Origin of the sequence: Amycolatopsis sp. cmx-11-12 (genome assembly GCF_046269425.1) — a bacterium.
Classification (GTDB): domain Bacteria; phylum Actinomycetota; class Actinomycetes; order Mycobacteriales; family Pseudonocardiaceae; genus Amycolatopsis.
This window is the reverse complement of the sequence record NZ_JADNQM010000036.1, coordinates 1-57,671: the sequence shown is the minus strand read 5'-3', so window position 1 is coordinate 57,671 and position 57,671 is coordinate 1. Positions and strand designations below refer to the sequence as shown.

Here is a 57,671-nt window from a genome sequence, read left to right as displayed (position 1 = left end):
GTGCTGCGCGCCCGGCGGGTGCCGGCCGTGCACGGCTGAGCCGATGAGCGCGGCCGCCAAGACCTGGCCGTCCCTGCTCAACCAGCTCATCGCGCGCACGGACCTGTCCGAACAGGACACCGCGTGGGCGATGGACCAGATCATGAGCGGGGCGGCGACGCCCTCCCAGATCGCCGGATTCGCCGTCGCGCTGCGCGCGAAGGGCGAGACACCGGCGGAAATCTCCGGCATGGCCGACGCCATGCTGGCGCACGCCAAACGGGTGACGATCGACCGGCCGTCGGTGGACATCGTCGGTACCGGCGGCGACCGGTCCAACTCGGTCAACATCTCCACCATGGCCACGGTGGTGACGGCCGCGGCCGGTGCTCCGGTTGCCAAGCACGGCAACCGCAGCGCGTCGTCGAAGTCCGGTGCCGCGGACGTGCTGGAGGAACTGGGCGTCACCATCGACCTGCCGCCCGAGACGGTCCAGCGCAGCGTGAACGAACTGGGCATCGGCTTCTGCTTCGCCCCGAAGTTCCACCCCGCCCTGCGCCACGCCGGCCCGACGCGCGGTGAACTCGGCGTGCCGACGACGTTCAACCTGCTGGGCCCGCTGACCAACCCCGCGCAGCCGCGCAGTTCGCTGATCGGCTGCGCCTACGAGGACAAGACCCATGTCCTGGCCGAGGTTTTCGCGCGTCGAGGGATGACCGTGCTGCTCGTCCGTGGCGACGACGGGCTCGACGAGCTCACCACCACGACCACGAGTTCGGTATGGGTGGTCTCCGGTGGCGAGATCACCGAGCGCAGCTTCGACCCTTCGTCGCTGGGCATCGCGCGCGCGACCGCCGAAGACCTGCGCGGCGGCGACGCGGCGCACAACGCCGAGGTGTTCCGCCAGGTGATGGGCGGCAAGACCGGGCCGGTGCGGGACGCAGTGCTGCTCAACTCGGCGGCCGCGCTGGCCGCCTTCACCGGGTTCTCGGGCTCGCTGGAAGACGACCTCGCCGCGGGCCTGGCGCGGGCGGCCTCGGCCGTCGACTCGGGTGCGGCGGCCGACCTGCTGACCCGGTGGATCGCCTTCTCTTAGCTTCGCGCGTGTTATGAACGGACCTTTCATAACAAGATTTGTTATGAAAGGTCCGTTCATAACATTGGGGCGACTGCGGGGTGGCCACCGGCGCGCTACGCCTGGCCAGCGACGTAGTGAAGGCCTCCTTCCCTACGCTCAAGGTAGGGAAGGAGGCCTTCACGGACTCCCCAGCCGACACTTCGCGACAGAGACAATGGCGTGACATGAAAGGCCCCTTCATAGCAAATTTTGCAATGAAGGGGCCTTTCATTGCACGGGCGACCGACTACGAAGCGGTGCTGAAGCGCGCCCGGTAAGCCGTAGGCGTCAGGCCGGTACCGCGGCGAAGCTGCGTACGCAGGTTCGCCGCGGTACCGAAACCCGAAACCCGCGCCACCCGGTCCAGCCGCTGCTCCCCGCGCTCGATCAGCCGGCACGCCAGCGCGATCCGTTCCGTCGTGAGCCACGCCAGCGGCGTCGTCCCCAGTTCGGCACGGAACCGGCGGTGCAGCGTCGCCTGACTGGCGGCCGCCCGGGTGGCGAGGTCGGCGACGGTGAGCGGCCGGTCCAGTCGTTCGCGTGCCCATTCGAGCACCGGCGCCAATGAGGTGTCCGGCACCGACGGCACCGGACGCTCGACGAACTGCCGCTGGCCACCGTCGCGGTGCCCGGCGAACACCAGCCGCCTGCTCACCGCGTTGGCGATCTCGGCACCGTGGTCGCGGCTGATCAGGTGCAGCCCCAGATCGAGCGCGGCCGCGCTGCCCGCCGCGGTCAGGACGTCGCCGTCGTCGACGAACAGGACGTCCGGTTCCAGCCGCACTTCGGGGAACAGCGCCCGGAACCGCTCGGCCCACCTCCAGTGCGTCGTCGCACGCCGCCCGTCCAGGACACCCGCCTGCGCGAGGGTGAAGGCACCGGTACAGAAACTCACCAGCCGGGCACCCCGCGCGGACGCGTCACGGATGGCCGTCAGTACCGATTCCCTGGCCGGACGCTCCGGATCGAGTCGGTTGGGCACGATCACCGTGTCGGCGGATTCCGCGGCTTCGAGCCCGGCGATACCGGTGAGGGTGAACATCCCCAGGTGCATGCGCACGGACGGCTCGGCGGCGCACAGCGTGAAGCCGTACCAGGGCCGGTCCAGTTCCGGCCGCCGCAGGCCGAAGAGCTCGGTCGCGACGCCCATTTCGAAGGGGTTGGAGCCCTCGTCGACCAGGACGGCGACCTCGTGCGAGAAATCATGCGACATATGCGATTCCTAGCACTCACCTCTCAGGCGGTCCAGCGGCCAAGATCGGATCATGAGCAAGCAGCCGATCGATCTGGGGACCGCGCTGGCCGGGTTCGACGAGATCTGGAGCCCGCGGATCGTCGCCAACGTCAACGACTACGACGTCCGCCTCGCCAAGGTGGCGGGCGAGCACGTCTGGCACGTCCACGAGAACACCGATGAGTTCTTCCTCGTCCTCGACGGGAGCCTCGACATCGCGTTGCGCGAGGAAGCGGGAGAGCGGGTCGTGACGCTGCCTCGCGGGTCGGTGTTCGTCGTCCCGCGAGGCACTTACCACAAACCGTCCTCAGTGGACGGTGCGTCACTGCTGCTCTTCGAACCGACCGGAACCCTGTCGGTCGGCGACAGCCACGATGAGGTGCCCGACCACGTGACCGTCACTGTTGGGCAGAAGATCTCCTTCTAGCCAACGGAAAACGTCCTGCGGTAGGCGCTCGGACTGGTTCCGCGAAGCTTGCCGAACTGGTGCCGCAGCGCCGCCGCGGAAGCGTACCCGCAGGCGACTGCGATGTCCTCAATGGACAGACGGCCTTCTTCGAGCAACGACTGGGCGCGATCGAGCCTGCGTTCGGTCAGCCACCGGTGCGGGGTCGTACCGGTGGCCGCCGAGAACCGGCGCAGGAACGTGCGCTCCCCCAAACCGCTGCGGCGGGCGAGTTCCGCGACGGTGAACGGCTGATCCAGTCGCCGCTCGATCCATTCGAGCGCTTCGGCGAGTACGGTGTCGTCCGGCGCGGCGGTCTCGGGGACCGGCGCCTGCACGAACTGCGCCTGTCCGCCGACCCGGTGCGGCGCCGCGACCATCCGCCGGGCCAGCGCGGTGGCCGCGGCGACACCGCGAAGTTCGCGCACCAGATGCAGGCACAGGTCGACGGCGGCGACGGTCCCCGCGCTGGTGAGGACACCGCCGTCATGGACGTACAACGCCTTCGGGTCGACCTTCGCCGTCGGGAAGCGCGACCGGAATTCCTGCTCGTAGACCCAATGCACGGTGCAGTCGCGCCCGTCGAGAAGCCCCGCGTAGCCGAGTGAGAAGACACCCGCGCAGAAACCCGCGACCCAGGCGCCCCGGCTCGCGGCGTCACGCAAGACTTCGAGGACCGGCTCCGGCGGGCTCGCGCTCCGCGGCGCGCAGGTCGGGACGATCAGCAGGTCGGCGGACGCCGCGAAGTCCAGACTCTCCAGGCTGTTCAGCCCGAATCCGGACCAGCTCAGGACGTTCTCCCCACCGGGCGAGCAGACCGCGAAGTCCCAGCCCTCGATGCCGTCGGCGCTGCGATCGGTTCCGAAGACCTCGCACGCGACGCCGAGTTCGAACGGCGAGACGTGGTCGGCGAGCACCACCGCGACCTTCTTCACATCCATCCGGGCAGTGTGTCATAAGTTTTGCGGTCGATGTCATCTCTGACACTGGTTGAGCGCGAGCGTGAGGGCGAAAGTGGTCGCCATGACCAAGAACAACCCTCTGCTCCAGTGGACCGCCGCGATGGCCCTGTCCGGCACGATCGGCGCCGTCGTCCTCGAAAGCGGCGCCGACGCGCCCGCCGTGGCGTTCGCGAGGAGCCTCGTCGGCGGCCTGCTGCTCCTGGTGTGGAGCGCCGCCCGAGGCTGGCTCCGGCCATGGACGCTCAGCCACCGTGACCTGCTGCTCGCCATCCTCGGCGGACTGTTCCTGGTCGGGAACTGGGTGCTGCTCTTCGCTTCGTACGCGCTGTCGTCGATCTCCGTCAGCACCGTCGTCTACCACACGCAGCCGTTGATGCTGGTCGGTCTCGCCGCGGCGTTCCTCGGCGAGAAAATGGTGAAGAGCCAGCTGATCCGGGCGCTGATCGCGTTCGGCGGGGTGACGCTGATCTCGCTGTCCGCGCACGGCGCCGACGGCGAACCCGTGCGACTGGCGGGAATCGCGCTCGCCCTCGGCGCGGCCGCGCTCTACGCCGGTGCCTCGTTCGTCGCGAAACAGCTCAAACACCTGCGCCCGCACGTCCTGGCGGCCATCCAGCTGGTGACCGGCACGATCGTGCTCGCGCCCGCGCTGCTCGTCACGCCGCTGCCAACGGACACCTCGGGGCTGCTGTGGCTGGTTCTGCTGGGGACCGTGCACACCGCGCTGATGTACGTCCTGATGTACGCGAGCATCGGCAAGCTGCCGACCGCGACGGTGGCGCTGCTGTCCTACGTCTATCCGGTGGTCGCGGTGGTGGTGGACGTCCTCGCCTACGGGCACCGGCCGACGTGGCTGGAGGGCGTGGGGATGCTGGCCGTCCTGGCGGCCGCACTGGCACCGAAGAAGGCGCCCAAGCCCGAAGCGAAGGAAGCGCCGCTCCCCTCTCGCGTTTAGTCCTCTGAATGCGAAAACGGCGCCCTGCTCCCATCAAAAGGGAACGGGGCGCCGCTTCGGCGTCAGAACGTCAGTCGTGGTTCGGACCGGTGTGGTACTCGAACACCAGCCCGCCGATGGCGACGATCACCAGGCCCAGCGCGATGATCAGCAGCCAGATGTGGAAGAACGCGAGCGCGACACCGGTCAGCGCGGCGGCCGCCGCGAGACCGATCGGCCAGTAGCTGCCGGGGCTGAAGAAGCCCAGCTCGCCGGCGCCGTCGCTGATCTCGGCGTCTTCCCGGTCCTCCGGCCGCGGCTCGATGCGCCGCGCCACGAACTGCAGGTAGCTCCCGGCCAGGAAGGCCAGGCCACCGGTGAGGATCAGGGCCACCACACCGACCGGCTCGACGCCGTCCCGGGTCATCGTTCCGGTCATGTACGCGTAAACACCCGCCACGACGACGGAGAAGACCGCGACGAGGAAGAAAATCCGTCCTTCGACCTTCATGGACGTTGCCTCACTCCTGTTTCGGGCTCGAACAGCCGGGTCAGTTGGACGCGACCCGCGCGGTGCGGTCGGTGTTGAACGGGGTGGTGGTGACGGCGTAGGGCGAGCACAGGTCGCCGCAGTTCATCGCCGTCAGTGCCTCGGAAGCCGTGTTCGGCTTGCCGCTCTTCGGGTTCACCGCGCCGCGGAGCTGGATGTACTGCGCGTACTTGTCCGGCGACAGGGCCCTGACCTCGAAGTTCATCCCCGAGTGGTAGGTGCCGCACAGCTCGGCGCAGCGGCCGACGAACGAACCTTCCCGGTCGATCGAGTTCTGGAAGGTGAAGTCCTGGTTGTTCTTCTCCGGATCCGGCATGACGTCCCGCTTGAAGTGGAACTCCGGCACCCAGAACGAGTGGATGACGTCGGCCGACCGCAGGTTGTACTGGATCGTCTTGTTCGTCGGCAGGACGAGCAGCGGGATCTCGGTCGAGCTGCCGACCGTGGTGATCTCGGGGTCGTCGTGGTTCTTGGAGTCGCTCTTGTACTTGAATTCCCAGTTCCACTGGAACGCGACGATGTCGACCGTGACGTCCGGGTTGTCCGTCTCGGCGAGCACGCGGTTCTCGGTGGTCGCGGTGAAGAAGAACAGCACGCAGACCATGATCGTCGGGACGACGACCGTGAAGAGCTCCAGCGGGATGTTGTACTGGAACTGACGGGGCAGTTCCTCTTCCGCGCCGTCGGCGGTCTTCTTCTTGCGGTGGAAGATCGCGGTCCAGAAGATCAGCGCCCAGACGATGACACCGACGACCAGCGCGGCGACGACCGTCCACGTCCACAGGGTGCGCATGTCGTGCGCCTGCGGGGTCACCCCGACCGGCCAGCCGAAACGAAGGATCTCGTCCCCGGAACAGCCCGTCGCGGTCAGCATCACCAGCGCGGCGAGCGCTGCGACGCGACCAGCCCGCTTAACCGGGATGCGCTCTGGATTTCCCACTGCGCCTTGCCCTTTCACCCAGAGCCTCCTCGACCGATCTTTGTGACATGGCGGAGCCTAGCCGAGTTACGGGGCCGCGCTGACTAAGGGGTAACCACAACACGCGTATCCCCCACCACATCCGGGTGTGCGTGCCCACGGGCATACTGGGCCCTTCTCCCCCGCTCGGCCAACAAGAGGTGTGTGAACTAGACGTGTGCGGCCTGCTTGGACTGATCTGTTCGACCGAAGCCGACGCGGCAGGCGCCCGTGAAGCGGTCGACGCCGCCATGCGCTGCCAGCGGCACCGCGGCCCCGACGAGCACGACACCTGGGCCGACGCCGAGGTCGTCTACGGCTTCAACCGGCTCGCCTTCATCGACCTCGACCACTCCCACCAGCCGCTGGTCTGGGGTCCGCCGGAGGCTCCTGAGCGCTACACGCTGAACTTCAACGGCGAGATCTACAACTACCGCGAGCTGCGTGACGAACTGGCCGCCGGGCACGGTGCGAAATTCGCCACAGAGGGTGACGGCGAGGCGATCGTCGCGGCGTACCACTACCTCGGCGACGACGCGGTGAAGAAGCTGCGCGGCATGTTCGCCTTCATGATCTGGGACTCCCAGGAGAAGGTCGTCTTCGGCGCGCGCGACCCGTTCGGCATCAAGCCCCTGTTCTACTCCGCCGGCCCCGGCAAGGTCGCCTTCTCGAGTGAGAAGAAGAGCCTGCTGGAGCTCTCGAGCGTGCTCGGCGTCGAGGAGAAGCTGGACCGGAGGGCCCTGCAGCACTATCTGGTGCTGCAGTACGTGCCGGAGCCCGAGTCGCTGCACACCGGGATCCGCCGCGTCGAGTCCGGCACGTCGTTCCGGGTGGTCCCCGGCGGCGAGGTCGAATTCACCCGCTACTTCCACCCGCAGTTCAACGCCAAGCCGGTCAACAGCCAGGCCGAGGCGGACGAACTGTACGAGCGCATCGCCGACGTGATGCGCGACTCGGTCGGCAAGCACATGATCTCCGACCCGGACGTCACGGTCGGCGCGTTCCTCTCCGGCGGTATCGACTCCACCGCGACCGCGACGCTGGCCAAGGAGCACAACCCGAACCTGATCGCGTTCACCACCGGGTTCGAGCGCGAGGGCTACTCCGAGGTCGACGTCGCCGCCGAATCGGCCGCCGCGATCGGGGTGAAGCACGTGATCCGCACGGTGTCGGCGGACGAGATGATGGAGGCGCTGCCGCTCATCGTCTGGTACCTCGACGACCCGGTGGCGGACCCGGCGCTGGTGCCGCTGTGGTTCATCGCCCGCGAAGCACGCAAGCACGTCAAGGCGGTGCTGTCCGGCGAAGGCGCCGACGAGCTGTTCTGCGGCTACACGATCTACAACGAGCCGATCTCGCTGGCGCCGTTCGAGAAGATCCCCGGCGGGATGCGGAAGATCATCGGCAAGGTCTCCACGAAGATCCCCGAGGGCACCCGCGGCAAGGACCTGCTGCGGCGCGGGGCGCTGCCGCTGGAGGACCGCTACTACGGCAACGCCCGCAACTTCCGCGACGACCAGCTCCGCAAGGTTCTGCGCACGTACGAGGAAGGCGTCGGCTTCAAGGACGTCACCGCTCCTTGGTACAAGATCTCCGAGGACTGGGACCCGGTCGCGCGGATGCAGCACGTCGACCTCTACACCTGGCTGCGCGGCGACATCCTGGTCAAGGCCGACAAGGTGACCATGGCGAACTCGCTGGAACTGCGCGTGCCGTTCCTCGACGCCGAGGTGTTCAAGGTCGCCGCGACCATCCCGCTCGACCAGAAGCTCGCGCACGGCACCACGAAGTACGCGCTGCGCCAGGCACTGGCGAAGATCATCCCGGCGCACGTGCTGAACCGGCGCAAGCTCGGCTTCCCGGTGCCGATCCGCCACTGGCTGCGCAACGAGATGTACGACTGGGCCAAGGGCATCATCTCGGACTCGCAGACCGACGCGCTGCTCGACAAGAAGGCCGTCCTGGCCCTGCTCGACGAGCACAAGGCCGGTCAGCTCGACCGCAGCCGCCAGCTGTGGGCGCTGTTGGTGTTCATGCTGTGGCACGGCATCTTCGTCGAGAACCGCATCAAGCCCGAGGTGCCGGAACCCGTCTACCCGGTGAAGCTCTAGTCACGACTCGTCATGCTGGCCTTCACCGTTCACTCGGTGAAGGCCAGCATGGGGGCATGGACTTCGTCCTCGTGCACGGCACGACGCAGAGCCCCGCGGGCTGGGACCGCGTGGCCAAGCTGCTCACCGCCGCCGGGCACCGCGCGATCGCGGTCGACCTGCTGACCCCGGAAGAGCTACCGGTCGAGGGCTACGCGCAACACGCACGGGACCAGTACGACGGCGAACGGCCGGTCGTGGTGGCCCATTCCGGGTCCGGCGTCCTGCTCCCCGCGATCGCCGAAGCGCTCGGCGCGCGGGCGATGGTGTGGGTCGCCGCCTACATCCCCGACTTCGCCGGTGGGCGGAGCCTGCGCGATGAGGCGCGGACCTTTCTCGAACCGGACTGGATCGGCGTGGACCCGACGGCCGACCCCGCGAAGGCGTCCGAGTTCCTGTTCCACGACTGCGACCCCGAGACCGAACACCGGGCCTTGGACACTTTGCGGCTGTTCAACCCCGCCGTCCTCGCGGCGCACCCCTCCGGTCCCGCGCCGGAGATCCCGTCGACGGTGATCGTCCCGACGCGCGACCGCACGCTTCGTCCGGACTGGATGCGGCGGGCCGCACGGGAACGGCTCGGCGTCACCGCGATCGAAATCGACGCCGGGCACTGTCCCTACGTGTCCCGCCCCGCCGAGGTCGCCGGAATCCTGACCGGACGCGCGTGAAGGCCCCCTTCCCTCGGCTGAGCCGAGGGAAGGGGGCCTTCACGCGCTTGGGATCAGGATTCCGGCAGGATCGCCGCGATCTCCTCGGCGGACTCCGGGCCGAAGGCCTCCTTGAGACGGCCCAGGACGTCGGCGCGATCGAAGGCCCACTCCTGTGTCCCCACGGTCTCCAGCACCAGCACGGCGATCAGCGAGCCCAGCTGCGCGGCACGCTCCAGGCTCAGGCCGCCGTCGATACCGGCGATGAACCCGGCGCGGAAGCCGTCGCCGACGCCGGTCGGGTCGACCTTGCCGCGCTCGGGGACGGCGCCGATCTGCAACGCGAGGCCGTCCTTGCCGACGATCTCGACACCCTTCTCCCCGAGCGTCGTGATCCGCATGCCGACGCGGTCGAGGACGTCGGCCTCGGTCCAGCCGGTCTTCTGGAGCAGCAGTTCCCATTCGTAGTCGTTGCTGAACAGGTACTTCGCGCCCTCGACGAAGGCGCGCACCTGCGCGCCGTCCATCCGGGCCAGCTGCTGCGAGGGGTCGACGGCGAAGGTGTAGCCGCGCTGACGGCACTCCTCGGCGTGCCGGACCATGCCTTCGGGGTCGTCCGGGCTGATCAGCACGAGCGACAGCTCGCCGGCGTGCGCGGCGACCGGCTCCAGTTCGATGTTGCGTGATTCGGCCATCGCGCCGGCGTAGAAGGTGGCGATCTGGCAGAGGTCCTCGTCGGTGGTGCAGACGAAGCGGGCGGTGTGCGCGACCTCGGAGACCAGCACACCGGCGGTGTCGACGCCGTGTCGCTCGAGCCACGAGCGGTAGTCGGCGAAGTCGGAGCCCACCGCGCCGACCAGGATCGGGCGCTTGCCGAGGACACCGAGGCCGAAGGCGATGTTCGCGCCGATCCCGCCACGCCGGACGACGAGGTCGTCGGCCAGGAAGCTCAGGGACACGCGGTGCAGCTGCTCGGCGACGAGCTGCTCGGCGAACCTGCCCGGGAAGTGCATGAGGTGGTCGGTTGCGATACTGCCGGATACTGCGATCCTGGCGCTGTCTGCCACCGGTTCTCCTTGATCGGTCGGCCCCGCCGAAACGAGGACGGCTAAGTTACCCGCAGGTCATGACCCATACGGGTTGCTTCAGGCACGGCCATGAACACTACCGGTTGGTAGTGGTGTCCTACTCGAACGTGAGTCATTAACTTGTCGTTCGTGACCACTTCCGCGTATCACCTCGAACCGGAATCGATCGGCGAACTCATCGCCGACTGCGCCGGCATCCCGTCGTCCCTCCAGGCCGAGAACCTGCCACTGCCCCGGCAGATCGCTCCGCCCTGGACCGTGGACGAGCGGTGTCTCGCCCAGGTCGCCGATCTGGACGCCTACGTCTGATCCCGCTGCGGCTATCAAGAGCCGCGGGCATGAAGAAGGGCCGCGACCTGGGTGAGGTTCGCGGCCCTTCTTCATGTTCGAAGTACGTCAGTGGAAGCTGTCGCCGCAGGCGCAGCTGCCGGTCGCGTCCGGGTTGTCGATCGTGAAGCCCTGCTTCTCGATCGAGTCGACGAAGTCGATCACCGCGCGCGACACGTACGGCGCGCTCATCCGGTCGACGGCCACGCGGAGCCCGTCGAAGTCACGGAACAGGTCACCGTCGAGCGTGCGCTCGTCGAAGAACAGCTGGTAGCGCAGGCCCGCGCACCCACCGGGCTGGACGGCGATGCGCAGGTGCATGTCGTCACGGCCCTCCTGCTCGAGCAGGGCCTTCGCCTTGACGGCGGCGGCGTCGGTCAACGTAACGCCGTGGGTCTCCTCGGCGGTTTCGGCCTGAGCTGCGGCTGCCTGCTCAGCGGTCGTCATGGTTCTCCCTCTGGTCGAACTCGCTGCGGGTACTCGTCTTGCACATGGTCCAACACGTCGGAGTCCCGATCTGTTCCCCTCCATGGTGACATATCGATCGGGCTGGTGCGTGGCACCGTGACGCCCGCGACTACCCTGGTGAGGTGAGGTTCCTGCGCCGTAGCACCACAGACTCCGCCACGACCGACACCGAGACCCTCGACAACGAGGCCGTCGAGGTCCAGGCCAAGGCGTATACGCCCGGAAAGGGCAAGGCCACGCCCAAGCGGCGTGAGGCCGAGGCCAAGCGCCGTGGCCCGGTGGCGCCCCCGCCGACCACCATGCGTGAGGCGATGAAGCGCAACAAGGAACTCCGCAAGTCCGCGAAGGCCGACCCGGAGTACAAGGCGAAGCAGCGCAACGCCGCCAAGGAACGCCGCGAGAAGATGATGGCGGGCGACGACAAGTACCTGCTCCCGCGTGACCGCGGTCCGGTCAAGGCGTACATCCGCGACCTGGTCGACTCGCGGCGCAACCTGCTCGGTCTCTTCATGCCACTCGCGATCCTGGTGTTCGTCGCCCTGCTGGTGCCGTACCCGGACGTCCAGCGCTACGCGACCCTGCTGTGCACCGTGATGCTGCTCGGCATGATCGTCGAAGGCGTGCTCAGCGGCCGCCGGATCGCGAAGATGGTCCGCCTGAAGTTCCCGGACGAGACGGTCAAGGGCACCTCGGTCGGCTGGTACTCCTTCATCCGCGCGAGCCAGATCCGCAAGCTGCGCGTCCCCAAGCCGCGGGTGAAGCCGGGCGACAAGGTCTGAGCAGGCGAAACCCAGGTCGTTAGCGTGGCTAACGGCCTGGGGTAGAGTCGCGCTCATGGAGTTTCGACGCCTAGGCCGCAGCGGCCTCAATGTCAGTGAAATCTCGTACGGCAACTGGCTCACCCACGGGTCCCAGGTGGAAGAAGACCAGGCCCAGGCCTGCATCAAGGCCGCGCTCGACGTCGGCATCACCACCTTCGACACCGCGGACGTCTACGCGAACACGGCCGCCGAATCGGTGCTCGGCCGCGGGCTCAAGGGCCTGCGGCGCGAAAGCCTGGAGATCTTCACCAAGGTCTACTGGCCGACCGGCCCCAAGGGCCCCAACGACCAGGGGCTGGGCCGCAAGCACATCATCGAGTCGGCGAACGCTTCGCTGAAGCGGCTCGGCACCGACTACGTCGACCTCTACCAGGCGCACCGGTTCGACCGGACCGTCCCGCTCGAAGAGACGTTCCTCGCCTTCGCCGACCTCGTCCGGCAGGGCAAGGCACTCTACATCGGCGTCTCGGAGTGGACCGCCGAGCAAATCACCCAGGGCGCGGCGATCGCCCGCGAACTGAAGGTGCCGCTCATCTCGAACCAGCCGCAGTACAACGCGCTGTGGCGGGTCATCGAGGCGCAGGTCATCCCGGCGTCCGAGCGTGAGGGCCTCAGCCAGATCGTCTGGTCCCCGATCGCGCAAGGCGTGCTCACCGGCAAGTACAAGCCCGGTCAGCCGCTGCCCGCGGGCTCCCGCGCGACCGACGAGAAGGGCGGCGCCAACATGGTCGCCCGCTTCCTCAACGACGACGTCCTCGAGCGAGTCCAGCGGCTCCAGCCGATCGCGGACAAGGCAGGCCTGTCGCTGGCTCAACTGTCCGTGGCGTGGGTGCTTCAGAACCCGAACGTCGCTTCGGCGATCATCGGCGCTTCGCGGCCGGAGCAGGTGCACGAGAACGTGAAGGCGGCCGGCGTGAAGCTGGACGCGGATCTGCTCGCCGCGATCGACGAGACCCTCGACGGCGTCGCCGAGACCGACCCCACCCTCACCCGCTCGCCCTGATCCCCGCCGCAAGTAGTCGACTAAATGCGGACGCTTTTCCCGCATTTAGTCGACTACTTGCGAGAGGTTGCCTTACGTCTAATCTCCGTGCACGCGGGACTGGTACGCGATCTGACCGTCGAGGTCGAGGGCGTCCCCCGGCGCGCGAAACGGGTCGATTCCCAGGCCCCGCAACAATCTGCTCGCACCGGCGACCCGGTCACCCGTCTGGCCGTCGAGCCGCTCCGGCCGGTGACCCCGCTGGATCAGCAGGCCCTCGACGTCGTCGATCAACCGGTACGGGTCGTAGACCTGCTGTTCAGGCATGGCCACCGCCGGGAACCCAGGTGTTCCCGGTGATCCTCTCGTAGACCTCGGTGTAGCGCCTGCGGGTCGCTTCGACGATCTCGTCCGGGATGGCGGGGCCGGGCGGCGTCTTGTCCCAGCCGGTGCTCGCGGACCAGTCACGGACGAACTGCTTGTCGAACGCGTGCTGCGTGCGGCCGGGCTGCCAGTCGTCAGCAGGCCAGAAACGCGACGAGTCCGACGTGAGGACCTCGTCGCCGAGAGTCAGCACACCGTCGGCGTCGAACCCGAATTCGATCTTGGTGTCGGCGATGATGATGCCGTTCTTCGCCGCGTGCTCCGCGCCCTTGGTGTAGACCTCGAGCGTCAGATCGCGGATGCGGTCCGCGGTCTCCTTGCCGATGTCGTTCACGACGTCGGCGAAGGTCATGAACTCGTCGTGGCCGGTGTCGGAGATCTTCGTGGTCGGCGTGAAGATCGGCTCGGGCAGCTTGTCCGCTTCGATGAGACCGGCGGGAAGTTCGACGCCCGAAACCTTGCCGTCGCGCTGGTACTCGCGCATTCCGAGCCCGGTGAGATAACCGCGCGCGATGCATTCGACCTGGATCATCTTCAACGGCTTGCAGCGCATGGCGCGGCCGGCGAATTCGGCGGGCACGTCGGTCGTGGAGAGGACGTGGTTCGGCACCACGTCGGCCATCTTTTCGAACCACCAGGCGGAAAGCTGGTTCAGCAGCGCGCCCTTGTCCGGGATCGAGGTCGGCAGCGAGACGTCGTAGACCGAAACACGATCCGACGCGACGAGCAGAATGTCGCCATCGACCTCGTAAAGGTCCCGTACCTTACCCGCGTGAATGTGCTTCATGCCCCGTCCTCGATGTTGTATTCGTAGAAAATCCACTGGTTCGGCAACGCCGCGGATTCGCCGTACTCGAGTACGTCGCCCTCCGCGGACAAGAACCTGTTGCGGCTCAACAAGATCGCCGAACCCTCGGCCACGCCGAGTGCTGCCGCGTCCTCGGCACCCGCCAGCCCCGCGGCGTGCTGAGAATGAGTCGACGTCAGAACCCGGCCTGTCCGGTCCGCCACATATTTGACGGTTCCTTCGACTATCCGCACCGGTTCGAACAACAACGGCGCCTTCGCCGCGATCGCGCCGTCGAACCACGAGACGGACGTCGACACCGGACGCCCTTCACCCGCGTACGTGGTCCGCCGCCGCCGGATCGCGGGAGCGCCTTCATCGATTCCGAGCGCGTCCGCCACCCGCTCCGGTGCCGGGACGAGCCCGGCCTCACGGATTTTCGCGTAGTGGCCCGGTGGATAGACCTTGCCGGTTCGCGCGATCGAGATCGTCCGATCGTGCGCGGAGCGGTGCAGCGATCTGGTCTGCACCACTGTCCCGATGCCGCGAACCGCGCGGACCAGACCTTCGGCCCGAAGCGTCGAGAGCACCTTCATCGCTGTCGCCATCGCGACGTTCCAGTTTCTGGCGATCTCCCGCGCGGACGGGACCGCGTCACCTTCCTTGAGCCTGCCCGAAACGATGTCGTCGCGAATGTTTCCCGCGATCTGGAGATACGGCGGTTCAGGTCGATCGACGGCGGGCAAGGTGACTCCTCACAAGGTCGCGCGGTGCGCACAAGCGTTCTAGCACACCAATGGGCGAGCACCAAGGATCCTGCTCACACCCCATTATTACGTACTAGTACACATTCTGGACGGTGCTCTAGTACACCTGTTACTCTCCGCAGAGTTCCCAAACCCGTTGGGGGGCTCGATGAACCATCTGAGCATCGACGAACTGCTCGAGGAGCTTCGAAGACGCCGGTGGGTTGTCTACATCTTCGGCCCCCGGGAGGAACCGGAGGTCTGTGCCGCGGTGTTCCAGTGGGACACCTGTGCCGACGTCCTCATCCTCCGCGGTGAGGAACGGGCGACCGCCTTCCGGGTCACGACCCTCCCCGACACGGACGTCTTCCATCCGGCGCTCGTCTCCTGGCAATACCACTCGACGGCCGATTGGACGCTGCGCGCGGTGCTCACCATCCCGCCGCCCGGCGACGCCGCCGCCCCGATCCAGTTGCTGCAACCACATCCGGACTGCGTGATCCCGATGGAGTCGCGCAAACCGGTCACCGTCCTGCCCGCCAACGGAACCAAGGCCGACCAGGGAGATCCCTAACCTCGGCCGATCACCTGCTCGGCGACAACGAGGTCGTGCGGGTAGGTGATCTTGAGGTTCTCCGCGCTGCCTGGAACCCACCGCACCGGCAGCGCGGAGAACCTTTCCATGCACGAAGACGTGTCCGTGCCGACGAAACCCTCGCGTTCGGCCGTTTCGTACGCCTCCAGCAACGGAGCGGCGCGGAAACCTTGCGGCGTCTGAACCCGGATGGCGCCGGGCAGCGCGCCGGAAACACTGTCACCGTCCACGCGCACGATGTCGTCGGCCGCGACCCCCGGCACGGCTCCCCCGTACCGCCGGGTGTCGGCGAGGACGTCCGCGATCAGTTCCGGGGTGACGAGCGGACGGGCCGCGTCGTGCAACAGCACCGCGTCGATCTCGCCGCTCTCGATGCGGGAAGTCAAGTGGCGCAAGGCGTTCAGCTCCGAACCCTGACGCGTCGCGCCGCCGTGCACGAGTTCGACATCACCCGGATGCGAGGCGAGCACCTCTTGCGCGAGTTCGGTGTCCTGTGGCCGGATGACCAGTACGAGCACGTCGATACCGGGCACGCGTGCGAAGGCGTCGAGCGACCACGCGACGACACGCCTGCCCGCGACCGGCAGGTAGACCTTGTTGAGCTTGGCGCCGACCCGGGTACCCGCTCCGCTCGCGAGTACCACCCCGGCGGCCTTCGTCTGAGCCACAGGCAACTCTGGCACAGGCGGGTCGGTAGGTTGGGCGCGGCCACCAAAGCGATCCGAAGGGCAAGGCGTTGGACGACGAAATCCTCGAGTTCGCCGAAGCAGAGCAGCCTGATGAACACGCGCGCTCGGCGGCGATCGCCCTGCACTCGAAACTGATCAAACCCGCGGGGTCGCTGGGCAGGCTCGAAGAACTGGGCGTGTGGGTCGCGGCCTGCCAGGGCCAGTCCCCGCCGCGCCCGTTCACGCGGCCGCGTGTCGTGGTGTTCGCCGGAGACCACGGCGTCGCCGCGAAGGGCGTCTCGGCGTACCCGGGCGAGGTGACCGCGCAACTCGTCGGCAGCATGCTGACCGGCGGCGCCGCCATCAACGTGCTGGCGGCCTCGGCGGGCGCGAGCGTGCGCGTCGTCGACATGGCCGTCGACAGCGACGCCCCGGCGACGCGGTCGATCGGCGAGTTCAAGGTGCGGCGCGGGTCCGGCTCGATCGACGTCGAGGACGCGCTGACCGACGAGGAAGCGCGTGCCGCCGTCCGCGCGGGCCGCGCGATCGCCGACGCCGAGGTCGACGGCGGGGCGGATCTGCTCATCGCGGGCGACCTCGGGATCGGGAACAGCACCCCCGCCTCGGTACTGGTCGCGGCGCTGACCGGCAGCGAACCGGTGGCCGTCGTCGGCCGCGGTTCGGGGATCGACGACAGCGCCTGGATGCGCAAGGCCACCGTGGTCCGTGACGCGCTGCGGCGGGCGCGGACCGTGCTGGCCGACCCGGTCGCGCTGCTGCGCACCGCCGCCGGCGCCGACATCGCCGCGATGGCGGGCTTCCTCGCGCAGGCCTCGCTCCGGAAGACTCCGGTGATCCTGGACGGCCTGGTCGCCAGTGCGGCCGCTCTCGTCGCCGAGGAACTCGTCCCGGGCGCGCGGCAGTGGTGGACCGCGGGCCAGCGCGGCGGCGAACCCGCGCACGCGCTGGCGCTGGAGCACCTCGACCTGGACCCGATCCTGGATCTGGACGTGCGCCTCGGCGAGGGAACGGGCGCGGTGGCGGCGCTGCCGCTGGTGTTCATGGCGACGCGCGTGCTCGCCGAGATGGCGACGCACGAGCAGGCCGGGGTGAGCGGGCCGCTGATCGAGGCGCCCGCTTCCTGACGCCGCAAGTAGTCCTCTAGTTGCGGTCGGGTCACCGCCTCCGCATGGGAGCGAGCCGGCCCGCGGATGAGATGAAGGACGCTTTCATAGCAAAATTTGCTATGAAAGCGTCCTTCATCTCACGCTCCGAGACCAACAAGATCAGCCCAGCGGGTACATCCAGCCTTCCGGAGCTGGCCGGGTGCCTTCCTGGATCCCGGTCAGCGCGCCGCGCAGCTTCATCGTCAGCTCACCGGGCTGCCCGCCCGCCACGGAGAACTCGCCGCCCGCGTGCTTCACGTGCCCGACCGGCGTGATGACCGCCGCGGTCCCGCAGGCGAACACCTCGGTCAGCTCACCCGAAGCCGCCGCCTTCTCCCACTCGTCGGTGGAGACGCGCCGCTCCTCGACCTGGTGCCCGAACGACTTCGCCAGCTCCAGCAGCGACTTGCGGGTCACGCCCGGCAGCAGCGAGCCGGTCAGTTCCGGGGTCACGACGCGGGCCTCGTCACCGGAGCCGAAGACGAAGAACAGGTTCATCCCGCCCATCTCCTCGACCCAGCGCCGCTCGACCGCGTCGAGCCACACGACCTGGTCGCAGCCCTTCTCCACGGCCTGCGCCTGCGCCACGAACGACGCCGCGTAGTTGCCGGCGCACTTCGCCTCGCCGGTGCCGCCGGGGACCGCGCGCACGTACTCGGTCGAGAGCCACACGCTCACCGGCTTGACGCCGCCGGAGAAGTACGAGCCGGCGGGCGAGCCGATCAGCGCGTAGAGGTACTCGTTCGCGGGCCGGTTGACGCCGAGCCCGGCTTCGGTGGAGATCATGAAGGGCCGCAGGTACAGCGACTCGCCCGGCTTCGTCGGGATCCAGCGGGAGTCGACCGCGATGAGCTCGCGGATCGAGTCGAGGAAGGTCTCCACCGGCAGCTGCGGCATGGCCAGCCGCTCGGCCGAGTTCCGGAAGCGGATGGCGTTCGCGTCGGGCCGGAACGCGGCGAAGGTCCCGTCCGGCTGGCGGTACGCTTTGAGGCCTTCGAAGATCGCCTGACCGTAGTGCAGCACGGAGGTCGCCGGGTCGAGCGTCAAGGGCGCGTACGGCCCGACGGTCGCGTCGTGCCAGCCCTGCTCGGCGCTCCATTTCACGGTCACCATGTGATCGGTGAAGTGCAGCCCGAATCCGGGTGCGGCCAATACGTCCGCGACGCGTTCCGGGCTCGCGGGGCTCGGGTGCGGGAGGTGGGTGAACTGCGTCGAGGTCGTCATGCTTAGACGATAACGCTTGGTCGGACCCACGTTAGTCGGACGTCCGCATATCTTTACCTCTCGCGATCTGTCCGTCAGGACGAACACGCGGGGCCGCTCGCCCCTAGGATGGGCGGCGTGACGTTAAATCCGATGCAGCCCGCCCACCCGGCCAAGTCGGCCGCCCCCGGCAAGGGGGCCGACATCAAGACGTTCGCGACGGCGCTGCTGCTGACCTTCGGCACCGGCGTACTGATGATGGACGGCTGGGCCCTGCTGGACAGCGGCTTCGGCGCGTTCCTCGGCCTGGTCGCCGGCGGTTTCGGCATCTACTGGTGGCGGAGCATCCAGGGCAAGGTGTTCCCGCGCGAGCTGTCCACCAAATCGGTGGTCATCCTCGCGGTGATCAACGTCGCGCTGGCGTTGTTGCTGCTGATCCTCGTCGGCTAGAGCAGCCCCTCCGGCAACCCCGGGGCAGGCCAGTCCGGATCCGGCCGGAAGTCGGTCCACGTCCCGTCGAAGGGAAACCGCCCGGCGTCCGCGAGTGCGCCGATCCGTTCGCCCTCGGCACGCAGCCGCCTCAGCTGCCCTGCCGTGATGCGGCCGGCGACGACGGCCTCCTCGGCCTCGTCCTCGTCCTTCCACTGCCAGCGTCCGCCGGGCTCGACGGCGACGTCGAGGATGCCGTCGATCCGGTCCGGCCCGGACGCCGTGCGCCCCAGCGGCACCTCGAGGTTGACGTACCAGTTCAGGAAGTGGCCGTCGGCGTCGAAGAACCACCAGACCGACGACCATTCGTCGTCGGCGATCCGGCGCAGCGTCGAGGTGTCGCGCCAGAAGTCGGGCACGCGTACCCGCGGCACCCGGAACCGCTCCTCCAGCGGTGCCTCACGGAAGAGCCGCCCGTCAGCGAGCCTGCTGCCGACGATCGGGGTGTCCGCGGGAAGCCAGCCGACCAGCACGGTGCCGTCGTCGGTGATGACGCGCAGCGGGTGATGCTGGCCGATCGAGCCGTCCGGTCGCAGGAACCGTTCGACGACCGTGTCACCCGGGGTCCAGAAGGGATCACGCACGCCTTGCACGGTACCCACGGGCGCGGACCCGCAGAACCAGTTCGGCGAGCGTTCCCACTCCCGCGAGGCCGAGGGCCACGACCGGCCCAGCGAAAGCCGCGGCGACGGCCACGATCAGTCCACAAGCGAGTGTCGCCTTCGGACGTTCCGGGGAAAGCCGCTCCCGGCCGTCGGTGAAGGCGTCCACCGCGACCGGCACGGTGGCCACGGCGACCACCACGGTCAGCACCGGCACCAGCGAGACCGCGTCCGCCGCGGCGAGGAGTTCGCGGAACGACGTCGCCGAAAGCCCCAGCCGGACCGGTCCCAGCTGGTAGAGGGCGACGGCGATGATCGCCACGGCCACGGCGCCCACAGCGGCCGCGCGGCCCGCTCCGGGACGGCGCGGCAGCAGGAACGGCAGCAGCACCAGCACGGCGAGGCCGAGACCTGGCACGGACGGCGGGTCCGGCGCGATGAACTGCGCCAACGGCGGGATGCCAACGCAGATCGCGATCAGGGACGCGGCCGCGGCCAGCAGCAGGCCGGTGACCCAGCGGGCCGCGTAGTCACCGAGGCGGACTCCGGCCAGGTCGGCGACAGCCGCCACGACGGCGAACACCGCGGCGGCGATGCCCGGCGCGGACGGGAAGAGGTACTGCCCGAACGTCGTCGCGAAGACCAGGACCAGGCCCAACCTCGAAACGGAGCCCGCGATCCGCTCAAGCCGGGTGTCCCCCACCGGCGGCAGCAATGCCTCCGCCGCGACGGCGAGCACGGCCGCGACCACGGCGGCGAGAAGTACCCAATAGTCCGCTCCGGAGGCACCCACCGCGAGTGCGATGAGCAGACCGCCAGCCAGCCGCACGCCGTCTCCCTTCCTGTACACCGAGTGACCCCGTCGGCCCCACTGTTACCCCAGGTCCCACTGTCATTAGCATGGCTCACGATCCAACCGGGCGGCCGCCCGGTACCACCGCGAACGCGCGAGGAGCCAGAAGTGACCGTGCCGAAGCTTGCCCTGACCGAGAACGCCGAAGCGGCGCTTGCCAAGACGCGCGCCGACGTCGTCGTCATCGGAACCCTGCAGGGTGAGGACGGCCTGGCGCTCGCCGCCGGCTCCTCCGTTGCCGACTCCGCCTTCGACGGCAAACTCGCCGACGTCCTCGGCACCCTCGGCGCGTCCGGCAAGGCCGACGAGATCGTCAAGGTCCCGACGCTGGGCAAACTGTCCGCCGGTGTCGTACTGGCCGTCGGCCTCGGCAAGGCGGGCGCGGACGGCGTCACCGCCGAGCAGGTCCGCCGGGGTGCCGGTGCCGCCGCGCGGGCGCTGAGCGGAACCGAGCGCGCGTTCGTCACGCTGTCGGCGATCGACCTGCAAGCCGCCGTCGAGGGCACCGCGCTCGGCGCGTACACCTTCACCGAGTACCGCTCCGACAAGGGCGATGGTCCGGTCGCGAAGGTCGACTTCGTGAGCCCCGAAGAGGGCACCGCCAAGGACCACAAGGCGACGCTGAAGGCCGCCACCCTGATCGCGGAGTCGGTGATCATCGCCCGCGACCTGATCAACACCCCGCCGAACGACCTGTTCCCGGCCTCCTTCGCCGACCGCGCGAAGACACTGGCCGAGGCGAACAACCTCGAGTTCGAGGTCCTCGACGAGAAGGCGCTCAAGCGCAAGGGCTTCGGCGGCATCCTCGGCGTCGGCGGCGGTTCCTCGCGCCAGCCGCGGCTGCTGCGTCTCGCCTACAAGCCGGCGAAGGCGTCGAAGAAGGTCGCGCTGGTCGGCAAGGGCATCACCTTCGACTCGGGCGGCATCTCGATCAAGCCCGCCGCGAACATGGACCACATGACCTCGGACATGTCGGGCGCGGCCGCCGTGCTCGCCTCCGTGGTGCTGGCCGCGAAGCTGAAGTACCCGCTCGAGGTCGTCGCGCACATCCCGCTGGCGGAGAACCTGCCCTCGGCCACCTCGTACCGGCCGGGCGACGTGCTCAGCATGTACGGCGGCAAGACCGTCGAGGTGCTCAACACCGACGCCGAAGGCCGCCTCGTGCTGGCCGACGCGATCGTGCGCGCGGGCGAGGAGAACCCCGACTACCTGATCGAGACCTCGACGCTGACCGGCGCTCAGGTCGTCGCACTGGGCAACCGCACCGCGGGTGTCATGGGCTCGGACGAGTTCCGCGACCGCGTCGCTTCGATCGCGCAGGCGACCGGTGAGGGCGGCTGGGCCATGCCGCTGCCGGAGGAACTGCGCGCCGACCTCGACTCGCGCCTTGCCGACCTGGCCAACGTCACCGGGCACCGCTGGGGCGGCATGCTCGCCGCGGGCGTCTTCCTGCGCGAGTTCGTCGCCGACGGCCTGCCCTGGGCGCACATCGACATCGCGGGCCCGTCGTTCAACACCGCCGGGGTGTGGGGTTACACCGGCAAGGGCGGCACCGGTGTCCCGGTGCGCACCATCGCCGCGGTGCTGGCGGACATCGCCGCCAACGGCTGATCGGTTCGCCAGGCCAAGTACATGAAGGCCCCCTTACTTGCGCCTAGCGCAAGTAAGGGGGCCTTCATGTACTTGTGACAACCGGCGGCGCTCCGGACCGCATCACGGCGCAGGTGGGAGCGGAGTGTCCACCACCAGGTCGAACGCCAGCCCACTCGAGCCCTCTCCCCGGCCGACACCGCGCCGCGCGCTGAGCCAGACGACGGCGCGGCCGTCGTGCCACCGCGTCCGGTTGTAGGCGAGGGTGACCCGCGTGCCCGCCCTCGTCACTTCCTCTTCGTGGACGAAGTACTGCGGCTTCTCGGTGGCCGCTCGTTCGTCGAGGCCTACCCGGAGCAGGCTCGTGCGCGGCTTCACGGGGGTCGCGTCGACCACGCTCGGCATCGCCGCCCGCTGCAACCGGATCTCGCGGTTGTCCCCCGGTTCGTGCACCGGGATGAACGGGATCCAGTGTCCTGGCACGGAGTTCATCGCGAAGTAAGAGATCGGCGCGCGCGGCGGGTCTTCGGCAGCCGTCGCGGGGTTCGCGTCGTGCAGCCGCTGCCGGAACGTCGTGACTTCCGCGGCCGCCTCGCTCCCTCGGCGTGGTTCGCCGATGGGCGTGGTGACGGTCTGCTCGATCCCCCAGACGAGGTTCGCGTTCTCGTCCCGGATCAGCAGGACCTCCTCCAGCGCGGATCCCTCGGCCACCTTCGGCACGCTCGGCGGGAGCAGCAGGTCCGTGTCCGCCCGGATGTCTTCGACGCCGATGGTGTCCAGGGTGAACATCGACCACCGCTTCCAGTCCTCGTCGCGCCCGTCGCCCGCCGGGGTGATCCACTGCTTCTCCCCGAAGACATCGGTGACGACCAGTCCCTGGATCCTGGACAGCGTGCCGACGGGCAGGTCGCACGGCACTTGGTACCAGTCGTTGGAGAAGACCAGCGCGAATTCGAGGAAGATCAGCCGGGCGAGATCGGTGCTGTCCGGGCGGACCGCGGCGAAGTTGGTCTTCCCGTCCTCCTGCGCCCACCAACGCGGCAACGGCATCCCGGAATAGCGGACCGGGGCGGGGAAGACCGTCCGGGTGAGCGTCGGTTCCGGCGGTTTGGTCCCGCCGAGCGGGTTGAGGGGATCGACCGAAAAGGCGTGCCACTCCAGGGTGCCGCCGGGGTACTCGGGGGCGGTGAGTTTCTTCTCCCCGCCCGGCACCGACGCGGCCGCCGAGAACCGGTGCTCGAGCCTGCCCGGATCCCAGGTCGCGTCGGACGGCGACGGCTGGTCGATGAGCTTCTCGTACCAGGTGACCAGCCGCTTCCCCAGTTTCCGCACCGTTTCGCGGAACAGGAGGAGCCCTTCGGCGGCGTCACCTCCGGCCTTGAGGTACTGGTAGAACAGGTAGCCGTCCATCCGGCGCCCGGAGATCGCCTGCATCGTGGCCCAGACCTCGGGATGCGCCAGCTTCGCGACGTCGTCGGCCCGCGCGGGATCGGGCAGCGCGATGGGATATCGCTCGATATAGAACTTCTTGAACCCCAGCACCTGGCCGAGCGGAAGGTAGCCGTCCAGCAGTTTCAGCCACTGGCGGCCGATCGCCAGCCTCAGGTCGAAGGCGACTTTCTCGCTTCCCGGGGTGCCGTACGCCAGCGGCGGCCGCCGCCGCTCCGCGACCGTCTCGAGTGGACGGTCGGGCAGCAGGTCCTGGGGTTGCCCTTGCGGTGCCTTGAACCGGGTGGGGCGCGACGGCGAGACGGCGTAGGTGACGGTGACCGGGCTCCCCGCGTTCGCGCCGCGGAACTCGCCCAGCTGCCACTGCCGCGTGAGCATCCACAACGGATCCCGGACTTCCGCCCGCAGCGCCCGGTCGAAGCCGACGGTGCGTGGCCTGCCCTCCAACCGGTTCCACACCCCGACGGCCGGGATGGCGCGGGTGGCGAGTTCTTCGGCGAACGAACGTGTTTCGGTCATGACGTGGCCTTCCAGCGCAGGACGGCGGCGGCGAGATCGGTGCTGACGGTGACCTGATCGCGGGCCGAGGACATCACCGTCGCCGGGAGCAGGTGTCCCAGTTCGGTGCCCTCCAGGTGATCCGGTTCGACAGCACGGGTCTTCGCCAGGCCGAACGTTTCCGTGATCGCCTCGACCAGCAGCTCCGGGGTCCAGTTCCCACCGGGGTCCAGCACCGGCGGGACGACGAGCAACATGGTCTGCGGCGGTTCGGAATCCGGTCCGTCGTAGTGCAGCGCGATCCCGGTGGTCTCGCGGACGGCGGGGATCACCTCGGTCCATTCGTCGAGCAGGAGCCCGCATTGGTTTTCGTCGCCGAGCGAGGTCTTGTAGTGCGCGGTGTACAGCAGCCTGTCCTGGTCGAGTTGTTCATCCACTTTGGACGGATCGAAGAACTCCATGGCCAGCCAGTGGTCGTCCTCGGCGTAGGGCAGCTGGACCGGGGTCAGTCCCGGTTCCTCCCAGCCCAGGATCTCGGTGCCGAGCAGTCCGCCAGGCGCGAGCAGCGCGCCGGCCAATTGCACCGTTTTCTCCCACAGGCGAGGCTTTTCGCGCACCCGCGCCATCCCGTGCAGCCAGTCGTCCACCGGGAGGTCGCGGCCCTTCGGGTCATCGATGTTCTTGGGCTTCAGGTGGGCGACGAGGCGCCCGCTGTCGGCGCGCGCGTCCCGCCAGCGGTCGAGGACGTCCTCGGACGGGGTGAATTCGGGGACCACGAGGACGTCCTCGCCGAGCAGTGCCTTGAGGACGTCGATCCCGGCCCGCACCCGATCCGGGCCGGTGACGGCCTTGTCGCGGATCGCCAACAGTTTCTCGGCGGTCTGTTTCCGGCCACCCTCGCCGAGCAGTTCGGCCTCCAGCTTCCCCGCTCGTGCCAGCAGTTCCCTGCCGTAGCCGACGACCTGGTCCTCGAACGGCTTCAGCGAGAGACCCGCCGGGTCGATGTCGTCCAGTGGCAGCCGGCGCGTCACGTCGGCGAGCAATCCGCTCAGCGTCGGTTCCGACGTCTCCTTGAAGTCGGCCAAACGGTCGAGCCGGTTCGCGAACGCGGTGCGCGCCGAACGGACCCGAACCCGCATCCGGAACGGAGTCGTTTCCCGCGGCGCGGGTTTGGTGACGAGCAACCGCTCCGCCTGCTCCAGAATCCTGAACCGTTCGGCGTCCGATGTGGACGGTGGCAGGTCCTCGTACTGGACCAGCAGCGCGTTCGCGGCCGTGAGCGCTCGGTCCATCCGGCCCGCCACCTCGGCGACGGCGGCGAGGACCGCGGCGAAAACACCGCCCCGCCACAGCGAAAGCTCACCCCAGCCGCTGACCACGACACCGAAGTCACCCCCGGCCTTGGCCAGTTTCGCGTACCGGGCGAGGAAGTCGTCGATCTCCTCGAGGATTTCGGCGCGGGCAGGTTCGCCGCCCGCCGGGTAGTGCGCGCCGAGATCGGCCAGGAATTCGGTGACGTCACCGCCGAGATCCGTCAGCGATTCCAGCACCGCGGCCTGCCGTTCCCGGCTCAGCGACACGGCGTCGTCGGCCGCGCGGTCGACGCGCGCGGTACCGGCCGCGGGGATCAGGTCGGTCGGCCGCAGGGGCCGGGCCGTCGTCAGCAGCGAGCGCAGGGAACCGATGAGCGGGGACAGCTCGAAGAAGCTGACCTTGCGGTCGATCCGTCGCGTGTAATGGATTTCGAGTTTGGCGTCCGGACGCGGCCGCGCCTTCTCGATGACCACGCCGAGGATCCGGTCGTCGAGATCGGTCGCCTCGGCGTTCTCCGCCGGAGGCACCGCCCACAGCAGGTCGATCCGCTGCAACCCCAGCTCGGCCTGGGTCACCACACGGCTGTCCGGCTCGACCTCCTCCGGCCGCGCCGGATCCTTCCAGGTGACCAGCGCGGCCACCTCGGACGGCGACGGCAGCACGTCTGCCAGCCACTGGTTCACCGCCGGTTCGGCCCTGGCCCTCGGGTTGTTCCGGCCCAGCAGCGGCGCGCCGTGGTCGGGACCGAGGCGGGGAGTGAACTGGAGCCCCAGCCGGTGGGTGAGCGTGGTCCCGCTGCGCGGGGTCTCGACCACCGCGGGTTCGGGGAGGACACCGCCTTTCGCGTAGGAGTCCAGCGTTGCCGACGCGCGTTCGGTGTTGCCTTGCAGCACCTGGTGCGCGCCCTCCGCGACGACGAGGTCGGCCAGCGCGTCGTGGGCGTTGCGCAGGGCATCGACCTCCGTGCCGATGTCCGCCAGCTCGCCAGGGTCGGTGACCCCGGGCAGGCCGTCGATCTTGTACGGGTAGACCCGGTCGTCCTTCTCCAAGGTGTCCACGTAACGGATCAGGGCGAGGCCGTCGATGACGTTGCGTGCCTCGATCTGCTCGATGCTCGTCGGCAGGCCCGGTCCCTCGGGCGTCGGAACCGTGTCGGTGATCTTGTTCGCCCGCAAGGGGAACTTCAACCGGAGCCCGGCGATGATCTTGTCGAGCCCGACCCGCCGGTCGTGCAGCCCGCGTTCGAAGCGGTAGCCCAGCAGCGCGCCGGGCGACTGGCCCTGCCGCATCCCGTCCAAAAGGGACACCGCGACGCGGACCCGGTTCGCGCTCAGGTTCACCGCGAACGTGCTGTCCTCGCGTTGCTTGCCGTTGGCGAGGAAACCCGCTCGCAGCACCGCCGCCGTCCGCGCGTGGGCCGGCGACGGCGCGTGGACGTAGCCACCGTTGTTCTCGTCGTACGGCAACGGCTCGGTGCCGAAGATCGGGGGCAAGCCGGCGGGAAGATCCTTAGTGGCCGGTGCCGGACCACGGGTGATGTTCTCCAGCCAGCCGTACGCGCCCAGGTGCAGGCCCCGTTTCGGGGCGCCGCCACCGGGATCGCGGCGCAGTTCGGCCAGCCGTTCGTTGACCAGTCCCAGCCGCCAGGCGTCGAGCCGGTAGGTGGCACAGTCGAGGTGCTCGGCGAACACCCGCTCCAGCCGTGCCGTTGGCAGGTCCGCGAGCAGTCCGACCGCGGCGAGCTGTTCGGTCAGATCCGCGGCGGTGGGACTCGTGTCCAGCACCGTGCGCAGATGTTCGTGCACCAGCTTGCCGGGATCGATCGCCGGATCCGTCGAATACAGCTGGCGGTACCGGCTTTCGCTGGGCTCGTCGGAGACCTCGACGTGGATGAACGGGGCGTCGCGGACGTCCGGGACGTCGGCACCGGGTGTGGTCAGGGCGAGGCGTCGCCCGGCCTCGGCGGCGCCGAGCAGCACGGCGTGCCGCGCCAGCAGGTACAGCAACGCCGTCGGCAGGACGTTGTCGGTGAAACCCTTCTCCTCACGCACCGTGTCGAGGTCGCTCTTCCCGTAGTGAGCCAGCCAGGCCAAGTAGTTGCCTTCAGGCGCGTACTTCCGGATCTTGTCCACTTCGGACAGTGGCCGATCGTCGACGACCGGCAGCTTCAGCGGCTGGACCGCCTCGTCGAACACCCGCCGCAGCAGGTCGGGATCACCGGTGTGGTGTCCGAACCGGGCCAGCGTCTCCCGCAGCGGCGCGCTGAGCAGCTCTTCGAGCCGTTCGGCGAACTCGCGCCCCGCGCCACGCCGGTTCTCGCCGTTGAACAGGTCTTCGACACTCAGGGCCTCGCGGCCGTGGTACTCGGCCGACGTCGGATGCAGTGCGAGGATGTCGAGCAGTTTCTGGTGCGGATCCCCGCCGGTCGAATCGAGGTACTGGACTTGCCCGAGCGCGGCCTGCCAGTGCACGGCCGCCTGCTTGAGGATCTCGTTCAACGCCGTCCGGTGCGGCGCGGTGGCGGGAAAGGCGAGTTTGGTGAACACCGTCGTCGGCAGGATCCCGTATGGCTGCCTGCCGATCTTGACCACGGGCAGCGGGCCGCGCCCGGAAACGTGGGACAGGAAGAACTGCCGAGTCAGCGCGATCTGTTCCTCGGTCAGCACTCCGTTGAGCAACGCGGGAAGGTAGTAGCCCCAGGTGGCGGGCCACAACGCGGTATGCGCCGCGCGGGCGTCGCGGCGATCCCGGCCCTCGGCGTTCGGCACTCCGGCCAGTACCGCCGGGTCGAGGCCGAGCAGTTCGGCGAACCACTCACCGTCGGTCTTGGTGGTCCAGTCCTCGGCGGCCGCGAATCCGGCCGCGGTGGCGAGCGCGGGCCCTGAACTCTGGCCCGCTGACGCCTGCTCGGAGTTGTTTGTCGGGGTTCCCTGCGGCAGGAAGGCGAATCCGGCGGAGGTGCGAACCTGGTCGGCGATCAGCCCGCCCCACTCGGACGCCGACTTCTCCGGTGTCGCCTGTTCCCGGAGACCGAGCACGACGAGCCTGTCGAGACCTTCCTCGAAGGCAGGCTCGAGACCGATCCGGATGCCCATCCCGACTTCTTCGGCCGCTGTGAAGTCGGTCAGCCACTTCAGGGCTTCCGGGATCCGCAGCGCGCCGGTCTCCTCGGTGACCTTGAGCTGTTCGTCCTTGTCCGCCCCCGGATCGGGGCTGACCGCGAGTTCGGGTTTGACCGGCTCACCGCTCACCGCGAACACGCGCGTGCCACCGACGTAGCCGAACGCGGTGAACTTGTCCGGGAGCAGTTTCGCGGTCGCCGCAACGGTCCACGACTCCTCCGCGATCTCCGCCGGAGCCGGCGGCACGAGCTGAAGGAACGCCACGATCACGACGTCGTCAGGAGCCGAGCGCGCACTGTCCACACCGGACGGACGACGGGCGCGGATCGTACCCGTCCGCCCAGCCCCGACGGCGGCGAGCAACGCGATGTCGGCGTCCCGCAGTTTTTCGGGGTCACCGCGCGCCTTCCAGACGGCCGTCCAGTACGTCACCGTCGGCGGGCGGTCCTGCGCCGTGACGGGCTGGGCCGTGACGACCACCAGAATCGCCGTACCGCCGCCGACCCCGGTCGGCTGATCCGCCGGGTTGGCGGGCTTGTGGTTCTCCAACAGCCAGGCGGCCCGCCCGGAGGGAACCCGCGCGACGAGCCGCTGCCACGCCGCCTGTTCGCCGACCGGGGATCCCCCGGAGGCCCAGATGCTGGTCCAGTACGCGTCGAGCGCGGCGAGTTCGGCCCGGGTCGGTTTGGCTTCGAACTTGTCCACCGACCACTCGTCGGGGAACACCCGGATGAGCAGTTCCCGGCCGACGTACCGGGTTTCGACGCGCACCGGCCCGAGCAGCACCGGGAAATCAAGGTTGAGGTCGTTCATCCCGCAACATCTCCTGTGCGTGCACGGCCACCAGAACCGGTGCCTGGAAAAGGATGTAGGCGACGTCAGCTGCGCTGACGCCGGGCGCCCACTCGGTGATGAACTCGTCGTCCTCGCGCTGCCGGATCTTCTCCCGGTCTTCCGTTTCGAGGAGTTCGTCGAGGTGGACCACGACCCCGCCGTCGAACCGGACGAACCCGCTGCCGGGGGTCCCTGGATCGAGGTGTCCCCAGGTGACGTCGTTCCACACCTCGACTTCGGGCAGTGCGCCGGGTGGCGGATCGTCCAAGCCGAACCGCGGATCGCCGGGCCGCTCCTTGATCACGAAGAACCAGCCGAGCTTGTCGGGCCCGCCTCTCCGGGCCTCGTCCTCGCCCAGCGGGAACCCGAGCAGGTACAGGTCCGGGGAGACCTTGGCCTCGTAGATCGGCAGCCGCACCAGTTTGTCGCTCAGCGGGACATTCGCCGGGATGGGCGCGATGGTGCGCTCGCCGGACCGGTCCTCGGTGCCGTCGTCCTTCAGCGGCCAGACAGCCTTGTGCGCGTAGATCGACACGTTCGGATACTTCTTGAGCAGTTCGCCGCGGATCACCAGGACCAGGTCCTTGCCTTGTTTCCCGCCCGGCTCGGGCGGAAGACGGCGGTGGTTGTTCTCGCCGAGCTTCGTGGTCTTGGTCCAGCGATGCAGCGGCGGGATGTCGTAAAGCCGTTCCCGCCACGCTTCCCGTGACTCGCCCGGCTCCAGCACCACCGGCCGCGGGTCCCAGAACTGGCGGAACGGCGTGCCGCGCTGGTCGGTCGGGAACTCGCGCCAGAGCAGTTCCCGCGCCATTTCGTGGTTGAGCCCGATCAGGTAGGACTCGATGAACTGGCGGTTGTTCTCCAGCAGGGTGATCGAATTCTCCGGCAGGAGCCCGATGTTCGGCACGAAGGTCTCGACCGAGAACTTCAGCAGCTCTTCGTACATCGGCATGTCGAACACCGGATAGGCGAGGATTTCGACCAGATCGTCCAAGTCGCCCATGGCGATCCGCAGCCGCTCCGGCAGGTTCATCGACGCGGCCAGGTTCTCCAGCACGGTCTTCTCCGCGCGCAGGCCGTCGAGCATGTCGTCGATGGTCTCGATCACGCCGAGTTGTTCGTCGACGGGATCGGCCGCGACTTCGCGCCGGGGCACTCCGAGCGAGGCGATGGTGACCGGCGGTCCGCCCTTGGGCCGGGCGGCGAAGACCTCTTCCCGGTCGATCCGGTCCACCAGCAGGTCGAACTGACTTCCCGACGGCAGCAGCCGTTTGCGCAGCCGCGAGCCCGGCCGGGTGATCCGGCGCATCGGCGCGGACATCGGTGCGGCGGCGACCCGGCTTCTGTCCACTTTGTACCCGACGGCGAACAGCTCCGGCTTGTCACCCTCGGCGGCGGCTCGCGCGAACGCGGTCGCGGCCCGTTCGACCACCCGTCCGTGCGCGGGCGCCGTCAGCGCCAGCACCTTCGCGGGCACCGACTGGTCTTCGGCGGACGACGCGACCGGCCGCTTGGGAGCGAACGGCTTGACATGCTTGCCGTGCAAGGCGTTCCCGATCTGGCGGCCCAGCAGAGCGGCGCGGATGAGCGCGTTCGCCCGCTGGATGTCACCGAGCTGGTTCCACGCGGCCGCCATGAATTCCTCTTGCCGCGCTTGGACGACTTTGGTGCCGAACTGGGCGGCGGCGCGGTGCCGCGGGTCGAGGTTGAGCCGGTGCACCCAGTTGCGCAGCTGCTCGGGCGGTACCGGTTTCCCGTCCTCGGTCAGCAGTGTCCGCGTCAGCGACGGCCAGCAGCCGTACAGCGGCGGGGTGATCACCGGATCGGACTCGCCGGCCATGGCCGCTTCCGCGTTCGCGACCGTCGACGGCTTCTGCTGGTACGCGGTCGCCAGGTTGACGAACCCCGCCATCGCCCGCTGCCACTGATTCGGATACGGCGACACCGGCTTGGTGTGGTAGCCGTCCCAGTTCTCGAACTGGTCCGGACAGTCGTCGGTGTCGGGGATCTGGAGCGCCCCGCCGAGTTTCAGCACTCCGTACGGTTGGGTCGGGGTGGTGAGCTCGGGCAGGTTGTAGATCTTGCGGTGCGCGTCCAGGTCACGCCTGCCGACCGGGTCGCCCGCCTCGTAGGGCTTGAGCAGCCGCACGAGGTATTCGAAATCGCCGACCGCGCTCGTGGTGAAGAACCAGCGGTGGTAGTACGGCAGCACGACATCGCCGGTTCCGTTGCCCCAGCTGGGTTTCGTCGCGAGGAGGTCTTCGGGCACGGGCTCGCCGAGCCCCGCCAGCCTGCCCGCTTCGAACGCGGGCACCAGGAAGGCGTGGTAGGTCGTGCTGGGCTTCAAATGCCGCGGGCAGAGCACCCGCGAGCACGCGCTGTCCGGTGCTTCGCGCAGCACCCGGCCCAGGTTTCCCAGCGTCCGCGCCATGTCCTCGCCGTCGACGGCGATCCTGCCGTCGAGCTCTCCGTTGACGTGGACGTGCGCCCACGCGCCGAGTTCTTTCGGCGGCTGGAGCGCCTGCGAGTTCTTCACGGTGACGAACGGCAGCGGCTTGTCCGGCAGGAGGCCGTCTTCGAATTCCACCGGGTTCTCGGACAGCACGATCAACGCGAGCCACGGTGCCAGCCGTTTCGTCGTGTCGTCCGGTTTCGCCGGGCTGTACCGCCAGGGGAACTCCTCTTGGTAGAACTCGATGTGAGCCAGGTAGTTCGGCTCGAAGTTGGTGATGCCCGGCCGCGGTTCGGTGCGGGAGATGGCGCGCGGGTCGACGCCGACGACGTCACCGGGCCCGTATAGCTTCACCGGCTCGGTGAAGTCCTGGCGCAGTGCGGGTTTGTTCTTCTCGAGCGCGTCGCCGGTCAGCCTCAGCCCGACCCCGATGGTCGCGCGCGGCCCCGCGACGTCGCCCTTGATCTGGGTGGTCAGCCCGGTGCGCAGCCACGGCAGGAAGGAGTAGGCGTTCGCGCTCACGAACCACTCCCGAACTTCTCGGCGGTCTTCGTCAGCTCGGTCTTCTGCGCCGCCGACGCCTGCCCGGTCCGCGCGATGCCGCCGGCGACGAGCACGGTGCTCCCGGAGGCCACGGCCGCGAAGCCCCACCGCCCTTCGGCCAGCCCTGGCAACGGTTTCCACTCACCCGCCTCGTAGCGCAGCGCGCTGCGGTATCCGGCCTCGTTCGCGAGGTCGTCGGCGCCCCCGAGGACGACGACCGCCCCCGCGCCGACGGCGACGGCCCGGTGGAAGGCCCGGCCGCCCGGCAGGGGTTTGGCATCCTTCCACGTGCCCGCAGGCCCGGTCAGCTCGAAGACTTCGGCGGTACCGCGGGCGAACGGGTCGAACGCGCCGTCTTCGGTCACCCCTGGAGCCTTACCACCGGTGACCAGCACGGAAGTGCCGGACAACGCCGTCGCCGTATGACCGCTCCTGGGATGGCGCATGGTCGCCGCGGGTGTCCATGACGGAGCTCCCGCAGCGGCTTCGGAGTCGTAGAGCTCGCAGAAGGCCAGCGCCGGGTCTTCGGCCGTGCCGACCGGCACGCTTCCCCCGCACATCAGCACCTTCTTGCCGAGGACCACCGCGGCGTGCCCGGTGCGCGCGTCGGTCATCTCCCCCGCCGTCGCCCAGGTCCCGGTGCCGGCCGGGTCGAACAGCTCTGCCGAGCGCAGCGCCACGGCCTTCCCGTCCGGCCGGAGCGTGCTTCCCCCGGCCACCAGCACCTTGCCGCCGACGAGCACCGCGCTGTGTCCCCAGCGGGCTGTCTTCATCGGCGTCGCGACCGAGGTCCACTTGTTCGTGGTCGGATCGAACAGCTCGGCCGTGGCGAGCGCGGGCCCGCCCGCGGCGCCGACCCCGCCGGTGATCAGCACTTTCCCGCCGGGCAACAGGGTCAGCGCGTGCAGTTGCCGCGCGGTGCCAAGGGGAAGGGGATCCGACCATTTCTCGGTCTCGAAGTCGAAGACCGCGCTCTGGATGACGCTAGCCGACAAGGCGTCCGCGCCTCCGGCGACGAGCGCTTTCTTGCCGCCTTCGAGCAGGACGGCGGCGTCGTGCTGGCCAGCCCAGGTCACGGCCGCCACGTAGTCGGGCGCGGTCGGTTCGGCCGCGAGCGTCGGACTGGTCATGGAAACGGTCCCTTCGCTGGTCATGGCAGGTAGATCTCGGCCGTCGCGGAGACTTCGGCGGGCTCCGGCCCCGGCGCGGAGGCCCCTGCCCGCACCAGACCGCCCGCGACGAACACGCGGCCATCGGCGAGGTCGACGGCCGGGAAATCCCAGCGGCCGTCGGCGGGGGCGCCGGTCGCCGTCCAGCCACCGGATTCGGGGTCGAAGGTCAGCGTGGCGCGGTAGCCCACGGTCGCGCCGGGACGGCCGACACCTCCGACGACGACCGCGCCGAGCGGCGTGGCGACGCAGCGGTGTCCGCTCCGGCCGCCGCCGGGCAGATCGTCGACCCGCTTCCAAGTTCGCTTGGCCGGGTCGTAGATCTCGGCCGTGGCAAGGCTTTCCGGCCGGTACGGGAGCCCTCCGGCCGCGTCGCCGCCGGTGACGAGCACCCGGCCGTCCGGCAGCACGGTCGCCTGGTGTCCTTTGCGGGCAACGGAGAGAGCGGCGGTCGAGAGCCACTCCTCCTTCTCGAGGTCGTAGATCTCGCAGGTGGCCAACGGCCGTTCGCCCTGCCCGGTCGGCACCGCGCCGCCGACGACCAGCACCCCGGTGGCCTTCCCGGTTTTGTCGTCGGTGAGGACGACGGCCTGGTGCCCGGCGCGGGCGTCGGTCATCGGGCGAACCGGAGTCCACTGGAGCGTGCGGGGATCCAGTACCTCGGCCGAGGCCAGTGCCGCGCCCCGTGCCGAGACGCCGCCCGCGACGAGCACCTGTGCGCCGATCGGCGTGGCGGTATGGCCGGACCGGGCGGTGGCCAGGTTCCCCGCGTCCGCCCAGGTCTTGGCGACCGGATCGAACACCTCGGCCGAGGCCAGCGGTACCCCGTCCGCGCCGAGTCCGCCCGCCGCCACGACCCTGCCGTCACCGAGCCGCGCCGTGCCGTGCCGCCGCCTGGCGGCCTTCAACTGCCGGACGCCTGCCTCCCAGCTCACCGCGATCGGGTCGAACAACGCAGTGGTTGTCACGGGCTTCCCGAACGCGTCAGCCCCGCCGGCGACGAGCACCTTGCCCGCGGCGAGGCGGACCGCGTCCGCCCCGGAAACCGGCGACGACGGCTTGCCCGCGGGCGACCAGGTGCCCGGCTCGGCCACCCCTGCGCCCCCGGCCTCGGTGCGGCGCAGGACATGCAGCTGCCCGGCCAGGCTCGCGTCGACGGCGATCCAGCCCGCCATCGCGTCGGCCGCGCTCGCCTCGCTCCGGAAGTTCGCCAGCGTCGACCCGGTCTTCGACGGCGGGAACGCCTGGAGGTTGTTGCGGCGGTAGGCGACGACGAACCGATCACCGGGGACGCGCACCCGTCCGTCCGGGGTGAACGGCTGGCGCAACCGGGTTTCGTGCTGGGACAACGGTGAACGCGCGGTACTGCTGCCGTTGAGCAGTGTCCCGAACACCGCGGGCGGCGGGCTGTACAGCTTCGGCCCGGCGGGCGCCTTGACCGCCATCCGGACCCGGCGACGTCGCATACCGAGCGCGGGCACCGTTTCCGGCGGCTCATTGTCCACTATGTACAGTTCGTAGCGTGCGCTGCGGCGGACCGCCCTCGGCGACACGATGGCGCCCTTTTCGGCGACCAGCTCCAGCCCGGCGTTCTGATCCTCATACGCGGCACGAGAAAGTTTCGCCGCGTCGTCGGAATCCTGGAACTGGCCCATGGCGAACTTCTCGCCGGTGATCGACGCCCGTTCCATGCCTGCGCCAGGGAGCGGGACGACGCCGAACCGCTTGCCGTCACTGGGCCGCTGCGCGCCGATCCGGTCGATCCGGACGTCGAGCGGGATGGCGCGCTGGTGGATGAACAGCGAACCGAGCGGGTGCAGCACCAGGTCGTCGGTCCCCGGCAGCTGCCGCAAGGTGACCAGCGGGTTGAACCCCCCGGCAGGCAACCGGGTCTGCCAGCCCTCGGTCTTGCGGACCTCGGTCTCCAGCAGTTTGAGCACCTCGACCGGCGGCAGCGCCGTGTCGCGCTCTTCACCCCAGGTGATGTCGAAATCGGCCGAGATCTCGAAGAACAGCAAGGAGATCGACCCCCGGCCGTGCGCGCGCCACGGCGTCGGCCCCTCCAGCTGGAAGTCGAGGTCGATGCCGAACACACCGACCCCGAACGCCTTCAGCGAGACACCGGCGGAGATCTGGATGACGAACGAGAACGGCGAGAACCGGAACAGCGCGTCGAAGGCGAGATGCCCTTCGATGCCGAACCCGCCGAAGCCCAGCCGGACCTCGGCCTTGGCCCCGAACTGGGCGGTGTTGCTGGTGACCGCGAAGTAGCCGGACACGCGGATCAGCCGTCCCGGCGCGTTCAGGATGTCGATGGACAACCGCGGCGGTACGGGGAACGACAGGGGTGGCGGGGTGAAGGACGGGTGGAAACCGCCGACGCTGAGCACGAAGTCCGGGTTGTCGCTCCAATCGACGAGCAGGCCCATCCCGCCCTCGATGGTCATCGTCAGGATGCGCGAGTCGAAGAGCTGCGCGTAGAACCAGAGTCTCGACTTGTCGACTTCGAGCGCGCCGATGAAGTTGACCTGCAGCTTCAGCAGGGCGACGTCCTCACTGGGCAGCGCGCATTTCAGCACCCCGAGGATCGCGACGTTGCCGGGCGGGATCTCCACGATCACCCCGAGCGAGACGGTGACCAGCGCCGGTGTCCCCCAGCCGATCTTCGCCATCGGCCCGATCAGGAACCGGCCGTCCTCCGGCGGGAAGAATCGCCTGAGGTCGCTGATGATCCGCGGCGCGTTCGCGATGACGTCCTTGGGGAACATCACCGATTCGATGCCCCCGTTGACCACGCCGTCGAGCAGCGCGGCGAAGTCCATCCGGCGGTTGAGGCCGAGGACACCGCCGACCCCCAGCAGCGTGAACCCGAACCCGAGCTGGATACCGCCGCCCCCGAACTCGGTGGCGATCACGATCAGCAGCGAGAACCCGTCGGAACCGTCCGGCATCCGTGTGGTGATCAGCCCGATGGCCTTGAGCTCGACCAGCCCGGCGAACTCCAGCTCCAGCGCGCCCGCGTACTCGCCGCGATCCGGGTCGAAGTACAGGTAGCCGCCGCCGGAGACGATGCCGGCGTCGACCGACAGCCCGACCCCCTTCGGCGGTTTGAACCCGAGCGAGAGGTCGACCGGCCCCAGATTGCCGTCGTTGTCCGGTTTGAAGGCGAGGTCCGCGGTGAGCCCGATCTGCTCCACCACCGCCGTGATCGGCCCGAGTTCCGCCTTGAGCGTCGTCCCGAGCCCGATCGGGATGCCGTCACCCGACGGCGACGCGGAGATCGTGAAGCCCTGGATCTCGAGCGGCCCCAGCTTGAGGTGCGCCGCGAAGTTCGCCTCGAGATTGGCCGAACCGCGGAAGTAGAAGCCGTGCGCGTGCGAGATCCCGACGACGAGGTCACCGCCGACGGTGAACCCGCCGCCCGGGATCAGCTTTCCGATGAAGCCATCGGCTCCGCCCGGTGTGAAGACGAATTCGAGTCCCTTGATCTCGAACTCGGCGAAGACGTCCACGCCGTCGGCGATCCGGACACCGCCGGTCGCGCCGATCTTGCGGAACTGCAACCTGGTGCCGTCTTTCGAGCCGAGCAGCAAGGTCGGCCCGGCGTCGGGGCCGGTGCGCTCGACGATCACCTCGATGACGCCGTCAACGCGTTGGGGAGCCGGATTCTCCTTCTCGAAGCCGACGACGGTTTCGATCCCCTGACCGGGCCGGATTCTGAGTGCGACGCCGCCTTCGAGGTCGAGATCGCTGCGGATCATGAGCGTGAAATCCTCACCCAGTGGGATCGTCGCGGCGAGTTCACCCTCGAACGAAGGCAACAAAGCCAGTCCCGGCAAAGCGGCGCCGACGCCGGGCAGCGGGAGCAGTCGCAGCTCGAAGACCGCCGCCCGCGTGATCGGCTGGTCCTGGATCGCTTGCTCTTCGTCGTCGGGTAGCAGTTCGAACGCCAGTGCCCGGAACGCCCTGACCGGCGCGTCTCCCAGGGCCGGGGGGCCTTGGATCGCCTCCGCCACCTCCTCGTCGACGGTCTCGACGGTGACGGGCATCCCCATACTCACGAGGAGCCTGTCGATCTGTGACGACAGCCCCCGGTAGTCGAACTCTGCCTGCCCCCACCGGAATGCCCTGTTCAGCAACGCGGCGGGGTCGGACACCGCCATCGGGAGGTCGGCGAGGTCCAGCGCGAGCGCGTGGTGGGCGGACCGCTTCCCGGCCGGTGGCACGTAGCGGACCTTGATGACCCCCAAGGCGCGCAACACGAACGCGATCGGCGCGTGGAACCGCTGGAGGTAGGTGACGATCAGGTGGTCGATCAACTGGCCTGGGAACTTCTCGCGGAACCCGTCGGATCGCAGCGACTCGGGGATCGCGGAATCAGGCGCGTTCGCGATGCCACGGATCCCCTCGACCACGCCTTGGACCGCGCCGATCACCCGGCCGATGTCCCCGGAAGAGATCGATCCATCGCCCTGTACGCGGGTGAGCGCGTCGGAAAGCGTGTCCAGCGCGGAACCGATCGCCTTGACCGGCTGTGGAATGGTCTCCGCACGCCAGCCGAGCGTTCGCAGCAGTCCCGCGAACGCCTGCGGGGACGAAAGCCCGTCACGTAAAGGAAGAAGTGCCCGCCCGATCTCGGCGAGAAGCTTTTCCACCGTGCCCACCTCAGTCATTTTTCCCCTCGGGATAGAAAAGATGGGAGAGCAAGTCGTGACGCCGGGGATCGACACGGTTGACGATCAGCCATTTGCAGACGTAACAGAATTCACCATCCGCGTTCTTGTCATACTGGCTGCGCATTTTGCAGGCTCCCGCCGGACGATAGATCCCGCCGGACAAATGTGCCGCCCCCTCGAAGATGCCGATCATCGTCCGCGGCTGCCGGAGCCGGGCCAGTCCCGGGATGGTTCGCGGCACGTCGGGGTCCTTGCGGGCATGCGCGTGATCCGGGTCCCGGTTGAGTGGTCCGGGGTGCTCCACGAGATAGTTCAGCACGCTCTTCCGCACCACTCCGATCCGGCCGCCTTGAGCGTCGAGCATGGGGACGAAGATCGCCGAGCCCGCCTTGAAAACGGGAATCGGCCCGGAACTCAGCGTCCCACCCACGAGCACCACCGTGCCGGTCGTCAGGTCGACGTGGCTCACCGTCATCCCGGTGCTCCGCTGGTCCAGGGTCTTCTTCAACGGCAATTGCCGTCCGCGCGCAGTGGGCGCGAAGTTCTGAATATCCACCTTGAGCGCCTTCGTACGCACAAGGTCCCACTTCGCGGCATCGGACCCTCCGACCTTCACCTGGAGGCCGCCCGCGACCGCGACCGAGTTTTCGAGGAGCCTCGACGAAACCAGGACGCGCGGAAGATCCAGCCATTTCAGTTTGGCCAAGTCGAGTTTTCTCGAAGGCGGTATTTCCTTGCGCAGATATCCGAGCAGAGTAACGTTGTCGCCCAGTAGTTCTTCGCCCTTCGGATCCTCCGGAGCGTCCCCGTCGATATCCTCGTATTCGTCGGACAGAGCGAAACTGTGCCCGAATTCGTGCACGGCGGTGTCCGCGAGACCGGGGAAATCGGTGTGGACCGTAGTCATGTCCCTGAACCTCTCCAAAGGATCGGCCGTACCGCCATAGTCGACCTTCACCACGTGCTTGGTGTTCACGGTCACCCCCATCAGCGACCCGGCATTCATGTTCGTGGCGCCTTCGAGGTCGTCGAAGACGATCACGCCGATCAATCCTCGGCTGCGGCGGAAACTCGTATCGTCGACGGCCCAGGTCTTCCCGACGTCGTAGATCCGGCCGTCCTGGCCGGTGAACCTCAGCGCGCCGGCGAACCGCAGGACCAGGTTGCCGGGGCTCGACTGGGTGTAGTGGTTCGCATGGATTTCGGGCGGATGGCGACGCGGATCGAGGCCGATGACGCGGCTTTCCTCCATCCGGTAGAACTCGTAGACCCGGCCGATGAACCTGGCGAGTTGCGCACCGGGGGTGTCACCGGGAGGGCGACGGACCTGGTCTTCCAGCTTCGGCACCCGACCGGATCGGCGGTCACCCAGCCGGGCGCCCAGGATCAGGCCGAACAAAGTGTCCGGTACGGACAGGATTCCCGCCGACTTGTGCTCCCGCCAGGCCGCGATCAGCGGAGCGTCGACCTTGCTCGCGGTGAAACCGGGCAAACTCTGACGGCCCCAGAGATCCAGCGGATCGCCAGTGTCTTCGACGCGTTTGGGCAAGCCGACCGCGGCCACCAATTGACGCATCGTGTACCGGCGCCGGTCACGGTTCACCCGGAAGCCGTACGGAATGAGAGAACCGGCCTTGATCCGGCCGACGGTCTTGTCGGTGACCCGGCCTCCGTTCGCGATCCCCCGATCCTGCCAGGCCGTGAAATAGGAGAACAGGTTGAACCGCGATGTCAGCAATCCGTACGGTTCGTGTCGCGGATTGTCGAACATATTGTACTGGACATCGCCCGCCATCTCGCTGAAAAGAGCTTCGTCGCCGTCGAAGAATCCTTCCGACAACAACAGGATGTTCTGCATTCCCTCGAGGTCTTCCAGGTCGGGCCGCCGATAATCGTGTAGATCCGCGCGGACACGGCCGTAGTCGACCACCCAGACCGGAAGGTCCCTTGTCGTACCGAGGAACGTGCCGGCGACCACGGCGGGCGTGTTCGTGCCACCGGCGTGACCGGGCAGCGTTTCCCGCAACCCGCGGAGTCTCCCCTCGGGCGCGATCTCGACCCGGTCCGCGTTCCGCGACGACAGGGTGACGTACCCGTGTCCGGTGATGTCTCCCACGAGTTCCGCGGCACCATCGGGATCCTCGCTGAAGCGCGCGTGAATCGACGGCTGGGCATGCGCGATCTCGCCGTCCAGCGCGGTGGTGATGGACTGATTCCCGAACCACCAGTTCTCGATCTTCCGGTGGACCTGGATCCTGCCGACGATGTGGTCGACGCCGACGACCGCCTGGAACAGGAAGACCCCGGTCTCGGTCGCGGTCACCACTCCGGTGACCGGGTCCACGGTGGGAACACCGTCGAACCGGGAACCTGGCGGCTTGTAAGGCGCGAAGAATTCGTAGGTCGCCTGCACCTGGGTGAGCACATAACGGCCAGGATTTCCCGGGTCGATTCCTCTCCGGAAAACACGCAGGACAAGAGCGGGAGCCGAAAGGTCGAGAACAACATGGGCATCGCAATGCGGAAACAGCACCAGATCGGAAAACGGGTCGTCCACGTCTTTCCTCCCACCACGATCAGGAAAGATCGGTGCCGCGGAAATCGCGGTCCACCAAGGTTTCGGGATCAAGGTTGGCCGCCGAATGGATCAGTCGTCAACGCATGGCCCGATGAACTGCACCATGAGGCAGCGCGCCGGGCGGAACCCGGTGTGGCAAAGTCGGTTCCGTGGACAGGGACGCGTATCTCGAAGGCGCGATCAGGGATGTGCTCAGCGGTGACGACGCGACACTCGACGACCGGATCGGGCACGCCGCGTTGCTGTTCGCCGTCTCCGGCGCGTTCGCGGAAGCCGACCGGCTGATCACGCACTGGCACGCGCTCACCGAACGTCCCGTAACGGCGCTCGTCCCCGGCGCCGTACCTGCCCGCGCGTGGGCGATGCTCTTCGAAGCGCGAGACGAGCGACCGGACTGGGCGGCGGCGCTGACTCCGCTCGACCTCGACGCCGAGGAACGCGCTCACGACGAGTACCTCGCCCGGCGAGTGTCCGATCTCGACGGTCTGCTCGGCGGATCCCCGATCGGCGAGGCCGTCTCGCACCTCGGGCCGTCGCGGCCGGATCGGTTGCGCGAGGCCGTCGCCCGAGGCGACCTCGACGCCTGGGCCGAAATCGCCGCACGGCAGGCCCGGCCGGACGTCGCCGTACTCGCGGCGACACGACGGCTCGCCCCACAACTGGTCGCGGGCGCCGACCCGCTCGGCCTCGGCGAGTGGACAGGGCTGTGCGCGGGAGCGCTGGTCGCGGCGCTGTACCAGCGCTACCCGCCGGACACCGGTTCGTGGCGCGAGATGATCGCGGGCATCCTCCGGCTTCGCGGCGTCGGCACCGCACCCCCGGCGGCGTCGGCCCGGAACATCGACGCAGCCGAAGCACGCCTCGGGCTCCGGCTCCCTTCCGACTACAGAGAGTTCCTGCGGACCTGCGACGGCCTGCCCGCCGACGTCGTCTTCCCGCGCCTGCTCGGGACGGCGGAACTGCGCGCGGAAGGCGGAGTCGTCGTGATCGCCGAGCCTGCCGTGGTGCTGCTCACCGCGGCAGGCGAGCAGTGGCGGACGGTCGAGATCGACCCGGCGCTGGGCACGACGGTGCATCCGACGTTCCGGGCGCTGCTGGAGCGACATCTACTCCTGCTGGCGCAATCGGCTTGAGGCCGCGCCAAGTACGTGAAGGCCCCCTTCCTTGCGCTAGGCGCAAGGAAGGGGGCCTTCATGTACTTCAGGCGACCTGACCACATCCGCCGTGAGGCCAACTGATCTCGGGCACGACCACTCCGACCGGCCCCGATCAGGCTTCGCCGCGCTTCTTCCGCTCGGTGTACTCCCGCATCCGCTTCGGATAGCCGACCCGCGCCACCTCGTACACGGGGATCGACCGTTTGCGCCCGAACTGCTGCGCCGCGTCGAGGCTCTCGATCCGGCGCCGGGTCCACTCACCATCGTGCGCGATGAGGACGACTGTGGTCTCCGTGACGTTGGTCTTGGGCTCCACATAGGCCTCGACACCCGTCCGTGAAGCGGCCCACTCCTCAAGGTGCTTGAAGTCGTTTGAAGAGGCTTTCCGCAGCGTACCGGGCTTCTGCCCGCCTTTAGAGCGCCGGCGCAGCGAGTCGAACAGACCCACTCCGACCACCTCACTTCCCACTCGCGTCCAGCGTCCATTATCCCGATCGGGGCGTGTGCTCGCCGTCGCATACCCGGCTAGGTCGCAGGCCCGCCGCGCGTAGTGACAAGATGGCAAGTGTCCGCGCGCGCGTATACCGCGCGAAGCGGCGCCAGAGCACCACCCCTACCGCTTGCCGAGGAGTTATTGAAGTGACCGACACCTCCGCCGACCTTGTGATCCTGGGTGGCGGATCGGGCGGCTACGCCGCCGCGTTCCGCGCGGCCGAGCTGGGCCTTTCCGTCACCCTGATCGAAAAGGACAAGCTTGGCGGGACGTGCCTCCACCGAGGCTGCATCCCGACCAAGGCCCTCCTGCACGCGGCGGAGGTCGCCGACGAGACCCGCGACGCCGAGACCTTCGGCGTCAAGGCCGTGCTGGAAGGCATCGACATCGCCGGGGTCAACAAGTACAAGGACGGGATCGTCTCCCGCCTGTACAAGGGCCTCCAGGGCCTGGCCAAGGCGCACAAGGTGAACCTCGTCGAGGGCACCGGAACGTTCGTCGGCGGCACGACCGTCGAGGTCGACGGCACCCGCTACACCGGCAAGAACGTCATCCTCGCCACCGGCTCGTACTCGAAGACGCTGCCTGGCCTGGAGCTGGGCGGCCGCATCATCGCGAGCGAGCAGGCCCTTTCGCTGGACTACATCCCGAAGAAGGTCATCGTCCTCGGCGGTGGTGTCATCGGTGTCGAATTCGCGTCCGTCTGGGCGTCCTTCGGCGTCGACGTCACCATCGTGGAGGCGCTGCCCCGCCTGGTCCCGAACGAGGACGAGTACGCGTCCAAGCAGCTCGAGCGCGCTTTCCGCCGTCGCAAGATCGCCTTCAAGACCGGCGTCCGGTTCACCGGCGCCAAGCAGGACGACAACGGTGTCAGCGTGTCGCTGGAATCCGGCGAGACGCTCGAAGCCGATCTGCTGCTGGTCGCCGTCGGCCGCGGGCCGAACTCGGCCGGGCACGGGTACGAGGAGGCCGGGGTCAAGATGGAGCGCGGCTTCGTCCTCACCGACGACCGTCTGCGCACCAACCTGCCGAACGTCTACGCCGTCGGCGACATCGTCCCTGGCCTGCAACTCGCGCACCGCGGGTTCCAGCAGGGCATCTTCGTCGCCGAGGAGATCGCCGGCCAGGAGCCGCGCGTGATCGACGAGAGCGGCATCCCGCGCGTCACCTACTCGCACCCCGAGGTCGCTTCGGTCGGTCTCACCGAGTCGCAGGCGAAGGAGAAGTACGGCTCCGACGTCACCACCTTCACCTACGACCTCGGAGGCAACGGCAAGAGCCAGATCCTCAAGACCTCCGGTGGGGTCAAGCTGATCAAGGCCCCGGAAGGGCCGGTCGTGGGCGTGCACATGGTGGGCGACCGCGTCGGCGAGCTGATCGGCGAAGCGCAGCTGATCTACAGCTGGGAAGCGTTCCCCGAGGACGTGGCCCCGCTCATCCACGCGCACCCCACCCAGACCGAGGCCCTCGGTGAAGCGTTCCTCGCCCTGGCGGGCAAGCCGCTGCACGTCCACAGCTGACGTCTCACCGTCGAAGAACCAGACCAAGCAAGACATATCAAGGGAGTCAGCGAACGATGGCCTACTCCGTCACGTTGCCGGAGCTCGGTGAGAGCGTCACCGAGGGCACCGTCACCCGGTGGTTGAAGCAGGAGGGCGACACCGTCGAGGTCGACGAGCCGTTGCTCGAGATCTCCACGGACAAGGTCGACACCGAGGTCCCGTCCCCGGTGGCCGGCAAGGTCGTGAAGATCAGCGCCCAGGAAGACGAGACCGTCGAGGTCGGCGGCGAACTCGCCGTCATCGACGACGGGACCGGCGGGGTGCCGGAGTCCTCCGGTTCCGCCGAGCCCGCCGCCGAAGAGGCGCAGCCGGAACCCGAGCCCGAGCCGGAACCCGCGCAGGAGCAGGCCTCCGCGCCGTCCCAGCCGGACACCGCGTCGGCTTCGGGCGGCGAAGGCACCGAGGTGAAGCTGCCCGAGCTGGGCGAGAGCGTCACCGAGGGCACCGTCACCCGGTGGCTCAAGCAGGTCGGCGAGAGCGTCGAGGTCGACGAGCCGCTGCTCGAGATCTCCACGGACAAGGTCGACACCGAGGTCCCGTCCCCGGTCGCCGGCACCGTCCTGGAGATCCGCGCCGGCGAGGACGAGACCGTCGAGGTCGGCGGCGTGCTCGCGGTGATCGGCGCGGCCGGTTCCGCACCGGCCCCGAAGGCCGAGGCCCCCAAGCAGGAGGCGAAGCCCGAACCGAAACCGGAACCCAAGCCCGAGCCCAAGCCGGAACCGAAGCCGGAGCCCAAGGCCGAGGCCGCCCCGGCGCCGAAGCCCGCCGAGGCCCCGAAGCCCGCGGCGAGCAGCGACAACGGTTCGGACAGCGGGCCGTACGTGACGCCGCTGGTCCGCAAGCTCGCTTCGGAGCACGGCATCGACCTGACGTCGCTGAGCGGCAGCGGTGTCGGTGGCCGTATCCGCAAGCAGGACGTGCTCGCGGCCGCCGAGGCCAAGCAGAAGAAGGAAGCCCCGGCTCCCGCCGCACAGCCCGCCGCCGCTGCCCCGGCCGCCGCGGCGCCGTCGGCTCCGCGCAAGGCCGCGGTCTCGCCGGAGCTCGCGGCTCTGCGCGGCACCGTGCAGAAGGCCAGCCGGATCCGGCAGATCACCGCCGTGAAGACCCGCGAGTCGCTGCAGATTTCCGCGCAGCTCACGCAGGTCCACGAGGTGGACGTCACGAAGATCGCCAAGCTCCGCACGCGGGCGAAGGCGGCCTTCAAGGAGCGCGAGGGCGTCAACCTGACGTTCCTGCCGTTCTTCGCGAAGGCCACCGTCGAGGCGCTCAAGCAGCACCCGAACGTCAACGCGTCCTACAACGAGGACACGAAGGAGATCACCTACCACGGTGCGGTGCACCTGGGGATCGCGGTGGACACCGAAAAGGGTCTGCTGTCGGTGGTCATCCACGACGCGGGTGAGCTCAGCCTCGCCGGTCTGGCGCACCGCATCGCCGACCTGGCCGGCCGCGCGCGTTCGGGCCAGATCAAGCCGGACGAGCTGTCGGGCGGCACCTTCACGATCACGAACATCGGCTCCAACGGCGCCCTGTTCGACACGCCGATCATCGTGCAGCCGCAGTCCGGCATGCTCGGGACCGGCGCGGTCGTGAAGCGCCCGGTCGTGATCGCGGACGCCGACGGCAACGACACGATCGCCGTCCGGTCGATGGCGTTCCTGCCGCTGACCTACGACCACCGCCTGGTGGACGGGGCCGACGCGGGCCGCTTCGTCACGACGATCAAGCAGCGTCTGGAAGAGGGCAACTTCGAGGACGAGCTCGGTCTCTGATCCTCCGGTAGTCCGTAGAAGGCCCTCGTCCCGCTTCGGCGGGGCGGGGGCCTTCTACGTTCTCCTCGCAATTCGGCACCTGCTTGCGCTATTCACGCGCACAACAAACCGCAAGTAGGTGACTACTTGCGACGGTTTGACAGCCACCCAGAACTCTAGTATTCCGGAATTACGGAAAACAAGAGGGAGGGTGTTGACCATGCTGACCAGACGTCATCTGCTGGCGGGGGCCGCGGCCGGATCGGCGGCGCTGCTGCTGCCGGGGACGGCGAGCGCGACCACGACCGCGCCGGACACGTCGACCGAACAGGGCTGGCTCGACTGGATCACCGCGCACCGGCGCGATATCTCCGTCCTGATCGACGACGGCGCGGGTCGCCGCGCCGCGCGCAACGCGGACGTACGCCGGGTCATGGCTTCGTCGATCAAGGTCGTGCATCTCAGCGCGTACGCCACCGCGGTCGCCGAGGGCAGGCTCGACCCGAAGGAACGGATCCGGGTGGGCGACTGGGATGCCCACCACCCGTTCGTCGGCGACGGCCGCGCGCACTTCCAGGCGCTCAACTGGCTGGGTATCCCCTGTGACGACTACGGCATCGCCAAGGACCCCGAGCTGCGCGTCCCGCTGTCCAGGATTCCCGAAGCGATGATCTTCTTCAGCGACAACGCCGCGACCGACTACCTCCGCACCCGGCTCGGCGACCCAGCCCTCCAGTTCGCGGCGGCGCGCGGCGGCTGGTTCAGGCCCGACACCCGTTCGCTCGGCGGAGAGATCCTGATGCTGATGATGCCGGAGTACGCGCCTCCGCCCGGCAGCCCGGCAGCGGTCCGGCGTGCGATGGGCGACGCGGTGGCACGCCGGTTCGTGACCGATCCCGCGTTCCGCGCCGAAGCGTTCGAACGCGTCCCGGACAAGCCATGGCCTCCCGAAGCGCAGTGGGCGTGGACCAAGGGCCACGGCCAGGGTTCCGCGTCGGACCTGTTCGCGCTCCACCGCAGTCTGGCGTCGGGCCGCTACCGGCCGGGCGGAACGCAGGCGCGCGAACTCCTCGCTCTGCCGCTCTCGGACCGCATACCGGCGGGAGCGAGCGAAGTGCTCTTCAAGGGCGGAAACCTTCCGCGTTCGCTGACGCTCGGTCTCTCCGTACGGTGGCCCGGCGGACGTTCGGGTACGGCGGCCGTCCTGCTCACCGGCGTGACCGACCAGGACGTGGCGAACGCGTCACCGCTCATCGACGTCCTGATCGCGGCGCTGGCCGATCCGGCGAGGTTCGCCGCCCTCCAGCGAGCACTCGGTTAGCCCGACGGTATAGATAACCGGTATGAACGCTGAGCTCGCCGACCGGATAGCCGCCCTCGAAGAACGGGTCGCCGCACTCGAAGAACAGGGCCAGGCCTCGCCGCAGGCCGGTCCCGCGGGTCTGGTCGGGTATCGCGGCGAGCTCACCGATCCCGTCGAACTGCGCTGGGCGGTCAACGTCACGCCGGGACCGATGCTGGCGCTGGACGACGGGCCGCGGGTCGAGGTGCTCGCGGCCCTGTCCAGCACCGCGCGGGTGGCACTCGTGCGGACGCTGGCCGAAAAGGGCACCCAGTCCGCGCCCGCCTTGCAGGAGGCCGCCGAACTCGGCTCTCCCGGCCAGCTCTACCACCACCTCAAGGCGCTGACCGGCGCCGGGATCGTCGAGCAGGACAAGCGGGGCAGCTATCGCCTCCGTCCCACCGCGACGATCCCGGTGCTGGTGCTGCTCACCGCCGCCTCGGACGTGGCAGGGCAACTGTCGACCTGAGCGTGCGACCGGATCGCGGATACGACACGATCGGATCATGCGAGTTCTGATCGCGGGTGCGAGCGGACTGATCGGCACCTCCCTGGCCAAGCGGCTCCGTGCGTCAGGGCACGAGGTGGTCCGCCTCGTGCGCCGGGAAGAACGGGCCGCCGACGAACGCCGCTGGGATCCCCCCGCCGGCGAGATCGCCGACGGCGCGCTCGACGGCATCGACGCGGTGGTGAATCTCGCGGGTGCGCCGCTGCTGCCGGGACGCTGGAGCGCGGCCCGCAAGCAGGTCCTGCTCGACAGCCGGGTCGAACCGACCGAAGTCCTCGCCGAAGCGGTCGCCGAACACGGGATACCGGTGCTGGTGAACGCTTCCGCGGTCGGCTACTACGGCGACCCCGGACCGTCCCTTGTGGACGAATCGAGCCCGGTCGGCCGCGGTTTCCTCGCCGAACTCTGCACGGCGTGGGAAGGCGCCACCGACACCGCGGCCACCTCGGGCGCCCGTGTCGTGCGGATCCGCACCGGGCTCGTCCTCGCCCGCAAGGGTGGACTTCTCGACGTCCTGCGGCCACTGTTCCGGCTGGGACTCGGCGGGAAACTCGGTGACGGCAAGCAGTACATGCCGTGGATCTCGCTCGACGACGAGGTCGGCGCGATCGTCTTCGCGCTGGAGAACGAGTCCTTGTCCGGCGCGGTGAACCTCAGTGGGCCGCAGCCCGCCACGAACGCCGCGTTCACGAAGGCGCTCGGCCGCGCCGTCCATCGCCCGGCGATCTGGCAGGTGCCCGGGTTCGCCATGAAGATCGCCCTCGGTCAGGCCGCCGAAGAGATGGCGCTGTTCGGGCAGCGCGCCATGCCCAAAGCCTTGGAGGAGGCGGGGTACGCCTTCCGCCACCCGACCCTCGAGGACGCGCTGGCCGCCGCGACATGACCTTGCGGCGCGGCCTCCATCTCCTCGCCGGAGCCCTTCTGCTGATCGGCTTCGTCATACTCGGGCTGTTCGTCGACGACCGGCCGCCGCCGGTGGACGTCGCCCTCGCCGACGCGTTCCGCGGCCAGTACACCCGGCCCGCCGGGCAGGTGGCCGACCTGATCACGAACGTCCTCGGCCCGGTCCTGCCGTTCGCGCTGGGCGCACTGCTGGCGGTGCTCGCCTGGCGCCGCCGGGACCTGACAGTGCTGTGCGTCAAACTGGCCGTCGTCCTGCTGTTGTGCCGTCTGACCAGCTTGGTCGCGAAGCCGGTCTTCTACCGGGAACGGCCCCGCGAATTCCCCGATCTGAGCTACCCGAGCGGGCATGTCGTCGCCGTGGCCTGCACCGGATTCGTCGCCGTCCTGCTGTGCGCGTGGACCCGCCCGCGGTTGGTGCGCCTCGCCATCACGATCGCCGTCGCGGCGACGGTGATCGGCGCGCTCTGCCGCGTCGTCCTGGGCGTGCATTGGCTGACCGACACAGCGGGATCCGTACTCGCCGTGGGTGGCGTCGGCCTGATTTCGGCGGCCTGGCTGGGCCTGCTCCCCCTACCGGAAGACCCGGCGTAGTGTCGCTGACGTGAGCTCTTCGACCACGTCATGCCGCGCCGCCACCGAGCCCGTCGACGTCCGCGAGATCGGGACGATCGACTACACCGAAGCCTGGGAAATCCAGCGCCGGCACGTGACAGCCCGTGCCGACGGCGAAGGCCCCGACACCATGCTGCTGCTGGAGCACCCGTCGGTGTACACCGCGGGCAAGCGCACCGAAGCCGAGGACCGGCCGACCGACGGCACCCCGGTGATCGACGTCGACCGCGGCGGCAAGATCACCTGGCACGGGCCTGGCCAGCTGGTCGGCTACCCGATCATCAAACTCGCCGACCCGATCGACGTCGTGCACTACGTCCGGCGTCTCGAAGAGGCCCTGATCACCGTCTGCGACCAGCTCGGCGTGCACACCGGCCGGGTCGAAGGCCGCAGTGGCGTCTGGATCCCGGCCGACGACCGCGGCGTCGAGCGGAAGATCGCCGCGATCGGCATCCGCGTGCAGCGCGGCGTGACCATGCACGGTTTCGAGCTGAACTGCGATCCCGACCTCGGTGCTTTCGACAAGATCGTCCCGTGCGGCATCCGGGACGCGGGCGTGACGTCGCTCTCGTACGAACTCGACCGTGAGGTCACCGTGGCGTCGGTGCTGCCGATGGCGCGCGAAGCCGTGCTCGCGGCGCTGGAGGGCGACCTCGTGGTGAGCGACGAGCGCTGGCTGCCGCGCCCCGAGGCACCCGCGGCCCCCGGTGTCACTTTCGCCTTGCAGAGCTGAGAAGCGCGTGAAGCCTCAGTCCAGCTGAGGTGCGACCTCGGAAGCGACCAGCTCGACCTGGTCCAGATCCGAGAGGTCAAGAAGCTGGAGGTAGAGCCGGGTGATCCCGGTCTTCTCCCGCCAGATCCCGATCTTCTCGACGACCTCCGACGGCGTCCCCGCGAGCCCGTTCTCACGCAGCTCGGAGACCTCACGTCCGATCACCGAAGCGCGCTTCGCGACCTCGGCGTCGTCACGGCCCACGGCCACGACCAACGCGGCCGAGCGGATGATCTCCTTGGGGTCGCGGCCGATCTCGCGTGCGGCGTCGTCGACGCGGCCGAACTGCTCGACGGCGAAATCCGGCCCCACGAACGGCAGGTTGAACTCGTCGGCGTAGCGCGCGGCGAGCGCCGGGGTCCGCTTCTTGCCACCACCGCCGATGATCACCGGAGGCCTCGGCCGCTGAGCCGGCTTCGGCAGGCCGGGCGAGTCGACGAGCTTGTAGTGCTCGCCGTCGAAGGAGAACGTCTCCCCTTCCGGCGTCTCCCACAGTCCGGTGACGACCGCGAGCTGCTCGGCGTACCGGTCGAAGCGCTCCTTGATCGGCGGGAGATCGAGGCCGTACGCGGTGTGTTCGTCGTCGTACCAGCCGGAACCGAGGCCGAGTTCGACACGGCCGCCGGACATCTGGTCCACCTGCGCGACCGAGATCGCGAGCACCGACGGGTGCCGGAAGGTGGCGGCGGTGACGAGGGTGCCCAGCCGCACACGGCTGGTCTCACGGGCGAGACCCGCGAGGGTGATCCACGCGTCGGTCGGCCCGGGCAGGCCGGAAGCCGAACCCATCTTCAGGTAGTGATCGCTGCGGAAGAAGGCGTCGTAACCCGCGTCCTCGGTGGCCTTGGCCACCCGGAGCAGGTCTTCGTAGCTGGCCCCCTGCTGGGGCTCGGTAAAGATCCTGAGGTCCACGAACGCCACCCTATAGACGGGTAGGTCAGCTCGCTTTCCCGTGCTCGGCGGGCGGAACGCGGCGGAATCCGACGAGCAGCCGCACCAGGACCTCCTCGACCTGTGCGCTGACCTTCTTCGGCTCCGGCGACGACGCGATCTCGATCGCGGCACTCGACAACGCGCCGAACAGCAGCCGCGCGGTGACGTCCACCGGGACGTCGTCGACCTCGCCGACCTCGATGAGCGACTGGATCCCGGTGCGGACCAGGCCGAAACTGCACCGTTCCTCGGCCTCGCGCCAGCGTTCCCAGCCCATCACCACCGGCGCCTCGTGGATCGCGATGCGCTGGTACGCGGGGTCGAGGCAGCTCTGCAGGAATCCGCGCAGCCCGGCGAGCGCCCGCTCCCACGGCGAGTCCGGGCCGTTCATGATCTTTTCGAGCCTGTCGAAGACCTGGCTCTCCACCGTGTCGAAGGCCGCCTCGAACAGCGCCTGCTTCCCACTGAAATGGTGGTAGAGCGCGCCCTTCGTCACCCTGGCCCGCTTGGCGATCTCATCGAGAGAAGTACCCGCGTACCCGCGTTTGGTGAACAGCTCCACGGCACTCTCGACGAGTGCCGACCGGGTGGACTCGGAATAGTCCAGCCGCCTTGACCTCATTGTCGCCACCTTCACAACTTTACGCCGCCGGCCCCACTCCATACTCATGGTATGTTGGCTGCTGTCAGGTCCGTACCGGGAGTATGCCGCAAACCTGCGGTATGAACCGGGTCACGGAGGGGAGCCCACATCATGAGCTGGAACGACTTCTACCAGCGGCGCGACATCCTCGAAGCCGCACTGCGTCAGGCGGGTCACCACCCGGCCGACCCCCTGTCACTCGACGAAATCCCGGGGGCCACCAAGTACTTCGCGACCGAGGACGAGCTTCTGGTCGCGCTCCGGTACAAGTGGAACCAAGTGTTCTCCGGCCACCTTCGCGCCGAGATGACCGATCCGGACTACGCCGATCAGGATCTCGCGCTCGACAGGGTCGAGGCCGTCACCCGCGCCTGGAACAGCGCCACCGCCGAACACGAGACCCTCCGCGCCGTTCTCGACGCGGCCCTCGAACGGTGCCCCGCGCTGATCCCTTCCCACGAAGCCGAACTGCGCACTCTCGCGCTGACGGCGGGACTGGCCGACGGCAAGGAACCGGCCGAGGAGACCACCAAGGTCGGCAGCGCCTTCGCCACCCTGCTCCGGCACGGTCGGCACGCGAAGCCCGCCCGCCGCCGCAGCCCGATGGGTCACCTGCTCCGCTTGCTCGCGCCGAGCGCGTGATCCGGCGTGGCGGGGCAGGCGACGATGTAGTTAGGTGACCGACATGGCTGCTCACACGCGCTGGACCGAGGCCGACATCCCGGATCAGACCGGCCGGACCGCGTTCGTCACGGGGGCGAACTCGGGGCTGGGACTGCGGACGGCCGAAGTGCTCGCGAGCAAGGGGGCTCGCGTGCTGCTCGGCTGCCGGTCGCCGGAACGCGGGGCCAAGGCGCTGGAGCAGGTGCGCGCGGCCGCGACCGGGGACGCGCCCGAACTCGTCCGCCTGGACCTCGCCGACCTCGACTCGGTGCGCGAAGCCGCGAAGAAGGTCCAGGAACTGTCGGGCGGCAAGCTCGACCTCCTGGTCAACAACGCGGGCGTGATGGCGACCCCGCGCGGCCACACCAAGGACGGCTTCGAGACCCAGTTCGGCACCAACCACCTCGGGCACGCCGTGCTGACCTGGCTGCTGATGCCGTCGTTGCGTGAGGGCGCCGGTGCCCGCGTGGTGACCGTGTCGAGTGTCGCGGCGACGGGCGCGCGCATCGACGTCGCGGACCCGAACTTCGAACGCCGCATGTACAACCCCGCCGCGGCCTACGGCCAGTCGAAACTCTCCAACCAGGTGTTCGCGCTCGAACTCGACCGCAGGCTGCGCGCCGCGGGCGAGGGCGTCGTCAGCGTGGCCGCCCACCCCGGCTATGTCTGGACCGGACTCGGTTCGGGGATGGCCCGCTCCTACCGCAACCCGGTGGTCCGCGCGCTCGTCGGCGCGGGCAACCGGATCGGCGAGGTGCTGATCGCGCAGAACGCGCGCAAGGGCACACTCCCGCAGCTGTTCGCCGCGACCGCTCCCGAGGTGGTGGGCGGCGACTACATCGGCCCGCACGGCGTCGGCGGCTTGCGTGGCAACCCGGTCAAGGTGCGGCCTCTGCCCGCCGCGAGGAGCGAATCGCTCGGCGCCGCGTTGTGGGACGTGACCACCAAGTTGACGGGCGTCACCCCCGACCCCGCGTGAGCGGCGACCACTGCTCCGGCGGGCGTAGGGTGACGGGGTGAGTGCTGCCCCAGATGGCCGCAAGTTGTTGCGGCTCGAGGTCCGGAATTCTCAGACTCCCATCGAGAAGAAGCCGCCGTGGATCAAGACGCGCGCGCGGATGGGACCGGAGTTCACCGAGCTCAAGGGCTTGGTCAAGCGTGAAGGTCTCCATACCGTGTGTGAGGAGGCCGGTTGTCCCAACATCTATGAATGCTGGGAGGACCGTGAGGCGACGTTCCTGATCGGTGGCGATCAGTGCACGCGGCGGTGTGATTTCTGTCAGATCGACACCGGCAAGCCTGCCGAGCTGGACCGCACCGAGCCCCGCAAGGTGGCGGAGTCGGTGCAGGCGATGGGGTTGCGCTACTCGACGGTGACCGGTGTGGCGCGCGACGACCTGGAAGACGGTGGTGCGTGGCTGTACGCGGAGACCGTGCGCCAGATCCACGCACTGAACCCCGGCACCGGCGTCGAACTGCTGATCCCCGACTTCAACGCCGACCCCGACCAGCTGGCCGAGGTCTTCGGTTCGCGTCCCGAGGTCCTGGCGCACAACGTCGAGACCGTGCCGCGCATCTTCAAGCGCATCCGCCCGGGTTTCCGGTACGCGCGGTCGCTGGAAGTCATCACGCGGGCTCGTGAGGCTGGTCTGGTGACGAAGTCGAACTTGATCCTGGGTATGGGCGAGACTCCGGAGGAGGTCGCGCCCGCCATGCGGGATCTGGTCGATGCGGGCTGCGAAATCCTGACGATCACCCAGTACCTGCGTCCTTCGCCGCGGCATCATCCGGTGGACCGGTGGGTGAAGCCCGAAGAGTTCGTCGAGCACTCCAGCGCGGCCGAGGCGATGGGTTTCGCTGGTGTGATGGCCGGTCCGCTCGTACGCTCGTCGTATCGGGCCGGGCGGTTGTTCGCGCAGACGAAGGCCCACCGCGGCGAAGCGCTGTCGGAGAACCTGGCCCACCTCGCCGCTGAGGGCCCCGCCGCGCAGGAAGCCAGCTCGCTGCTGGCTCGGTGACTCCGGTCACCCTCTTCGCGACCTCGTCACCCGAAAGGTCAAGGATCAGTAATGTGACCTGGTGGCGTTGGTAACGGATCTTTTGAACTGGCTGCAGGGACTCCCGGAACCGGGACTGGTCGCGGCGACCGGCGGACTGGTGTTCGCCGAATGCACCATCGGGCTCGGCTTCATCGCACCCGGCGAATCGGGGCTGCTGGTCGCGGCCACGACGGCGACGTCGGTCTCCCGTTTCCTGACGCTGTGGGCGGTCGTGACGGTTTGCGCCGCGCTGGGTGACTCACTCGGCTACGCGATCGGCAAACGCTTCGGTCCGCGCCTGCGCGAAACGAAACTGATCCGCAAATACGGCCTCGACGCCTGGGACAAGGCGACAGGCGTGCTCGAACGGCGAGGCGCGTGGGCGGTGTTCTTCGCGCGGTTCCTCCCGGTCATCCGCACGCTGACCCCGGCGGCGTCCGGGACCTCGGGTCTGCCGTTCCGCAAGTTCCTTCCCGCCGCGGCGGCCGGTGCGGCCTGCTGGTCGGCCATCCACATCGGCATCGGCGCCGCCCTCGGTGAAGCCGCGAAGAAGGTCGAAGGCGTGCTGAACACCGGCGGCCTGGCCATCGTCGGCGTGCTCGTCGGTGTCGCCGTGTTCTTCCTGCTGCGCTACAAGAAAAAGAAGGCGCTCGGCGGCACAGCCGAAGAAGCCACTCCGGCGAAGGTCGGCGCGGAGGACTAGATTCCGGGCATGGCCGCCCTGAACCTGCCCCAGCCGATCGGTTTCGTCCTCGGCGGTGGCGGCAGCCTCGGCGCCATGCAGGTCGGGATGCTGCGGGCACTCTCGGAAGCAGGCGTCGCGCCCGATCTCGTCGTCGGCACCTCGGTGGGTTCGCTGAACGCCGCCGTCCTCGCGCTCGGGGACGAGTCGGGTGACCGGCTGAACCGGATCTGGTCGCGGATGACGCGGCACGAGGCGTTCCCCGGCGGCGTGCTCAGCCAGGTGCGGACCCTGCGGCACAGCAAGACCAACCTGTTCCCCAACACCGGGCTCGCCGCGATCGTCGACGAGCACATCGGTGAGGGCGTCCGGTTCGAGGATCTCGCGCTGCCGCTGGGCGTCGTCGCGACGGACGTCGACACCGCCGAGCCGCTGCTGATCCGCTCAGGGCCTGTTCTGGCGCCGCTGCTCGCCAGCTGCGCGATCCCGGGGATCTATCCGCCGGTGGCGTTCGGGGACCGCGTGCTCTACGACGGCGGCTTGGTCGCCAACGTGCCGATGCGTCAGGCGCTCGCGATGGGCGCGAAGTCGCTCGTCGTCCTCGACTGCGCCTTCCCCGGCAAGATGCCCGGAACCCCGCAGACCTTCGCCGAGGTGATGATGTTCACCGCGATGATCAGCATGCGGAACCAGGCCGTGCTGGAGGCGCCGATCGCCGCGGCCGAAGTGCCGGTGGTCTACGTGCCGGGCCCGAAGCCGGTGCGGGTCAGCCCGCTGGACTTCAGCCACACCACCACACTGACTGCCCAGGCCTACGAAGCCGCGAAGACCTATTTGGGCGAATTGCGTGTCGATGGCCCTGGTCTTTATGGTGCGCCAGGTCTCGTCGTGGCCTGACGAGCAACCATCCGGCATCGATCACGTCTTCTTCGTCGCGTACTTTTGAAAGAGAACTTTCCGCGACGTAAAAAGAGACTCATATGTTTCCCAAGAAGACATTACTTTCGACGGCCGGAATACTCGCCGCGGTACTGCTGATCTCGGCCTGTTCGTCCTCGGGCGGGAACGGTCCCGCGAATTCGACCGGCGCCGGATCGGACGAAAGCCCGATTTCGGTGACCATTGATCCGGCGGGCGGAGCCGATGTCAATCCGGCGACCCCGGTCGTCGTCAAGGCCGAGCACGGCAAACTGACCGACGTCACCGTCACCAACGCCGACAAGGGCAAGCAGGTGAAGGGCGAGCTGGCGGGCGACGGGCTCAGCTGGAAGACGGTGGAGCCACTCGGTTACGGCAGCACCTACAAGATCGTGGCGCACGCCAAGGGGACCGACGGAAAACCGGTCGAGCAGCAGAGCCGGGTCTCCACCCTGAGCCCGAAGCAGCAGGCGAACCCGAACCTGATCCCGGCGCCCTCGGCGGTCGCGTCCGGCGGTGTCGGCGTCGGGCAGCCGATCGTGTTCGCGTTCGGCCAGCCGGTGAAGAACAAGGCCGAGGTGGAGAAGAAGCTGTCGGTGGAGTCCACCCCGAAACAGGAGGGCTCCTGGTACTGGATCGACGACAAGAACGTCCATTACCGCCCCAAGGCGTACTGGCAGCCGGGCACGACGCTCAAGGTGTCGGCGATGATCTACGGCGTCGATTTCGGCAATGGCGTCTACGGCGCGACCGACCGCACCGAAACGTACAAGGTGCACGATTCCTGGGTCGCGAAGGCCGACGGCAACACCGAGCAGATGCAGATCTTCCACAACGGCCAGCTGGCGAAATCGATGCCCATTTCCATGGGCAAGGACGCCACGCCGACACATTTGGGCGCACACGTCATTTCGGACAAACACGAGAATTACACGATGGACTCGTGCACCTACGGCGTCTGCCAGGGCCAGCCGGGGTACTACAAGGCCAACGAGAAATGGTCGCTGCGCATCTCCAACGACGGCGAGTTCGTCCATGAGAACCCGAACAGCGTCGGCGCGCAGGGCAGCTCGAACGTCTCACACGGCTGCATCAACCTGAACGCCGCGAACGCCCAGTGGTTCTACCAGAACATGGGGCTCGGCGACGTCGTCGAGGTGACGAACTCCGGTGGTCCGCAACTGCCGGTCTGGGACCTCTACGGCGACTGGTCGAAGTCCTGGGCGGACTGGCAGGCGGGCAGCGCGATCAAGTAGGGGCATGATGGGCCGGGTGACCACCACCCTGGACAGGGCCCGCTCACTCGTGGCCGGTGCCGGCCGGATCGTCGCACTGACCGGCGCCGGGATCTCCACGGATTCGGGGATCCCCGACTTCCGCGGCCCGCAGGGCCTGTGGACCCGCGATCCGGCCGCGGAGAAGATGTCGAACCTCCAGGCGTATCAGGGCAGCCGCGAGGTTCGCGAACGGACCTGGCAGGCGCGGCTGGTACACCCAGGCTGGCACGCCGAACCGAACGCCGCGCATTACGCGCTCGCGCGCCTGTCGCCGACGCATACCATCACCCAGAACATCGACCGGCTGCACCAGAAGGCGGGTTCCCCGCCTGAGCGGGTGCTGGAACTGCACGGGACGATGTTCGAGTCCGTCTGCCTGTCCTGTGACGATCACCGGGACATGCGCACGACGCTGGACCGCGTCCGGGCGGGCGAAACCGATCCGCCCTGCCTGGTGTGCGGCGGCATCCTGAAGTCCGCCACGATCTCGTTCGGCCAGCAGCTGGACCGGAACCTGCTCCTCGCGGCTCGCGCCGCCGCCGAAGCGAGCGATCTCCTGCTGGTGGCCGGCTCGTCCCTGAGCGTGCAGCCCGCGGCCGGCCTGGTGAGCGCCGCTTCACGAGCCGGTGCCACTGTCGTGATCTGCAACGGCTCCGAAACGCCCTACGACACCATGGCGGCAGCCTTGGTCCGCGGCCCCCTCAGCGAAACCCTCCCCGCCCTAACCCCGTACCTCGCGTGCTCAACCCCGCCACCCGCGTGCTCAGGCGCGTATCTCGTGTGCTCAGGCGGAGAACTCGCGTGATTGGCTGGAGATCATCGTGTTCTCCGTCTGATCACGTGTGTTCTCCGTTCAATCACGTGTGTTCGCCGTCTGATCACGGGTGTGGCGGGTTTCGGGTATGAAAAAGGGTCTGGGACCTGGGAGAACCTTGAGGGGTTCTCGACCAGGTCCCAGACCCTGTTTCAATGTTAGTCCGGCGGTGTCCTACTCTCCCACAACCCTTCGGTTGCAGTACCATCGGCGCTGTCA

Annotated in this window: 50 protein-coding genes (1 of these 50 running past the window's edge); 28 read left to right on the top strand and 22 right to left on the bottom strand. The window is 68.7% G+C overall.

Annotation, left to right across the window (positions count from 1 at the left end; genetic code table 11):
• Positions 1-39, top strand: the end of a protein-coding gene (locus ACLARN_RS35300) for a hypothetical protein (protein ID WP_016336048.1). 372 nt of this gene lie to the left of the window's left edge; 39 of the gene's 411 nt are visible here — the last part of the coding sequence; its start codon lies off the left edge, out of view; its stop codon occupies positions 37-39.
• A 4-nt stretch (positions 40-43) separates the two neighbouring features.
• Positions 44-1,075 carry an anthranilate phosphoribosyltransferase gene (trpD, locus tag ACLARN_RS35295; RefSeq protein ID WP_409495807.1) on the top strand — a complete coding sequence of 344 codons (1,032 nt, stop codon included), beginning with the start codon at positions 44-46 and terminating at the stop codon, positions 1,073-1,075.
• 268 nt (positions 1,076-1,343) lie between these two features.
• Here trpD and ACLARN_RS35290 read toward each other — a convergent pair whose 3' ends face one another.
• Positions 1,344-2,309 carry a helix-turn-helix domain-containing protein gene (locus ACLARN_RS35290; protein ID WP_409495806.1) on the bottom strand — a complete coding sequence of 322 codons (966 nt, stop codon included), beginning with the start codon at positions 2,307-2,309 and terminating at the stop codon, positions 1,344-1,346.
• A 52-nt stretch (positions 2,310-2,361) separates the two neighbouring features.
• Here ACLARN_RS35290 and ACLARN_RS35285 point away from each other — a divergent pair, with 52 nt between their 5' ends.
• Positions 2,362-2,757 (top strand): cupin domain-containing protein, encoded by a 396-nt coding sequence (locus tag ACLARN_RS35285; protein WP_409495805.1) that lies wholly within the window; start codon positions 2,362-2,364, stop codon positions 2,755-2,757.
• Here ACLARN_RS35285 and ACLARN_RS35280 read toward each other — a convergent pair.
• On the bottom strand, positions 2,754-3,716 hold the full coding sequence (locus tag ACLARN_RS35280; protein ID WP_409495804.1) for a GlxA family transcriptional regulator: 963 nt from the start codon (positions 3,714-3,716) through the stop codon (positions 2,754-2,756). The two genes, ACLARN_RS35285 and ACLARN_RS35280, sit on opposite strands and share 4 nt — an antisense overlap.
• Before the next feature lie 82 nt (positions 3,717-3,798).
• On the opposite strand from ACLARN_RS35280, the gene ACLARN_RS35275 reads away from it, so the two are divergent.
• Entirely contained in the window at positions 3,799-4,692 is an 894-nt protein-coding gene (locus tag ACLARN_RS35275) for a DMT family transporter (protein ID WP_409495803.1), read from the top strand.
• Positions 4,693-4,762: 70 nt separating this feature from the next.
• On the opposite strand, the gene ACLARN_RS35270 is transcribed toward ACLARN_RS35275, so the two are convergent.
• Positions 4,763-5,182: a cytochrome c oxidase subunit 4 gene (locus ACLARN_RS35270; RefSeq protein ID WP_409495802.1), complete on the bottom strand. Its 420-nt coding sequence runs from the start codon at positions 5,180-5,182 to the stop codon at positions 4,763-4,765.
• A gap of 40 nt (positions 5,183-5,222) precedes the next feature.
• Complete coding sequence (locus ACLARN_RS35265; protein WP_409495801.1) at positions 5,223-6,161, bottom strand: cytochrome c oxidase subunit II; 939 nt, start codon at positions 6,159-6,161, stop codon at positions 5,223-5,225.
• A gap of 194 nt (positions 6,162-6,355) precedes the next feature.
• Here ACLARN_RS35265 and asnB point away from each other — a divergent pair, with 194 nt between their 5' ends.
• Complete coding sequence (gene asnB, locus ACLARN_RS35260) at positions 6,356-8,290, top strand: asparagine synthase (glutamine-hydrolyzing) (protein WP_409495800.1); 1,935 nt, start codon at positions 6,356-6,358, stop codon at positions 8,288-8,290.
• 56 nt (positions 8,291-8,346) lie between these two features.
• Positions 8,347-9,000 carry an alpha/beta fold hydrolase gene (locus ACLARN_RS35255; protein ID WP_409495799.1) on the top strand — a complete coding sequence of 218 codons (654 nt, stop codon included), beginning with the start codon at positions 8,347-8,349 and terminating at the stop codon, positions 8,998-9,000.
• Positions 9,001-9,053: 53 nt separating this feature from the next.
• On the opposite strand, the gene ACLARN_RS35250 is transcribed toward ACLARN_RS35255, so the two are convergent.
• Positions 9,054-10,046: a carbohydrate kinase family protein gene (locus ACLARN_RS35250; RefSeq protein ID WP_409495798.1), complete on the bottom strand. Its 993-nt coding sequence runs from the start codon at positions 10,044-10,046 to the stop codon at positions 9,054-9,056.
• Positions 10,047-10,187: 141 nt separating this feature from the next.
• Here ACLARN_RS35250 and ACLARN_RS35245 point away from each other — a divergent pair, with 141 nt between their 5' ends.
• Positions 10,188-10,376, top strand: coding sequence for a hypothetical protein (locus ACLARN_RS35245; protein ID WP_101609500.1), 189 nt, complete (start codon positions 10,188-10,190; stop codon positions 10,374-10,376).
• A gap of 87 nt (positions 10,377-10,463) precedes the next feature.
• Here the strand turns inward: ACLARN_RS35245 and ACLARN_RS35240 are convergent, their stop codons facing one another.
• Positions 10,464-10,841, bottom strand: coding sequence for an iron-sulfur cluster assembly accessory protein (locus ACLARN_RS35240; RefSeq protein WP_409495797.1), 378 nt, complete (start codon positions 10,839-10,841; stop codon positions 10,464-10,466).
• A 143-nt stretch (positions 10,842-10,984) separates the two neighbouring features.
• On the opposite strand from ACLARN_RS35240, the gene ACLARN_RS35235 reads away from it, so the two are divergent.
• Positions 10,985-11,641 (top strand): DUF3043 domain-containing protein, encoded by a 657-nt coding sequence (locus ACLARN_RS35235; RefSeq protein ID WP_409495796.1) that lies wholly within the window; start codon positions 10,985-10,987, stop codon positions 11,639-11,641.
• Positions 11,642-11,696: 55 nt separating this feature from the next.
• Positions 11,697-12,686: an aldo/keto reductase family protein gene (locus tag ACLARN_RS35230; RefSeq protein ID WP_409495795.1), complete on the top strand. Its 990-nt coding sequence runs from the start codon at positions 11,697-11,699 to the stop codon at positions 12,684-12,686.
• 78 nt (positions 12,687-12,764) lie between these two features.
• Here the strand turns inward: ACLARN_RS35230 and ACLARN_RS35225 are convergent, their stop codons facing one another.
• Genes ACLARN_RS35225 through ACLARN_RS35215 form a run of 3 tightly spaced genes read right to left on the bottom strand, consistent with a single transcriptional unit; the run spans position 12,765 to position 14,582 of the window.
• On the bottom strand, positions 12,765-12,992 hold the full coding sequence (locus ACLARN_RS35225) for a hypothetical protein (protein WP_409495794.1): 228 nt from the start codon (positions 12,990-12,992) through the stop codon (positions 12,765-12,767).
• A complete protein-coding gene (locus ACLARN_RS35220) occupies positions 12,985-13,836 on the bottom strand; it encodes a phosphoribosylaminoimidazolesuccinocarboxamide synthase (protein ID WP_409495793.1) in 852 nt (283 codons plus the stop codon). Before ACLARN_RS35220 ends, ACLARN_RS35225 begins: the two co-directional genes overlap by 8 nt.
• Positions 13,833-14,582 carry a GntR family transcriptional regulator gene (locus ACLARN_RS35215; protein WP_409495792.1) on the bottom strand — a complete coding sequence of 250 codons (750 nt, stop codon included), beginning with the start codon at positions 14,580-14,582 and terminating at the stop codon, positions 13,833-13,835. The genes ACLARN_RS35220 and ACLARN_RS35215 overlap by 4 nt, the downstream gene beginning before the upstream one ends.
• Before the next feature lie 169 nt (positions 14,583-14,751).
• On the opposite strand from ACLARN_RS35215, the gene ACLARN_RS35210 reads away from it, so the two are divergent.
• Positions 14,752-15,156: a hypothetical protein gene (locus tag ACLARN_RS35210; protein ID WP_409495791.1), complete on the top strand. Its 405-nt coding sequence runs from the start codon at positions 14,752-14,754 to the stop codon at positions 15,154-15,156.
• On the opposite strand, the gene ACLARN_RS35205 is transcribed toward ACLARN_RS35210, so the two are convergent.
• Positions 15,153-15,821, bottom strand: coding sequence for a 2-C-methyl-D-erythritol 4-phosphate cytidylyltransferase (locus tag ACLARN_RS35205; RefSeq protein WP_409495840.1), 669 nt, complete (start codon positions 15,819-15,821; stop codon positions 15,153-15,155). The genes ACLARN_RS35210 and ACLARN_RS35205 overlap by 4 nt on opposite strands.
• A gap of 92 nt (positions 15,822-15,913) precedes the next feature.
• On the opposite strand from ACLARN_RS35205, the gene cobT reads away from it, so the two are divergent.
• The gene (gene cobT, locus ACLARN_RS35200; RefSeq protein WP_409495790.1) at positions 15,914-16,990 is read left to right on the top strand and encodes a nicotinate-nucleotide--dimethylbenzimidazole phosphoribosyltransferase; all 1,077 of its coding nucleotides are present in this window, start codon (positions 15,914-15,916) and stop codon (positions 16,988-16,990) included.
• Positions 16,991-17,131: 141 nt separating this feature from the next.
• On the opposite strand, the gene ACLARN_RS35195 is transcribed toward cobT, so the two are convergent.
• The gene (locus tag ACLARN_RS35195; RefSeq protein ID WP_409495789.1) at positions 17,132-18,235 is read right to left on the bottom strand and encodes a branched-chain amino acid aminotransferase; all 1,104 of its coding nucleotides are present in this window, start codon (positions 18,233-18,235) and stop codon (positions 17,132-17,134) included.
• 117 nt (positions 18,236-18,352) lie between these two features.
• Between ACLARN_RS35195 and ACLARN_RS35190 the strand changes: the two genes are divergently transcribed.
• Positions 18,353-18,664 carry a hypothetical protein gene (locus ACLARN_RS35190; RefSeq protein ID WP_409495788.1) on the top strand — a complete coding sequence of 104 codons (312 nt, stop codon included), beginning with the start codon at positions 18,353-18,355 and terminating at the stop codon, positions 18,662-18,664.
• Here ACLARN_RS35190 and ACLARN_RS35185 read toward each other — a convergent pair.
• Both ACLARN_RS35185 and ACLARN_RS35180 read right to left on the bottom strand, forming a co-directional pair.
• Positions 18,661-19,287 (bottom strand): DUF402 domain-containing protein, encoded by a 627-nt coding sequence (locus ACLARN_RS35185; RefSeq protein ID WP_409495787.1) that lies wholly within the window; start codon positions 19,285-19,287, stop codon positions 18,661-18,663. The genes ACLARN_RS35190 and ACLARN_RS35185 overlap by 4 nt on opposite strands.
• On the bottom strand, positions 19,280-20,134 hold the full coding sequence (locus tag ACLARN_RS35180) for a hypothetical protein (protein WP_409495786.1): 855 nt from the start codon (positions 20,132-20,134) through the stop codon (positions 19,280-19,282). Before ACLARN_RS35180 ends, ACLARN_RS35185 begins: the two co-directional genes overlap by 8 nt.
• Before the next feature lie 132 nt (positions 20,135-20,266).
• On the opposite strand from ACLARN_RS35180, the gene ACLARN_RS35175 reads away from it, so the two are divergent.
• Positions 20,267-21,769 (top strand): leucyl aminopeptidase, encoded by a 1,503-nt coding sequence (locus ACLARN_RS35175; protein ID WP_409495785.1) that lies wholly within the window; start codon positions 20,267-20,269, stop codon positions 21,767-21,769.
• Between the two features lie 102 nt (positions 21,770-21,871).
• On the opposite strand, the gene ACLARN_RS35170 is transcribed toward ACLARN_RS35175, so the two are convergent.
• Genes ACLARN_RS35170 through ACLARN_RS35145 form a run of 6 tightly spaced genes read right to left on the bottom strand, consistent with a single transcriptional unit; the run spans position 21,872 to position 40,362 of the window.
• Positions 21,872-23,716 carry a hypothetical protein gene (locus tag ACLARN_RS35170; RefSeq protein ID WP_409495784.1) on the bottom strand — a complete coding sequence of 615 codons (1,845 nt, stop codon included), beginning with the start codon at positions 23,714-23,716 and terminating at the stop codon, positions 21,872-21,874.
• The gene (locus ACLARN_RS35165) at positions 23,713-28,944 is read right to left on the bottom strand and encodes a hypothetical protein (protein ID WP_409495783.1); all 5,232 of its coding nucleotides are present in this window, start codon (positions 28,942-28,944) and stop codon (positions 23,713-23,715) included. Before ACLARN_RS35165 ends, ACLARN_RS35170 begins: the two co-directional genes overlap by 4 nt.
• On the bottom strand, positions 28,925-31,939 hold the full coding sequence (locus tag ACLARN_RS35160) for a hypothetical protein (RefSeq protein ID WP_409495782.1): 3,015 nt from the start codon (positions 31,937-31,939) through the stop codon (positions 28,925-28,927). The genes ACLARN_RS35165 and ACLARN_RS35160 overlap by 20 nt, the downstream gene beginning before the upstream one ends.
• The gene (locus ACLARN_RS35155) at positions 31,936-33,090 is read right to left on the bottom strand and encodes a Kelch repeat-containing protein (protein WP_409495781.1); all 1,155 of its coding nucleotides are present in this window, start codon (positions 33,088-33,090) and stop codon (positions 31,936-31,938) included. Before ACLARN_RS35155 ends, ACLARN_RS35160 begins: the two co-directional genes overlap by 4 nt.
• Before the next feature lie 20 nt (positions 33,091-33,110).
• Positions 33,111-37,784: a DUF6603 domain-containing protein gene (locus ACLARN_RS35150; RefSeq protein WP_409495780.1), complete on the bottom strand. Its 4,674-nt coding sequence runs from the start codon at positions 37,782-37,784 to the stop codon at positions 33,111-33,113.
• A gap of 10 nt (positions 37,785-37,794) precedes the next feature.
• Positions 37,795-40,362: a hypothetical protein gene (locus tag ACLARN_RS35145; RefSeq protein WP_409495779.1), complete on the bottom strand. Its 2,568-nt coding sequence runs from the start codon at positions 40,360-40,362 to the stop codon at positions 37,795-37,797.
• A gap of 170 nt (positions 40,363-40,532) precedes the next feature.
• Between ACLARN_RS35145 and ACLARN_RS35140 the strand changes: the two genes are divergently transcribed.
• Positions 40,533-41,516 carry an SMI1/KNR4 family protein gene (locus tag ACLARN_RS35140; RefSeq protein ID WP_409495778.1) on the top strand — a complete coding sequence of 328 codons (984 nt, stop codon included), beginning with the start codon at positions 40,533-40,535 and terminating at the stop codon, positions 41,514-41,516.
• Between the two features lie 136 nt (positions 41,517-41,652).
• Here ACLARN_RS35140 and ACLARN_RS35135 read toward each other — a convergent pair whose 3' ends face one another.
• Complete coding sequence (locus ACLARN_RS35135; protein ID WP_034324128.1) at positions 41,653-41,997, bottom strand: hypothetical protein; 345 nt, start codon at positions 41,995-41,997, stop codon at positions 41,653-41,655.
• Between the two features lie 182 nt (positions 41,998-42,179).
• Here ACLARN_RS35135 and lpdA point away from each other — a divergent pair, with 182 nt between their 5' ends.
• From lpdA to lipB, 7 genes are all read left to right on the top strand, one after another.
• Positions 42,180-43,553 carry a dihydrolipoyl dehydrogenase gene (gene lpdA / locus ACLARN_RS35130; protein WP_005164222.1) on the top strand — a complete coding sequence of 458 codons (1,374 nt, stop codon included), beginning with the start codon at positions 42,180-42,182 and terminating at the stop codon, positions 43,551-43,553.
• Between the two features lie 56 nt (positions 43,554-43,609).
• Positions 43,610-45,367 (top strand): 2-oxoglutarate dehydrogenase, E2 component, dihydrolipoamide succinyltransferase, encoded by a 1,758-nt coding sequence (sucB, locus tag ACLARN_RS35125; RefSeq protein WP_409495777.1) that lies wholly within the window; start codon positions 43,610-43,612, stop codon positions 45,365-45,367.
• A 199-nt stretch (positions 45,368-45,566) separates the two neighbouring features.
• Positions 45,567-46,667: a serine hydrolase gene (locus ACLARN_RS35120; protein ID WP_409495776.1), complete on the top strand. Its 1,101-nt coding sequence runs from the start codon at positions 45,567-45,569 to the stop codon at positions 46,665-46,667.
• 22 nt (positions 46,668-46,689) lie between these two features.
• Complete coding sequence (locus ACLARN_RS35115) at positions 46,690-47,157, top strand: ArsR/SmtB family transcription factor (protein WP_409495775.1); 468 nt, start codon at positions 46,690-46,692, stop codon at positions 47,155-47,157.
• A 37-nt stretch (positions 47,158-47,194) separates the two neighbouring features.
• Entirely contained in the window at positions 47,195-48,079 is an 885-nt protein-coding gene (locus tag ACLARN_RS35110) for a TIGR01777 family oxidoreductase (RefSeq protein ID WP_409495774.1), read from the top strand.
• A complete protein-coding gene (locus ACLARN_RS35105) occupies positions 48,076-48,690 on the top strand; it encodes a phosphatase PAP2 family protein (protein WP_409495773.1) in 615 nt (204 codons plus the stop codon). The genes ACLARN_RS35110 and ACLARN_RS35105 overlap by 4 nt, the downstream gene beginning before the upstream one ends.
• 10 nt (positions 48,691-48,700) lie before the next feature.
• Positions 48,701-49,444, top strand: coding sequence for a lipoyl(octanoyl) transferase LipB (gene lipB / locus ACLARN_RS35100; protein WP_409495772.1), 744 nt, complete (start codon positions 48,701-48,703; stop codon positions 49,442-49,444).
• 15 nt (positions 49,445-49,459) lie between these two features.
• Here lipB and ACLARN_RS35095 read toward each other — a convergent pair whose 3' ends face one another.
• Entirely contained in the window at positions 49,460-50,395 is a 936-nt protein-coding gene (locus tag ACLARN_RS35095; RefSeq protein ID WP_409495771.1) for an LLM class F420-dependent oxidoreductase, read from the bottom strand.
• A 25-nt stretch (positions 50,396-50,420) separates the two neighbouring features.
• Positions 50,421-51,038, bottom strand: coding sequence for a TetR/AcrR family transcriptional regulator (locus ACLARN_RS35090; RefSeq protein WP_093938700.1), 618 nt, complete (start codon positions 51,036-51,038; stop codon positions 50,421-50,423).
• 132 nt (positions 51,039-51,170) lie between these two features.
• Between ACLARN_RS35090 and ACLARN_RS35085 the strand changes: the two genes are divergently transcribed.
• From ACLARN_RS35085 to ACLARN_RS35055, 7 genes are all read left to right on the top strand, one after another.
• Entirely contained in the window at positions 51,171-51,701 is a 531-nt protein-coding gene (locus ACLARN_RS35085; RefSeq protein WP_409495770.1) for a hypothetical protein, read from the top strand.
• A 43-nt stretch (positions 51,702-51,744) separates the two neighbouring features.
• The gene (locus ACLARN_RS35080) at positions 51,745-52,701 is read left to right on the top strand and encodes an oxidoreductase (RefSeq protein WP_409495769.1); all 957 of its coding nucleotides are present in this window, start codon (positions 51,745-51,747) and stop codon (positions 52,699-52,701) included.
• A gap of 37 nt (positions 52,702-52,738) precedes the next feature.
• On the top strand, positions 52,739-53,740 hold the full coding sequence (lipA, locus tag ACLARN_RS35075) for a lipoyl synthase (protein ID WP_409495768.1): 1,002 nt from the start codon (positions 52,739-52,741) through the stop codon (positions 53,738-53,740).
• Positions 53,741-53,801: 61 nt separating this feature from the next.
• Complete coding sequence (locus ACLARN_RS35070; protein ID WP_409495767.1) at positions 53,802-54,464, top strand: DedA family protein; 663 nt, start codon at positions 53,802-53,804, stop codon at positions 54,462-54,464.
• 9 nt (positions 54,465-54,473) lie between these two features.
• Positions 54,474-55,340, top strand: coding sequence for a patatin-like phospholipase family protein (locus tag ACLARN_RS35065; RefSeq protein ID WP_409495766.1), 867 nt, complete (start codon positions 54,474-54,476; stop codon positions 55,338-55,340).
• Positions 55,341-55,423: 83 nt separating this feature from the next.
• Positions 55,424-56,617, top strand: coding sequence for an Ig-like domain-containing protein (locus ACLARN_RS35060; protein WP_409495765.1), 1,194 nt, complete (start codon positions 55,424-55,426; stop codon positions 56,615-56,617).
• A 16-nt stretch (positions 56,618-56,633) separates the two neighbouring features.
• Positions 56,634-57,443, top strand: a complete 810-nt coding sequence (locus ACLARN_RS35055; protein WP_409495764.1) for an SIR2 family NAD-dependent protein deacylase — start codon at positions 56,634-56,636, stop codon at positions 57,441-57,443.
• The last annotated feature ends 228 nt before the right edge of the window (positions 57,444-57,671 follow it).

What these genes read in the sequence shown, in the direction of transcription:
- trpD (WP_409495807.1), top strand. Translation starts at nt 44, where the DNA reads ATGAGCGCGGCCGCCAAGACCTGGCCGTCCCTGCTCAACCAGCTCATC.
- ACLARN_RS35290 (WP_409495806.1), bottom strand. Translation starts at nt 2,309, where the DNA reads ATGTCGCATGATTTCTCGCACGAGGTCGCCGTCCTGGTCGACGAGGGC.
- ACLARN_RS35285 (WP_409495805.1), top strand. Translation starts at nt 2,362, where the DNA reads ATGAGCAAGCAGCCGATCGATCTGGGGACCGCGCTGGCCGGGTTCGAC.
- ACLARN_RS35280 (WP_409495804.1), bottom strand. Translation starts at nt 3,716, where the DNA reads ATGGATGTGAAGAAGGTCGCGGTGGTGCTCGCCGACCACGTCTCGCCG.
- ACLARN_RS35275 (WP_409495803.1), top strand. Translation starts at nt 3,799, where the DNA reads ATGACCAAGAACAACCCTCTGCTCCAGTGGACCGCCGCGATGGCCCTG.
- ACLARN_RS35270 (WP_409495802.1), bottom strand. Translation starts at nt 5,182, where the DNA reads ATGAAGGTCGAAGGACGGATTTTCTTCCTCGTCGCGGTCTTCTCCGTC.
- ACLARN_RS35255 (WP_409495799.1), top strand. Translation starts at nt 8,347, where the DNA reads ATGGACTTCGTCCTCGTGCACGGCACGACGCAGAGCCCCGCGGGCTGG.
- ACLARN_RS35240 (WP_409495797.1), bottom strand. Translation starts at nt 10,841, where the DNA reads ATGACGACCGCTGAGCAGGCAGCCGCAGCTCAGGCCGAAACCGCCGAG.
- ACLARN_RS35230 (WP_409495795.1), top strand. Translation starts at nt 11,697, where the DNA reads ATGGAGTTTCGACGCCTAGGCCGCAGCGGCCTCAATGTCAGTGAAATC.
- ACLARN_RS35225 (WP_409495794.1), bottom strand. Translation starts at nt 12,992, where the DNA reads ATGCCTGAACAGCAGGTCTACGACCCGTACCGGTTGATCGACGACGTC.
- ACLARN_RS35220 (WP_409495793.1), bottom strand. Translation starts at nt 13,836, where the DNA reads ATGAAGCACATTCACGCGGGTAAGGTACGGGACCTTTACGAGGTCGAT.
- ACLARN_RS35210 (WP_409495791.1), top strand. Translation starts at nt 14,752, where the DNA reads ATGAACCATCTGAGCATCGACGAACTGCTCGAGGAGCTTCGAAGACGC.
- ACLARN_RS35195 (WP_409495789.1), bottom strand. Translation starts at nt 18,235, where the DNA reads ATGACGACCTCGACGCAGTTCACCCACCTCCCGCACCCGAGCCCCGCG.
- ACLARN_RS35170 (WP_409495784.1), bottom strand. Translation starts at nt 23,716, where the DNA reads ATGACCGAAACACGTTCGTTCGCCGAAGAACTCGCCACCCGCGCCATC.
- ACLARN_RS35165 (WP_409495783.1), bottom strand. Translation starts at nt 28,944, where the DNA reads ATGAACGACCTCAACCTTGATTTCCCGGTGCTGCTCGGGCCGGTGCGC.
- ACLARN_RS35155 (WP_409495781.1), bottom strand. Translation starts at nt 33,090, where the DNA reads ATGACCAGTCCGACGCTCGCGGCCGAACCGACCGCGCCCGACTACGTG.
- sucB (WP_409495777.1), top strand. Translation starts at nt 43,610, where the DNA reads ATGGCCTACTCCGTCACGTTGCCGGAGCTCGGTGAGAGCGTCACCGAG.
- ACLARN_RS35120 (WP_409495776.1), top strand. Translation starts at nt 45,567, where the DNA reads ATGCTGACCAGACGTCATCTGCTGGCGGGGGCCGCGGCCGGATCGGCG.
- ACLARN_RS35115 (WP_409495775.1), top strand. Translation starts at nt 46,690, where the DNA reads ATGAACGCTGAGCTCGCCGACCGGATAGCCGCCCTCGAAGAACGGGTC.
- ACLARN_RS35110 (WP_409495774.1), top strand. Translation starts at nt 47,195, where the DNA reads ATGCGAGTTCTGATCGCGGGTGCGAGCGGACTGATCGGCACCTCCCTG.
- ACLARN_RS35105 (WP_409495773.1), top strand. Translation starts at nt 48,076, where the DNA reads ATGACCTTGCGGCGCGGCCTCCATCTCCTCGCCGGAGCCCTTCTGCTG.
- ACLARN_RS35090 (WP_093938700.1), bottom strand. Translation starts at nt 51,038, where the DNA reads ATGAGGTCAAGGCGGCTGGACTATTCCGAGTCCACCCGGTCGGCACTC.
- ACLARN_RS35085 (WP_409495770.1), top strand. Translation starts at nt 51,171, where the DNA reads ATGAGCTGGAACGACTTCTACCAGCGGCGCGACATCCTCGAAGCCGCA.
- ACLARN_RS35080 (WP_409495769.1), top strand. Translation starts at nt 51,745, where the DNA reads ATGGCTGCTCACACGCGCTGGACCGAGGCCGACATCCCGGATCAGACC.
- ACLARN_RS35065 (WP_409495766.1), top strand. Translation starts at nt 54,474, where the DNA reads ATGGCCGCCCTGAACCTGCCCCAGCCGATCGGTTTCGTCCTCGGCGGT.
- ACLARN_RS35060 (WP_409495765.1), top strand. Translation starts at nt 55,424, where the DNA reads ATGTTTCCCAAGAAGACATTACTTTCGACGGCCGGAATACTCGCCGCG.